The 56,526-nt window shown below is 71.5% G+C and carries 54 protein-coding genes (2 of these 54 only partly in view); 41 read left to right on the top strand and 13 right to left on the bottom strand.

The window, feature by feature from the left end; translation table 11 throughout:
* The 11 genes from mqnP to ACH4N1_RS15395 all read left to right on the top strand — a co-directional run.
* Positions 1-677, top strand: the 3' portion of a protein-coding gene (mqnP, locus tag ACH4N1_RS15445) for a menaquinone biosynthesis prenyltransferase MqnP (protein WP_398097423.1). 226 nt of this gene lie to the left of the window's left edge; only the last 677 of its 903 coding nucleotides appear in the window; the start codon falls outside the window, past its left edge; it ends in the stop codon at positions 675-677.
* 90 nt (positions 678-767) lie between these two features.
* Positions 768-1,424, top strand: coding sequence for a UbiX family flavin prenyltransferase (locus ACH4N1_RS15440; protein WP_398097549.1), 657 nt, complete (start codon positions 768-770; stop codon positions 1,422-1,424).
* A 103-nt stretch (positions 1,425-1,527) separates the two neighbouring features.
* Positions 1,528-1,983, top strand: coding sequence for an Lrp/AsnC family transcriptional regulator (locus ACH4N1_RS15435; RefSeq protein WP_363088921.1), 456 nt, complete (start codon positions 1,528-1,530; stop codon positions 1,981-1,983).
* Positions 1,984-2,107: 124 nt separating this feature from the next.
* On the top strand, positions 2,108-3,271 hold the full coding sequence (mqnE, locus tag ACH4N1_RS15430; RefSeq protein ID WP_398097422.1) for an aminofutalosine synthase MqnE: 1,164 nt from the start codon (positions 2,108-2,110) through the stop codon (positions 3,269-3,271).
* Between the two features lie 204 nt (positions 3,272-3,475).
* The gene (locus ACH4N1_RS15425) at positions 3,476-4,000 is read left to right on the top strand and encodes a GNAT family N-acetyltransferase (protein WP_398097421.1); all 525 of its coding nucleotides are present in this window, start codon (positions 3,476-3,478) and stop codon (positions 3,998-4,000) included.
* Between the two features lie 129 nt (positions 4,001-4,129).
* Complete coding sequence (locus tag ACH4N1_RS15420; protein WP_398097420.1) at positions 4,130-4,429, top strand: DUF4229 domain-containing protein; 300 nt, start codon at positions 4,130-4,132, stop codon at positions 4,427-4,429.
* A gap of 354 nt (positions 4,430-4,783) precedes the next feature.
* Positions 4,784-5,308 (top strand): toxin-antitoxin system HicB family antitoxin, encoded by a 525-nt coding sequence (locus ACH4N1_RS15415; protein ID WP_398097419.1) that lies wholly within the window; start codon positions 4,784-4,786, stop codon positions 5,306-5,308.
* A 149-nt stretch (positions 5,309-5,457) separates the two neighbouring features.
* Positions 5,458-6,348, top strand: coding sequence for a DUF4097 family beta strand repeat-containing protein (locus tag ACH4N1_RS15410; RefSeq protein WP_398097417.1), 891 nt, complete (start codon positions 5,458-5,460; stop codon positions 6,346-6,348).
* A 41-nt stretch (positions 6,349-6,389) separates the two neighbouring features.
* On the top strand, positions 6,390-7,442 hold the full coding sequence (locus tag ACH4N1_RS15405) for an ATP-binding cassette domain-containing protein (RefSeq protein ID WP_398097415.1): 1,053 nt from the start codon (positions 6,390-6,392) through the stop codon (positions 7,440-7,442).
* Entirely contained in the window at positions 7,442-8,233 is a 792-nt protein-coding gene (locus ACH4N1_RS15400; RefSeq protein ID WP_398097414.1) for an ABC transporter permease, read from the top strand. Before ACH4N1_RS15405 ends, ACH4N1_RS15400 begins: the two co-directional genes overlap by 1 nt.
* 33 nt (positions 8,234-8,266) lie before the next feature.
* Entirely contained in the window at positions 8,267-8,911 is a 645-nt protein-coding gene (locus tag ACH4N1_RS15395; RefSeq protein WP_398097413.1) for a TetR/AcrR family transcriptional regulator, read from the top strand.
* A 41-nt stretch (positions 8,912-8,952) separates the two neighbouring features.
* On the opposite strand, the gene ACH4N1_RS15390 is transcribed toward ACH4N1_RS15395, so the two are convergent.
* Entirely contained in the window at positions 8,953-9,867 is a 915-nt protein-coding gene (locus ACH4N1_RS15390) for a MaoC family dehydratase (protein ID WP_398097411.1), read from the bottom strand.
* Positions 9,868-10,193: 326 nt separating this feature from the next.
* Between ACH4N1_RS15390 and ACH4N1_RS15385 the strand changes: the two genes are divergently transcribed.
* A complete protein-coding gene (locus ACH4N1_RS15385) occupies positions 10,194-12,116 on the top strand; it encodes an AMP-dependent synthetase/ligase (RefSeq protein ID WP_398097409.1) in 1,923 nt (640 codons plus the stop codon).
* 33 nt (positions 12,117-12,149) lie between these two features.
* Positions 12,150-12,638, top strand: a complete 489-nt coding sequence (locus tag ACH4N1_RS15380) for a hypothetical protein (protein WP_398097408.1) — start codon at positions 12,150-12,152, stop codon at positions 12,636-12,638.
* Here the strand turns inward: ACH4N1_RS15380 and ACH4N1_RS15375 are convergent.
* Together ACH4N1_RS15375 and ACH4N1_RS15370 are read right to left on the bottom strand one after the other, a co-directional pair.
* On the bottom strand, positions 12,584-12,865 hold the full coding sequence (locus tag ACH4N1_RS15375; protein WP_398097406.1) for a DUF397 domain-containing protein: 282 nt from the start codon (positions 12,863-12,865) through the stop codon (positions 12,584-12,586). The two genes, ACH4N1_RS15380 and ACH4N1_RS15375, sit on opposite strands and share 55 nt — an antisense overlap.
* Entirely contained in the window at positions 12,862-13,725 is an 864-nt protein-coding gene (locus ACH4N1_RS15370; protein WP_398097405.1) for a helix-turn-helix domain-containing protein, read from the bottom strand. Before ACH4N1_RS15370 ends, ACH4N1_RS15375 begins: the two co-directional genes overlap by 4 nt.
* A 135-nt stretch (positions 13,726-13,860) precedes the next feature.
* On the opposite strand from ACH4N1_RS15370, the gene ACH4N1_RS15365 reads away from it, so the two are divergent.
* On the top strand, positions 13,861-14,310 hold the full coding sequence (locus ACH4N1_RS15365) for an ATP-binding protein (protein WP_398097403.1): 450 nt from the start codon (positions 13,861-13,863) through the stop codon (positions 14,308-14,310).
* Here ACH4N1_RS15365 and ACH4N1_RS15360 read toward each other — a convergent pair.
* The 3 genes from ACH4N1_RS15360 to ACH4N1_RS15350 form a co-directional block, all read right to left on the bottom strand.
* Positions 14,307-14,951 carry a class I SAM-dependent DNA methyltransferase gene (locus ACH4N1_RS15360; RefSeq protein ID WP_398097402.1) on the bottom strand — a complete coding sequence of 215 codons (645 nt, stop codon included), beginning with the start codon at positions 14,949-14,951 and terminating at the stop codon, positions 14,307-14,309. The genes ACH4N1_RS15365 and ACH4N1_RS15360 overlap by 4 nt on opposite strands.
* A 42-nt stretch (positions 14,952-14,993) precedes the next feature.
* Entirely contained in the window at positions 14,994-15,254 is a 261-nt protein-coding gene (locus ACH4N1_RS15355; RefSeq protein WP_398097400.1) for a hypothetical protein, read from the bottom strand.
* A gap of 87 nt (positions 15,255-15,341) precedes the next feature.
* Positions 15,342-17,660: an ATP-binding cassette domain-containing protein gene (locus tag ACH4N1_RS15350; RefSeq protein WP_398097399.1), complete on the bottom strand. Its 2,319-nt coding sequence runs from the start codon at positions 17,658-17,660 to the stop codon at positions 15,342-15,344.
* 62 nt (positions 17,661-17,722) lie between these two features.
* On the opposite strand from ACH4N1_RS15350, the gene ACH4N1_RS15345 reads away from it, so the two are divergent.
* Positions 17,723-18,739, top strand: coding sequence for a helix-turn-helix transcriptional regulator (locus tag ACH4N1_RS15345; RefSeq protein WP_398097398.1), 1,017 nt, complete (start codon positions 17,723-17,725; stop codon positions 18,737-18,739).
* Positions 18,740-19,133: 394 nt separating this feature from the next.
* On the opposite strand, the gene ACH4N1_RS15340 is transcribed toward ACH4N1_RS15345, so the two are convergent.
* Positions 19,134-19,337, bottom strand: coding sequence for a cold-shock protein (locus tag ACH4N1_RS15340; RefSeq protein WP_073499902.1), 204 nt, complete (start codon positions 19,335-19,337; stop codon positions 19,134-19,136).
* A gap of 299 nt (positions 19,338-19,636) precedes the next feature.
* Here ACH4N1_RS15340 and ACH4N1_RS15335 point away from each other — a divergent pair, with 299 nt between their 5' ends.
* The 4 genes from ACH4N1_RS15335 (at position 19,637) to ACH4N1_RS15320 (ending at position 23,093) form a co-directional block, all read left to right on the top strand.
* Positions 19,637-20,485: a menaquinone biosynthetic enzyme MqnA/MqnD family protein gene (locus ACH4N1_RS15335; RefSeq protein WP_398097396.1), complete on the top strand. Its 849-nt coding sequence runs from the start codon at positions 19,637-19,639 to the stop codon at positions 20,483-20,485.
* A gap of 95 nt (positions 20,486-20,580) precedes the next feature.
* A complete protein-coding gene (locus tag ACH4N1_RS15330; RefSeq protein WP_398097394.1) occupies positions 20,581-21,363 on the top strand; it encodes a prepilin peptidase in 783 nt (260 codons plus the stop codon).
* Positions 21,364-21,436: 73 nt separating this feature from the next.
* The gene (gene mqnC, locus ACH4N1_RS15325; RefSeq protein ID WP_398097393.1) at positions 21,437-22,636 is read left to right on the top strand and encodes a cyclic dehypoxanthinyl futalosine synthase; all 1,200 of its coding nucleotides are present in this window, start codon (positions 21,437-21,439) and stop codon (positions 22,634-22,636) included.
* A 7-nt stretch (positions 22,637-22,643) separates the two neighbouring features.
* A complete protein-coding gene (locus tag ACH4N1_RS15320) occupies positions 22,644-23,093 on the top strand; it encodes an imidazolonepropionase-like domain-containing protein (RefSeq protein WP_398097391.1) in 450 nt (149 codons plus the stop codon).
* Between the two features lie 53 nt (positions 23,094-23,146).
* On the opposite strand, the gene ACH4N1_RS15315 is transcribed toward ACH4N1_RS15320, so the two are convergent.
* On the bottom strand, positions 23,147-24,193 hold the full coding sequence (locus ACH4N1_RS15315) for a chitinase (protein WP_398097390.1): 1,047 nt from the start codon (positions 24,191-24,193) through the stop codon (positions 23,147-23,149).
* A 394-nt stretch (positions 24,194-24,587) separates the two neighbouring features.
* Between ACH4N1_RS15315 and ACH4N1_RS15310 the strand changes: the two genes are divergently transcribed.
* From ACH4N1_RS15310 to ACH4N1_RS15295, 4 genes are all read left to right on the top strand, one after another.
* Positions 24,588-24,884 (top strand): hypothetical protein, encoded by a 297-nt coding sequence (locus ACH4N1_RS15310; protein WP_398097388.1) that lies wholly within the window; start codon positions 24,588-24,590, stop codon positions 24,882-24,884.
* Between the two features lie 18 nt (positions 24,885-24,902).
* Positions 24,903-27,224, top strand: a complete 2,322-nt coding sequence (locus ACH4N1_RS15305) for a bifunctional polysaccharide deacetylase/glycosyltransferase family 2 protein (RefSeq protein WP_398097386.1) — start codon at positions 24,903-24,905, stop codon at positions 27,222-27,224.
* Positions 27,225-27,443: 219 nt separating this feature from the next.
* Positions 27,444-28,535 carry an acyltransferase gene (locus ACH4N1_RS15300; RefSeq protein ID WP_398097547.1) on the top strand — a complete coding sequence of 364 codons (1,092 nt, stop codon included), beginning with the start codon at positions 27,444-27,446 and terminating at the stop codon, positions 28,533-28,535.
* Between the two features lie 30 nt (positions 28,536-28,565).
* Positions 28,566-29,261, top strand: a complete 696-nt coding sequence (locus ACH4N1_RS15295) for a demethylmenaquinone methyltransferase (protein WP_398097384.1) — start codon at positions 28,566-28,568, stop codon at positions 29,259-29,261.
* Positions 29,262-29,300: 39 nt separating this feature from the next.
* Here ACH4N1_RS15295 and ACH4N1_RS15290 read toward each other — a convergent pair whose 3' ends face one another.
* Together ACH4N1_RS15290 and ACH4N1_RS15285 are read right to left on the bottom strand one after the other, a co-directional pair.
* Positions 29,301-29,615: a PASTA domain-containing protein gene (locus tag ACH4N1_RS15290; protein WP_398097382.1), complete on the bottom strand. Its 315-nt coding sequence runs from the start codon at positions 29,613-29,615 to the stop codon at positions 29,301-29,303.
* A 145-nt stretch (positions 29,616-29,760) separates the two neighbouring features.
* Positions 29,761-30,267 (bottom strand): GNAT family N-acetyltransferase, encoded by a 507-nt coding sequence (locus tag ACH4N1_RS15285; RefSeq protein ID WP_398097381.1) that lies wholly within the window; start codon positions 30,265-30,267, stop codon positions 29,761-29,763.
* A gap of 97 nt (positions 30,268-30,364) precedes the next feature.
* On the opposite strand from ACH4N1_RS15285, the gene ACH4N1_RS15280 reads away from it, so the two are divergent.
* Entirely contained in the window at positions 30,365-31,651 is a 1,287-nt protein-coding gene (locus ACH4N1_RS15280) for a geranylgeranyl reductase family protein (protein ID WP_366061794.1), read from the top strand.
* Positions 31,652-31,758: 107 nt separating this feature from the next.
* Here ACH4N1_RS15280 and ACH4N1_RS15275 read toward each other — a convergent pair whose 3' ends face one another.
* Positions 31,759-32,577, bottom strand: a complete 819-nt coding sequence (locus ACH4N1_RS15275; RefSeq protein ID WP_398097380.1) for a C40 family peptidase — start codon at positions 32,575-32,577, stop codon at positions 31,759-31,761.
* A 711-nt stretch (positions 32,578-33,288) separates the two neighbouring features.
* Here ACH4N1_RS15275 and ACH4N1_RS15270 point away from each other — a divergent pair.
* The 15 genes from ACH4N1_RS15270 to recQ all read left to right on the top strand — a co-directional run bounded on the left by ACH4N1_RS15270 (position 33,289) and on the right by recQ (position 51,781).
* Entirely contained in the window at positions 33,289-33,648 is a 360-nt protein-coding gene (locus ACH4N1_RS15270; RefSeq protein WP_007383963.1) for an NADH-quinone oxidoreductase subunit A, read from the top strand.
* A 14-nt stretch (positions 33,649-33,662) separates the two neighbouring features.
* On the top strand, positions 33,663-34,217 hold the full coding sequence (locus ACH4N1_RS15265; RefSeq protein ID WP_057602796.1) for an NADH-quinone oxidoreductase subunit B family protein: 555 nt from the start codon (positions 33,663-33,665) through the stop codon (positions 34,215-34,217).
* A complete protein-coding gene (locus ACH4N1_RS15260; protein ID WP_398097378.1) occupies positions 34,214-34,969 on the top strand; it encodes an NADH-quinone oxidoreductase subunit C in 756 nt (251 codons plus the stop codon). Before ACH4N1_RS15265 ends, ACH4N1_RS15260 begins: the two co-directional genes overlap by 4 nt.
* Positions 34,970-35,031: 62 nt before the next feature.
* Entirely contained in the window at positions 35,032-36,342 is a 1,311-nt protein-coding gene (locus ACH4N1_RS15255) for an NADH-quinone oxidoreductase subunit D (protein WP_398097546.1), read from the top strand.
* Positions 36,339-37,211, top strand: a complete 873-nt coding sequence (nuoE, locus tag ACH4N1_RS15250; RefSeq protein ID WP_398097377.1) for an NADH-quinone oxidoreductase subunit NuoE — start codon at positions 36,339-36,341, stop codon at positions 37,209-37,211. The genes ACH4N1_RS15255 and nuoE overlap by 4 nt, the downstream gene beginning before the upstream one ends.
* Positions 37,211-38,557 (top strand): NADH-quinone oxidoreductase subunit NuoF, encoded by a 1,347-nt coding sequence (gene nuoF / locus ACH4N1_RS15245; protein WP_398097376.1) that lies wholly within the window; start codon positions 37,211-37,213, stop codon positions 38,555-38,557. Before nuoE ends, nuoF begins: the two co-directional genes overlap by 1 nt.
* Positions 38,554-41,061, top strand: coding sequence for an NADH-quinone oxidoreductase subunit G (locus ACH4N1_RS15240; RefSeq protein WP_398097375.1), 2,508 nt, complete (start codon positions 38,554-38,556; stop codon positions 41,059-41,061). Before nuoF ends, ACH4N1_RS15240 begins: the two co-directional genes overlap by 4 nt.
* Positions 41,058-42,419, top strand: a complete 1,362-nt coding sequence (gene nuoH, locus ACH4N1_RS15235) for an NADH-quinone oxidoreductase subunit NuoH (protein ID WP_398097373.1) — start codon at positions 41,058-41,060, stop codon at positions 42,417-42,419. Before ACH4N1_RS15240 ends, nuoH begins: the two co-directional genes overlap by 4 nt.
* Positions 42,412-43,062, top strand: coding sequence for an NADH-quinone oxidoreductase subunit NuoI (nuoI, locus tag ACH4N1_RS15230; RefSeq protein ID WP_398097372.1), 651 nt, complete (start codon positions 42,412-42,414; stop codon positions 43,060-43,062). The genes nuoH and nuoI overlap by 8 nt, the downstream gene beginning before the upstream one ends.
* Complete coding sequence (locus ACH4N1_RS15225; protein WP_398097371.1) at positions 43,059-43,901, top strand: NADH-quinone oxidoreductase subunit J; 843 nt, start codon at positions 43,059-43,061, stop codon at positions 43,899-43,901. Before nuoI ends, ACH4N1_RS15225 begins: the two co-directional genes overlap by 4 nt.
* Entirely contained in the window at positions 43,898-44,197 is a 300-nt protein-coding gene (nuoK, locus tag ACH4N1_RS15220) for an NADH-quinone oxidoreductase subunit NuoK (RefSeq protein WP_003974374.1), read from the top strand. Before ACH4N1_RS15225 ends, nuoK begins: the two co-directional genes overlap by 4 nt.
* Before the next feature lie 15 nt (positions 44,198-44,212).
* A complete protein-coding gene (gene nuoL, locus ACH4N1_RS15215; RefSeq protein WP_398097369.1) occupies positions 44,213-46,201 on the top strand; it encodes an NADH-quinone oxidoreductase subunit L in 1,989 nt (662 codons plus the stop codon).
* Positions 46,202-46,206: 5 nt separating this feature from the next.
* Positions 46,207-47,778, top strand: coding sequence for an NADH-quinone oxidoreductase subunit M (locus ACH4N1_RS15210; protein WP_398097368.1), 1,572 nt, complete (start codon positions 46,207-46,209; stop codon positions 47,776-47,778).
* Positions 47,775-49,424, top strand: coding sequence for an NADH-quinone oxidoreductase subunit NuoN (gene nuoN / locus ACH4N1_RS15205; protein WP_398097366.1), 1,650 nt, complete (start codon positions 47,775-47,777; stop codon positions 49,422-49,424). Before ACH4N1_RS15210 ends, nuoN begins: the two co-directional genes overlap by 4 nt.
* A gap of 284 nt (positions 49,425-49,708) precedes the next feature.
* The gene (recQ, locus tag ACH4N1_RS15200; RefSeq protein ID WP_398097364.1) at positions 49,709-51,781 is read left to right on the top strand and encodes a DNA helicase RecQ; all 2,073 of its coding nucleotides are present in this window, start codon (positions 49,709-49,711) and stop codon (positions 51,779-51,781) included.
* 62 nt (positions 51,782-51,843) lie between these two features.
* Here recQ and ACH4N1_RS15195 read toward each other — a convergent pair whose 3' ends face one another.
* Entirely contained in the window at positions 51,844-52,782 is a 939-nt protein-coding gene (locus ACH4N1_RS15195; RefSeq protein WP_398097544.1) for a M56 family metallopeptidase, read from the bottom strand.
* A gap of 135 nt (positions 52,783-52,917) precedes the next feature.
* Positions 52,918-54,207, bottom strand: a complete 1,290-nt coding sequence (gene fahA / locus ACH4N1_RS15190) for a fumarylacetoacetase (RefSeq protein WP_398097542.1) — start codon at positions 54,205-54,207, stop codon at positions 52,918-52,920.
* Between the two features lie 358 nt (positions 54,208-54,565).
* Here fahA and ACH4N1_RS15185 point away from each other — a divergent pair, with 358 nt between their 5' ends.
* Both ACH4N1_RS15185 and ACH4N1_RS15180 read left to right on the top strand, forming a co-directional pair.
* The gene (locus tag ACH4N1_RS15185; protein ID WP_398097362.1) at positions 54,566-55,948 is read left to right on the top strand and encodes a DegT/DnrJ/EryC1/StrS family aminotransferase; all 1,383 of its coding nucleotides are present in this window, start codon (positions 54,566-54,568) and stop codon (positions 55,946-55,948) included.
* A gap of 193 nt (positions 55,949-56,141) precedes the next feature.
* Positions 56,142-56,526 carry the 5' portion of a lipopolysaccharide biosynthesis protein gene (locus ACH4N1_RS15180; protein WP_398097540.1) on the top strand. It continues 2,189 nt past the right edge of the window, so 385 of the gene's 2,574 nt are visible here — the first part of the coding sequence; its start codon is at positions 56,142-56,144; its stop codon lies beyond the right edge, outside the window.

Below are 56,526 nucleotides of genomic sequence, written 5' to 3'. Positions count from 1 at the left end.
GCGAGATCGACGCGCGGAACCCGCGCACCGCCCAGCGGGAGCTCGTCACCGGTGCGATGTCGGTGCGGCACGCCTGGACCGGCGCGCTGATCGCCCTGGTGGTCTTCCTGGGCTCGGCGGCCCTGCTGAACCCGCTCTGCCTGGCGCTGGCCCCGGTCGCCGTGATCCCGATGGTCGTCTACCCCTACGGGAAGCGCTTCACGAACTTCCCGCAGGCCATCCTCGGTCTCGCGCAGGCGATGGGCCCGATCGGCGGCTGGCTGGCGATCACGGGCGAGTGGTCCTGGGACGCGGTGATCCTGGGGGTGGCCGTCGGCGTCTGGATCGGCGGCTTCGACCTGATCTACGCCTGCCAGGACGTCGAGACCGACCGCGAGATCGGCGTCCGGTCGGTCCCGGCCCGCTTCGGCATCCCCGCCGCGATCCGGGGCGCCCGCGCCTGCCACGCCGTCACGACGGCCCTGTTCGTCTGGTACGGCCTCGCCACCGGCGCCGGCGCCTTCTTCTGGCTGGGCCTGCTGATCGTCGCCGGGGCGTTCGTCTACGAGCACACCATCGTGCGCCCGCACGACCTGTCCCGCCTGAACAGGGCGTTCTTCTCCACGAACGGCTTCATCGGCATCAGTCTCTTCGTGTGCGCGCTGATCGACCTGCTGGTGCGCGGCCTCACCGTCTAGTCCGGTCCGGACCACACGGTCCGGTCCGGTCCGGACCACCGTCCCGTTCGCCGGTACGCTCAAGGTGTGAACGCAGGAGAAACGCAGCGCGTGCCTTGGATCGTGGGGGTGTCCGGGGCGTCCGGGACGCCGTATGCCGCCGCCGTGCTGCGCGCGCTGCTCGCCGGGGGCGAGAGCGTCGACCTGGTCGTCAGCCGGGCCTCGCGGCTCACGCTGCTCGACGAGACGGGGATCTCCTTCCGGGACGCGCACTGGCGGGACGACCTGCGGGACTGGCTCGCGCGGGGCGCCGACGGCAAGCCGGACGCCTTCGACGTCGACGTCGAAGGGGACGCCGTGCGGTACTGGGCCGCCGGTGACCTGGCGGCGGGGCCGTCGTCGGGGTCGTACCCGGCGAAGGGGATGCTGATCGTGCCCGCCTCGACGGCCTGCGTGGCGGGCGTCGCGCTGGGACTGTCCAAGGACCTCCTCCAGCGGGTGGCCAGTGTGACGCTCAAGGAGCGCCGCACGCTCGTCGTCGCCGTCCGGGAGACCCCGCTGAACGGGCAGACGCTGCGGCACCTCGTCGCCCTGGACGACGCGGGCGCGAGCGTCGTGCCCGCCTCCCCGGCCTTCTACGCGGGCGCCACCCACATCCAGGACCTGGTCGACTTCGTCGCCGGCCGGGTCCTCGACGCGGCGGGCGTGGGGCACGGCCTCTACCGCCGCTGGAAGGGCGAACTCGGCGGCGGCGCCCGTCCCGCCTGAGGCCGCGCCGGAGAACAGCGCCACCGGCACCACCTCGCACGACTCCAGTAACTCTTCAGACCTCTCAGACCTCTCAGACCTCTTCATCGGAAGGCTCGATCGCATGGACGCGGTGGACAGGCAGCTCATCCAGGCCCTGAGGGAGAACGGCCGGGCCTCGTACGCGGAGCTGGGGCGTCTCGTCGGCCTGTCGGGACCCAGCGTCACCGACCGCATCAACCGGCTGGAGGCGGCCGGCGTCATCACGGGCTACCGGGCCACGGTGAACGCCGCCTCGCTCGGCCTCGGAGTCACCGCCCTCATCGGCATCTCCCTCTCCGACGCCGCCGACCACGAGGACGTGGCCGCGCGGATGAAGGACCTCGGCGAGATCGAGGACTGCTGGTTCATCGCCGGCGACGACTCGTTCATGCTCAAGGTGCGGGCGAACGACGTCGACGGGCTGGAGCGGATCATCCGCCGGCTGTCGGGGACGAAGGGCGTGTCCCGGACCCGTACCACCATCGTGCTCTCCACCAAGTGGGAGAACCGGGTGGGGGAGCTTCCGGAAGAGGTCTGACGACCGGGTCCGGCGGTCGGGTCCGGCAGCCGGGGCCGCGGGTCGGGGCCGCGGGCCGGGTCCGGCGGTGTCGGGGCGTACGGTTGACGAAGTCTGTCTCAGGGCGAACGGAAGAGGTAGGGGCATGGACGTCGGGCTCAAGCGCGAGCTGGAGCAGAAGGTCAGGGCCGGTGAGCGGCTGACCCGCGAGGACGGCATCGCGCTGTACGAGTCGGACGACCTGGCCTGGCTGGGCGGACTCGCGCACGAGGTGCGGACGCGCAAGAACGGCGACGTCGTCCACTTCAACGTCAACCGGCACCTCAACATGACGAACGTGTGCACGGCCTCCTGCGCGTACTGCTCCTTCCAGCGCAAGCCGGGGGAGAAGGACGCGTACACGATGCGCATCGAGGAGGCCGTCAAGCTCGCGAAGGCGATGGAGTCGGAGAACCTCACCGAGCTGCACATCGTCAACGGCCTGCACCCGAACCTGCCGTGGCGGTACTACCCGCGCTCCCTGCGCGAGCTGAAGGCCGCCCTGCCGAACGTGTCGCTGAAGGCCTTCACGGCCACGGAGATCCACCACTTCGAGACGATCAGCGGTCTGTCGGCGTCCGAGATCCTCGACGAACTGATCGACGCCGGCCTGGAGTCCCTCACCGGCGGCGGCGCGGAGATCTTCGACTGGGAGGTCCGGCAGCACATCGTGGACCACCGCACCCACTGGGAGGACTGGTCGCGGATCCACCGCCTGGCGCACGAGAAGGGTCTCAAGACCCCGAGCACCATGCTGTACGGCCACATCGAGGAGCCCCGCCACCGCGTGGACCACGTCCTGCGGCTGCGCGAACTCCAGGACGAGACCGGCGGCTTCCAGGTCTTCATCCCGCTCCGCTACCAGCACGACTTCGTGGACATGAAGGACGGCAAGATCCGCAACCGCCTTCAGGCCCGCACCCAGATGGCGACGGGCGCGGAGGCCCTCAAGACCTTCGCGGTCTCCCGCCTCCTCTTCGACAACGTCCCGCACGTGAAGGTCTTCTGGGTCATGCACGGCGTCCAGACCGCCCAACTGGCCCTCCAGCACGGCGCGGACGACATGGACGGCTCGGTCGTCGAGTACAAGATCACCCACGACGCCGACAACTACGGCACCCCCAGCAAGCTGACCCGCGAAGACCTCCTGGACCTGATCCGCGACGCGGGCTTCCGCCCGGTGGAGCGCAACACCCGCTACGAGATCATCCGCGAGTACGACGCCCCGGACCCCGCCCGCAGGGACTCCCCCCAGCCGATGCGCGTCTGACGCAGCGGCACCGGCCCGCGAACCCGCGGGCCGGTCCTGCCCGTGAACGGGGGTGAGCGGTCCCACCCGGGGGCGCGGGGAACCGCGCGGCCGGCCCCCACCGGGCCCGCACCCGCCACGTCCCGCTCCCCCGGGCCAGCGCACGCGAATCCGCACGCGAACCCGCACGTGCTCCCTCCTGAGGGTAAGGATTACCATCCATCCGTGTCCCTTACCTTCACCCTCGATCCCGCCCTCACCCCCGACCTGCGCGACGGCCTCCTGGACCTCTGGACGGACGTCTCCAACGCGGGCGGGGCGGTGGGTTTCGTACCGCCCGTCACGCGGGAGACCGTCCGCCCGGAACTGGTCCGCCACCTCGTGCAGATGGCCGAGGGCCGCACCCGCCTCCTCGTCGGACGGGACGAGGAGGGCGACGTGGCGGCGACCGCGTTCCTCACCTTCAACACGCACCGCCTGATGACCCACTGGCTGTGGCTGTACACGGTGATGGTGCACCCGCGCCACCAGGGCAAGGGGTACGGCCGCGAGCTGCTCGCCGCCGCCGCCGACGCGGCCCGCACCTTCGAGGGCGTGGACGCGATACGGCTCACCTGCCGGGGCGGTCTCGGCCTGGAGCGCTTCTACGCGTCCTGCGGCTACAAGGAGGTCGGCCGCGTGCCGGGCGCGATCAGGGTGGCGCCGGGCGACGACCGCGACGACATCACGATGCTGCTCCCGCTGGGCTGACGGCCCCCGGCCCGCCCCCGCTGCGGGGCCGGAAGCCGGGCGTGCTTCACTGGACGGTGCCGGATGGGGACCTTCGGGACCTTTTCACCTCCCCCGGTGGGGGGCCCAGAGACGGAAGAGTGGGTTGAGATGCTCCGCTACACGCTGATGCGCCTCGGTGTCTTCGTCGGCTGCTTCGCGGCCGTCTGGGGACTCGTCTACCTCGGCGTCTTCCCGCGTGGCCTGGGCGACTCCAACGGCATGTGGATCGTGCTGCTCGCGCTGGTGCTGTCCGCGCCGATCAGCTTCGTCCTGCTGCGCAAGGAGCGCGACCGCGCCTCGGAGACGGTGGTGCGCAGGGTGGACCGGATGAAGGCGGGCCTGGAGTCCAGCCGCTCCCAGGAGGACGAGGCGGTCGACTCCCCCCACGCCCAGGGCCAGCCTTCGTAGGCGTCCCTTTCCGACGGGCAGGACCGTGCGGGCTGCGGTGAACGGCTGAGGCCGGGACCGCGGCCCGTTCGCATGTGCCCGTGCGTGTCACGCGCCTCTGCGGCCGTCCCGTGCCCGTCCCCCGTCCCCCGTGCCCCGTGCGGCGATGCCAGGTGTGCGGCCCGGGTGGTGTCGGATACGTGGCTCGGGTGGTGCCACTGTGGCGCCATGGCGGACTGTCATCGGTCTCCCGGTGTGCGACGGCGGCGTCCGAGGGTGCCAATTTTCGAGAGAAATGACAGCTCAGGGCCGCTCGCGCCAAAGAGGTGCCAATGCATCTCGCCCATGGCGCCATTTGTGTGCCATGATGGCGTCATGGACCTCACCCCCTACGTCGACAACCTCCGGCACGAGCTGGCCGTCGCCGCGAACGCCGGCGGCGACGACGCCCGCGCCCTCGCCGAGCGGCTCACCGCCCCCCTGGAGTCCGCCGCCCGCCTGACCCTCCTCAACGCGCTGTCCGCCGCCATGGGCGAGGTCACGCGGGAGCTGGCGCCGGGCTCGGTCGACGTACGACTGCGCGGACTCGACCCGGAGTTCGTGGTGACGGCACCGCCCGCCGCCGAGCCGTTCCGCGAGGTCCGGGAGCCGCTCGCGGCCCCGGCCGCGCCCGCCCCGCCGCCCGCGGACGCCGACGACGGCGCCATGGCGCGGATCAACTTCCGTCTCCCCGCCCACCTCAAGGCCCGCGCCGAGGACGCCGCGGCGGCGGAGGGCCTGTCGGTCAACGCCTGGCTGGTGCGGGCCGTGTCCACCGCGCTGGACGGCGGCGAGCGCGCCACCCCGCCGGGCCACGGCAAGGAGCCGGGTGGCCGGGGCTTCACCGGCTGGGTCCGCTAGACCCGCACCGGCCGGCACCGGCCACGCCGCGCCATCCCGCCGGCCACCGGGCGCCACCCCTTTCACGGCGGATCGCCGATCCGCCGACGTCACTCATCACCCGCCCCACCAGCGGGAACATCCAACCGAGCCAAGAGGACGGGACAGCCATGCCTGCTTTCGAGACCCCCGAACCGATCTCCGTCACCCTCGAGCTGGAGGTCGGCACCGCCCGCATCACCGCGGGCAAGCGCACCGACACGGTCGTGGAGGTGCTGCCGCGCAACGGCTCCGACGACAACGACGTACGCGCCGTGCAGCAGACCGAGGTCACCTGCTCGGGCGGCCGCCTGACGGTCAGGACCCCGAAGAAGCGGTCCCTGTTCGGCAAGCCGGGCGCCGTCGAGGTGAGCATCGAACTGCCCGCCGGGTCGGACGTCCGGGGCACCACGGCCATGGGCGGCTTCTTCTGCGAAGGCCGCCTCGGGGACGTCACGCTCAGGACCTCGCTCGGCGACCTCCAGGCCGACGACGTGGCCGGCGCCGCCCTGCGGACCGACCTCGGCGACATCCGCCTGACCCGCGCGAGCGGGGACGTCGAGGTCGTCGGCGCGGGCCGGATCGAGGTCGGCACGGTCGCCGGCGCGGCGACCGTCAAGAACGGCAACGGCGCGACCGGGATCGGCGAGGTGACCGGCGCCCTGAAGGCCGGCGCGGCCAACGGCGACATCTCCGTCGCCGTCGCGCACGGCACCGTCGACGCCAAGTGCGCCAACGGCCGGATCGAGATCGGCGTCGCCCACGCCGGCGTCGAGGCGGTCTCCTCCAACGGCCGCATCCGCGTCGGCGACGTGACCCGCGGCCGTGTCGACCTGCGCACCTCCGTCGGTGACGTCGAGGTCGGCATCCACGAGGGCACCGCCGCCTGGCTCGACGTGACCACCAAGTTCGGCACCGTGCGCAACGCGCTCGGCTCCGCCGACGGCCCCGGGGACTCCGACGAGACCGTCGAGGTGCACGCCCGCACCGGCGCCGGCGACATCCTCGTCCGCCGCGCCTGACCCCGCGCACCCCAACTCCCCACCCCGGAAAGGGAAGCGGCATGACCTCCACGCAGACGTCCGCGCCGGCCGCCGTGAACGGGACGGCACCGGCGATCACCGCCACCGGACTGCGCAAGTCCTACGGCGAGAAGCTCGTGCTCGACGGCATCGACCTGAGCATCGCCGAAGGCACCGTCTTCGCGCTGCTCGGGCCCAACGGCGCCGGCAAGACCACCACGGTGGAGATCCTCTCCACGCTCATCGACGCCGACGCGGGCGAGGCCCGCGTCGCGGGCCGCCACCTGACCCGGGACGCCGACGCGGTGCGCACCGTGATCGGCGTCACCGGCCAGTTCTCGGCGGTCGACAACCTGCTGACCGCGGAGGAGAACCTGCTCCTCATGGCGGACCTGCACCACCTGGACCGGCGCGAGGGCAGGCGGCGGACCGCCGACCTGCTGCGCCGCTTCGACCTGTCCGAGGTGGCGGGCAAGACGGCCGTCACCTTCTCCGGCGGCATGCGGCGCAAGCTGGACCTGGCGATGACCCTGGTCGGCGAGCCGCGGATCATCTTCCTCGACGAGCCCACCACCGGACTCGACCCGCGCAGCCGGCGCACCATGTGGGAGATCATCCGCGGCCTCGTCGCCGACGACGGCGTGACCATCTTCCTGACCACGCAGTACCTGGAGGAGGCCGACCAGCTCGCCGACCGGATCGCCGTGCTGGACCACGGCCGGCTGATCGCCGAGGGCACCCCCGACGAGCTGAAGCGGCGCATCCCCGGCGGGCACGTCCGGGTGCGCTTCGCCGACGTCCGGGGCCTGGACGCCGCCGCGGCCGCCTTCGGCGTCGGCACCCGAGACGAGGACTCCCTCACCCTCCAGATCCCCAGCGACGGCTCCGTCCCCGACCTGCGGGCCGTCCTCGACACCCTGGAGTCCACCGCGGTCCGGGCCGAGTCGCTCACCGTGCACACCCCCGACCTCGACGACGTCTTCCTGACCCTCACCGGCAGTCCCCGCCCCGCCGACCCTGCCGCCGGCACCGCCCGCCCCGCCGGCACCGCCCGCTCCGCCGGCACCGCCGTATCACCGAGGGAGAACGTCTGATGGCCACCGTGTCCTACGCCGCCCGGGACTCCAGGACGATGCTGCGGCGCAACCTCAAGAAGGCCCTGCGCTACCCGTCCCTGACGCTCACCGTCGTCATCATGCCGCTCATGATGCTGCTGCTGTTCACCTACGTCTTCGGCAACGCCCTGGGCGCCGGCATCAGCGGTCTGCCCACCGGCGGCGGCGACTACATCGACTACGTCGCGCCCGGCATCATCCTCATGGCCGCCACCTCCGGCGCCCTGACCACCGCGATCAGCGTGTGCGTCGACAAGACCGAGGGCATCGTCAACCGCTTCCGCACGATGCCGGTCTCCCGGGCCTCGTTCCTGACCGGCCATGTCGTCGCGGGCGTGATCCAGACGATGACCAGCGTCGCGCTCGTCATCGTGGCCGCCCTGCTGATGGGCTTCCGCCCCGACGCCACGCCCGTGGAGTGGGCCGCCGCCCTCGGCCTGCTCACCCTGCTCACGGTCGGGCTCACCTGGCTCTCCGCGGGCATCGGCCTGGTCGCCAGGAACCCGGAGACCGCCAGCAACATCCCGATGCCGCTGACCTTCCTGCCGTTCGTGGGCAGCGCCATCGTGCCGACCGGGTCCATGCCGGCCGGTCTGCGCTGGTTCGCCGAGTACCAGCCGTTCACGCCGGTCATCGAGACCCTGCGCGGCCTGTGGCTCGGCACCGCGATCGGCTCCAGCGCGGCCGTGGGGCTCGCCTGGTGCGCGGCGCTCGCCCTGGTCGGCTACGTGTGGGCGCGCCGTACCTTCCAGGCCGGCGCCAAGCGCTGACCGCCGCTCTCCGCCCCCACTACTCTTCCTCCCATGGGTGCCGTGAAGACCAAGCGGATGCCGCGCGCGGTCCGTGAGCAGCAGATGCTGGACGCCGCCGTGGAGACCTTCGGGCGACGCGGGTACATGGTCGCCTCGATGGACGAGATCGCCGAACTGGCGGGTGTGTCCAAGCCGTTGGTCTATCTGTACCTGAACTCCAAGGAAGACCTGTTCACCGCGTGCATCCGGCGCGAGGCCACGGCGCTCGTCGAGGCGGTGCGCGCGGGGGTGGACACGGAGCTGACGGCCGACCGCCAGCTCTGGGACGGCCTGCTGGCGTTCTTCGCGCACACCGGCCGCCATCCGCACGCCTGGTCGGTCCTGCACATCCAGGCCCGCACCCACGGCGAGACGTTCGCCGCCGAGGTCACGGCGATGCGCGCGGAGATCGTGGCGTTCGTGACCCAGCTGATCGCGGTCGCCGCCCGCGAGGCGCACCGCGACCCGGACCTGCCCGAACGGGAGGTGGCGGGCCTGGCCGAGGCCCTGGTGGGCGCCGCCGAGTCCCTGGCCACCTGGGCCAACACCACCGAGTCGGTCACCCCCCGCCAGGCGGCGGCCACCCTGATGAACTTCGCCTGGGCGGGCCTGGGCAACCTGATGACCGGCCGCCCCTGGTCCCCGCCGGAGTCCTGAACACCGGAGCTCTGAACGGCGGAGTCCTGAACGCCGGACGCTCAGCCGGCCGGTGCCACCGGCTCCACCCGTCCCCGCACGTGCACGCGCCCCTCCTCGCCCGCCCCGCGCAGCTCGAACCGCCGTCCGTCCGCCGCGAAGGCCACCGTGCCCGGCAGCAGGACGGGGGCGCGGAAGTCGGCGCGGACGCGTGCGGCGTCCGGGGTGCCGTGGGCGGCGAGGCAGCGGGCCGCGGTCCACATGCCGTGGGCGATGGCGCGGGGGAAGCCGAGGAGGCGGGCGGTGAGCGGGGAGAGGTGGATGGGGTTGCGGTCCCCGGAGACGGCTCCGTAGCGCCGTCCGACATCGGTGCCGAGCCGCCACTCGTCCACCACCGGCAGGGGGCCCTCCGCGCCCTCCCCGCCCTCCCCGCCCTCCGAGCCCTCCGAGCCCTCCCTGCCCTCCGAGCTCGGCGGGGCCTGCCCGGCCTCCTGCCCCGGCGTCCGGTGCCGGGCGAGGTAGGCGCTCTCCGACTCCCACACCCGCTCCCCGTCCTGCCGCAGCTCGGTGACGACGACCGCCTCCGTGCCGCGCCGGTGCGGGGCCAACCGGTCGACGTGGACGAGGAGTTCGTACGTCCCCGTGGCCGGGAGGGGCCGGTGGCGGGTGAGGGAGACCGACGTGTGGACGAGGCCGAGCAGCGGGAGGGGGAAGGCGCGGCCGCTCATGATCCGCATGGCCAGGGGGAAACCCAGGACGTGCGGGTAGGTGATGGGCAGGGCGTCGTCGCCGGTCGGGAAGCCGCACACCCGCTCGTAGGCGGCCAGCCGGGCCAGGTCGACGCGCAGCCGGGGCAGGGTGAGCCGGCCGCCGGAGAAGGCGACGCCGGGGCGGGGCCGCTTGAAGGGCGACAGCAGCGCGCCGCGGGCGAGGAGCGGGCCGAGGGCCGGGGGAGCGGAGGGCGCCGCAGTCGTCACGGTGTCCGCCTCCCGCCCGCGGGACCCGCTCCGGCCGGCCGGTTCCGTTTCTTCCCTCTGCACCGCTGCCCCTCTCCCAGATCCTTACCCTGAAGTAAGGTTACCGCCGGTAAAGCCGCCGGGGGCCCGCTCCGGAGGTTGCACAGCCCCGGCCCACGAACACCCCCGAACCCGCACGAGCCCCACACGTCAGCCCCGTACGATCCCGTTCCTGATCCGGGAGCAGCCCCTTTCCACTGGTCCGTCCCGGTTGAACGCCTCGCCGCACGAGGCACGTACCTCAATGCAGCAAGCAGTCCGGTCGCTGCACGCCCAGGGAGCCGCCCGTGTCCACCCCGTACTCGTCCTCCACCCCGGCCTTCGCCGGCTACGACGCTCCCCCCGCCCTGGTGGAACCCGAGACCCGCAGGCTGGACGGCGTCGTGCGGGAGGCGGCGATGCCGGTGTTCGCGCGCCCCACGACGCACGGCTCGCTCGCCGAGCTGCCGTTCGACAACGCGGCGGCGGCCCCCGACACGGTGGTCCTCAGCCGCCGGGACGCCGAGGGCCGGTGGTCGGACGTGACGGCACGGCAGTTCGCCGCCGAAGTCCTCGCCGTGGCCAAGGGGTTGATCGGGGAAGGGCTGATGCCGGGCGACCGGATCGCCATCATGGCCCGGACGAGATACGAGTGGACGCTGCTCGACTTCGCCGCCTGGGCGGCCGGACTGGTCACCGTCCCCGTCTACCCGACCTCCTCCGTCTTCCAGACCCGGTGGATCCTCCAGGACTCCGGCGCGGTCGCCCTCGTCACCGAGACGGTCGGACAGGCGGCGGCCGTCGGCCCCGAACGCGACCGGCTGCCCGACCTGCACCACATCTGGATCATCGAGAAGGGCCACGTGGACCGCCTCGCCGAACTGGGCGAGCAGCACGTCCCGGAGGCCGAGGTCGACGTCCGCCGGGGCATGCTGGTCCCCGACACCCTGGCCACCCTCATCTACACCTCGGGCACCACCGGCCGCCCCAAGGGCTGCGCGCTCACCCACGGCAACTTCTTCGCCGAGGTCGACAACGCGATCGAGCTGCTCTACCCGGTCTTCAAGTCCTCCACCGACGACCTGTCCGTCCTCCTCTTCCTCCCCATGTCGCACGTCTTCGGCCGGATGGTCGCCATCGCCTGCGTCCGCGCCCGCGTCCGCCTCGGCCACGCCCCGAGCCTCAAGGCCGACGAACTCCTCCCGGACCTGGCCGCGTTCAGGCCCACCTGCCTGCTCGCCATCCCGTACATGCTGGAGAAGATCTTCAACACGGCCCGTGCGAAGGCGGAGGCGGGCGGCCGGGTCTCCACCTTCGACCGCGCCGTGAACACCGCCGTCCGCTACGGCGAGGCCGTCGAGGCCCACAACGCGGGCGGAAGCGGCCCCGGCGCCGCCCTGCGCGCGGCCCGCGCCCTCTACGACCCGCTGGTCTACCGCCGCATCCGCAACGCGATGGGCGGCCGGGTCCGGCACGCCATCTGCGGCGGTTCCCCGCTGGGCCGCCGCCTCGCCGCCTTCTACACCGGCGCGGGCATCGAGATCTACGAGGGCTACGGCCTCACCGAGACGACCGGCGCCTCCACGGTCACCCCGCCGATGAAGCCCCGCCTCGGCACCGTCGGCTGGCCGCTGCCCGGCACGAAGATCCGGATAGCGGCCGACGGCGAGATACTCATCGCCGGCGGCCACGTCCTGCGCGGCTACTGGGACCCGGCGGCCGGCGGAGTCGTCCCCGCCGCCCCCGACGGCTGGCTGGCCACCGGCGACATCGGCGAACTCGACGACGAGGGCTACCTCACCATCACCGGCCGCAAGAAGGAGCTGATCATCACCTCCGGCGGCAAGAGCGTCGCCCCCGCCCCGCTGGAGAACTGGCTGCGCTCGCACCCCCTGATCTCCCAGGCCCTGGTCCTCGGCGACGGCCGCCCCTACGTCTCCGCCCTGCTCACCCTGGACCCCGCCGGCCTGACCCACTGGCGCCAGATGAACGGCAAGCACCCGGTCCCGGCGGAACTCCTCATGGACGACGAGGAACTGCTCGGCATCCTCCAGCGCGCCGTCGACGAGGCCAACAAGCTGGTCTCCCGCCCCGAGTCGATCCGCCGCTTCGCCGTCCTGCCCCGCGACTTCACCGAGGCGGGGGGCCACCTCACCCCCTCGATGAAGCTGCGCCGCGAGGCGGTCCTGCGGGACTTCGCCGACGAGGTGGAGGGCCTGTACCCGCGGTAAAGGGTTCGCGGCGGGGCTTCACGGCCGGGGAGGATGCCGGTCGTGAACGCCATCGAGTTCTTCCACCACCCGTCGGCCGACAGCCCCGCCCACCCGGACCACCGGGTGTGGGGCATCCGCGTCGACGGGACGGACCTGCGCACCCTCGTCGGGAAGGCCACCCACCCGCTGTGGCGGGCCGAGCTGGCGGGGGAGTTCGACGACGAGGCCGAGGACGAGAAGGAGACCGCCGAGCAGGTCCGTACCCAGCACGAAGGGCTGGGCGTAACGGAGTTCGAGGACCACTTCCGCACGGCGGGGGACACCGTGCCGCTCCTCGGCTGCTCCTGCGGCATCTGGGACTGCTGGCCCCTCATGGCGAAGGTCACCGTCACCCCCACGACGGTGACCTGGTCGTCCTTCCGCCAGTCGTACCGCGAGCAGTGGGGGGAACTGGCCATGGGCCCGTACGAGTTCCCCCGCGACGCCTACGAGGCCGCGCTGGCCGCTCCGCCGGTGCTGGACGAGGACCCGCTGCCGTAGGGGAGGAAACGGGCCCAGGCGGCGGGGGAGAGGTCCAGGACGGGGCCACCGGGGTTCTTGGAGTCACGGACGTGGACGGCGGCGGGGCAGACGGCGGCTTCGAGGCATTCGCCGCCGCCTCCGTCGCTGTAGGTCGACTTGCGCCAGGTGTAGGCGGCTTCGACACAATCCCCGCCTTCGCCGTCGCTGTAGCTGGACTTGAACCAGGTGAGGTTCTCGCTGTTCATAGCTCCTCCAGCTTTTTCTCGATCAACGTGCGGGTTTCTCTGGGCGAGAGAGCCATTGCCCGCATGATTCCATAGCGTTCGGCGATCTTCCGGACCTCTTCCGGGTCCGTGATCAGCCGGGGATAGCCCTGCGCTTCCGTGTACGCCACCTGTGTGTGCTTCTTCGGGGTCAGAAGGTTGAACGCACTGCCCAGGTTGGGGTGTTCCTCCACCCTGGTCGGCGTTACCTGGATCTCTACGCTCCGCATGACGCTTACTGTCAGTAGCCGCTGCAATTGCGCCTGGTGGACCTTCCGTCCGCCGATCGGCCGGTCCAACACCACCTCCTCGATCACGTAGCTGACGACTGGCGCGGGCCAGCGCTCGAACAGCCTTTGCCGTGTGAGCCGGTCGGCAACCCGCTGTCCGATCGTCTCCTCGCTCAACAAGGGCCGACGCTTGGCGAACACGGCATGCGCGTGCTCCGGTGTCTGAAGAAGTCCATGCACGGCGTGATTGGCGTAGAAGTGCAGCTCCAGCGCTTCCGCCTCCAGCGCCGCGTACCCCCGGTACCACTCCGGATGCCGCGTCCGAACCTTGCTCATCGCCTCCCGCACCTCGGGGATCGCGTCGGCGAGCATGCCCCCGGCGTCCAGCAGGGCGTCCGCCTTCTCCAGCACCTCAGGCCGGATCAGCCGTACCCCTCGCTCCATCGACGAGATGGCGTCCGGGCCGTACCCGACCAGCACGCCGAAGTCCTTCTGCGTCAGCCCCTTCCGCTCACGCAGCCGCTTCAGCATCTTGCCGAGCGCCGTGAACAGTCCCGTCGTCCCGTCGGACTCCGCCGGTGTCTCCGGCCTCCGCTCGCGTTCTTCCTGCATGTCACCCCACCGCCTTCGCACGTGCCCGTGAGCGCTCCGACGCCCCGTACGCGCACCTCCTCGCAGTCGTACGGCTACGGAGAGTCGCCAAGTCGCCCCTGGCCAGGGTAGGGACAACGGGCCACGCTCGGTGATGTGAACTCCGAAATCTCCACCCAGACCTCCACCCCCCTCGGGGAACTGACCCTCCGTTTCAGCTCCACGCCGCGGGGTGCCCGGCTGGCCCGGCGGCTGACGGCGCAGCAGCTCGACGCCTGGGGGCACCCGTACGGCGGGGACGCCAACGACACCGCGCAGCACGTCGTCGCGGAGCTGGCGGCGAACGCCGTGACGCACGGCCGCGTGCCGGGGCGTGACTTCGAGCTGCGGCTGCTGCTCCTCCCCGAGGACACCCTCCGCGTCGAGGTGAGCGACGCGCGGGGCGACCGGCGGCTGCGGATCGTGACGGACCCGGACGCGGAGGGCGGCCGGGGCCTGGTGCTGGTCGCCGTGCTCGCGAGGACGTGGGGCGTCGACGAGCGGGAGGTGGGCAAGACGGTGTGGGCGGAGCTCCCGCTCGCCGCCCGGGGGAGGACCGCCGGCTAGGCGCGGGCGATCAGGTAGGCCTGGGGCACCTTCTCGTCGAGGTCTGGCTCCGGGGCGCGGACCGTGCGGGACCGTACGGAGAAACCGGCCGCGGCGAGCAGCTCGGCCATGGCCTCCGGCCGGCGGCGGTGGAAGTCCAGGGACACCGGGTGGCCCCACGGCCGGTCGTGGTGCTTGGGCTCGTCGCCGACCTGGAAGGCGAGGAGGGCGTGGCCGCCGGACCGCAGGACGCGCCGGAACTCGGCGAAGAGGCCCGGGAGTTCCTCCACAGGCGTGTGGATCGACGAGTACCAGGAGACGAGCCCGTCCAGCGAGCCGTCCTCGTGGGGCAGCTCCAGCATCGAGCCCCGCTCGAACCGGATCCCCGGATTCTCCCGCCGCGCGACCGCCAGCATCGACTCCGACAGGTCCAGGCCGGACATGGACAGCCCCAGCGAGGCGAGGTGCCCGGTCACCCGCCCTGGTCCGCAGCCGAGATCGGCCACCTTCCCGCCGGGGCCGACGAGTTCGGCGTACACCGCGAACACGGCCCGGTCCCAGGGGAGCTTCGCGTGCAGGTCGCGGAAGCGGTCGGCGTAGTCCTCGGCGACGGCGTCGTAGAAGGTGCGGGTGGCGGTGAGGAAATCGGGGGCTTCGGTCATGCGCGGGACCGTAGCCGGTCCCTCCGACACCGGTCCGGCCCGTCACTCCGGGGAATCGCCGGACTCCCGGGTCTCCCCGGTCTCCCCGCGCCCGCGCGCGACGCCCGTACCGGCCCCGGCGCCGATGGCCATGCCCAGGCCCATGCCGAGGGAGAGGCCGAGGCCGAGGTTGTGGAAGACGGTCAGCCCGAGCGTGACGCCGAGGGCCGTGCCGATCCCGAGCCCGGCCGCGAGGCCGACCGGTACGGCGGCCGCGGCCCCGGAGTCGTCGGAAGCGCCGCTCGTCTCCTCGCCGTCGCCCATGTGATCCTCCGTGTTCCGTGCGGTCGCGTCCCGTCCCGCGAAACGCGGGCTCCCATTGTCGCGGACGGCCCTGCCGGGCGGCGCCCGTCAGGCCGTGGGAGCCCTGCCCGTCACGTCGTCCGAGGCCAGGGCTCGGCAGGTCGGTGTCGAGCGGCCCGTGTAGTCGGTGACCCGGCCTTCGTAGAGGACCGTTCCGCCGTGATGGCCGGGGCCGGGGCCGAGGTCGATCAGCCAGTCGGCCCGGCGTACGACGTCCAGGTTGTGCTCGATCACGACGACCGTGTGGCCCCGCTCGACGAGCCGGTCCAGGACGTGCAGGAGTGTGTCGATGTCGTCCATGTGCAGCCCGGTCGTGGGCTCGTCCAGGACGTAGACGGTCGGACGGTCCGCACGGCGCAGCTCCTTGGCCATCTTGACCCGCTGGCATTCCCCGCCCGACAGCGTGTTCAGGCTCTGGCCCAGGCGCAGGTATCCCAGTCCGACGTCGGCGAGGGGGCGCAGGGTGTCGGTGACGGCCGGGTCGGGGAGCCGGGCGACGGCCTGGTCCACGGTGAGGTCGTCGATGTCGGCGATCGACAGGCCGTCCACCGTGTGGGCCAGGGCCTCCGCGGTGAAGCGGCGGCCGTGACAGGTGTCGCAGACGACCTCCTGGCCGTCCAGGAAGGCGAGGTCCGTGTACAGGACCCCGAGCCCCTTGCAGTCCGGGCAGGCCCCCTCGGAGTTGGCGCTGAACAGGGCGGCCGGGACCTGGTTACGCCGGGCGAACAGGGCACGGACCGCCGGGGCGGCACCCGTGTACGTGATCGGCGTGGAGCGCCGGCTGGTGCTCACCGGCCGCTGGTCGATCATCGTCGCGGGATGCTGCTCCACCAACTCCCCTGCCAGACTGGACTTGCCGGAGCCGGCGACCCCGGTGAGGACCGTCAGCACCCCGGTGGGGACCCGCACGGTGACGTCGCGCAGGTTGTTGCGGCGCGCGTCCGCCACGGTGAAGTGGCCCGTCGGGCAACGGGGTTCGGGCCTCGGCGGCCGACGCCGGGCCAGGGCGCGACCGGTCGGGGTGCCGGCCCCCCACAGCCCCGCGAACGGCCCCTGGAACACCAGTCGCCCACCCGCCGCACCGGCGCCCGGCCCGATCTCCACGATCTGGTCGGCGTGCGCCATGACGGCGGGATCGTGCTCCACCACCAGCACACTGTTGCCGCTGTCGCGCAGCTGCTCCAGCAGCCTGATCACCGACTCCACGTCGGTGGGATGCAGCCCCACGGTCGGCTCGTCCACGACGTACGTCATTCCGGTGAGGCTGGAACCGAGGTGCTTGACCGTCTTGATCCGCTGCGACTCCCCGCCCGAGAGCGTCGGGGTCGCCCGGGCGAGGGTGAGGTGACCGAGTCCGATCGTGTCCATCGCCTCCAGACGGGCCGTGAGCGCCTCGACGACGGGCGCGACCCGGGCCGAGGTGATCCCGCGGACCAGGCCCACCAGTTCCGTGATCTCCATGCGGGCCGCCTCGCCGATCGTGCGGCCCCGTACGGTCACCGCCCGCGCCGCCTCGTTCAGCCGGTCACCGCCGCACTCCGGGCAGGTCCGCGCCCTGGTGAAACGGCGGATCGTCTCCCGCTTGCGGTCCGACAGATGGTCGGAGGTGTGCAGATGAATCCGCTCGAACCGCTCGACGACGCCCTCGTACCCGGCCGGTGGCCGGCGGCCCAGCCGCGCCGCCGCCTCACCGCCGTACAACAGCGCCTCCCGTTCCGCGGGGCTCCACCGCCGCAGCGGGGTGTCCGGGTCGAAGGCGCCGATGTCGGCGTACTGGGAGTACCAGTAGCCGCCGTTGCCGAAGCCGGGCAGCAGGATCGCGCCCTCGGCGAGCGAGCGGTCCAGGTCCAGGAAGCGCTCGACCGCGCTGACCACCACCTCGCCCAGCCCCGAGCAGGTCGGGCACATGCCGGCGGGGTCGTTGAAGGAGAAGCGGTTCGACTCGCCCACCTGCGGCCGGCCGATCCGCGAGTACAGCAGCCGCAGATACGTCCACGCGTCCGTGATCGTGCCGACGGTCGAGCGGGCGTTGCCGCCGATCCGCCGCTGGTCGACGACGACCACCGGCGTCAGCCCGCCGATGTGCTCGACGTCCGGGCGGGGCCACTTCGGCAGCCGGTTGCGGGTGAACGGCGGGAAGGTCTCGTTGAGCTGGTGTCCCGCCTCGGCGGCGATCGTGTCGAACACCAGTGACGACTTGCCCGAACCGGACACCCCGACGAAGACGACCAGACGGTCGCGCGGGATGTCGAGGTCCAGGCCGTCGAGGTTGTGGGTGCGGGCGCGGCGCAGGCTGATGTGCCGCGCGGCGTCACCGTGCTGGGTGACGTGCAGCTCCGGGGCAGTTCCGTCAGCGGTGTGTGCCATGTCTGACACGCTAGGAATGGATGTGGCCACATCCTGACCGCAACCGTGGGGAGGATCCGGTCATGGCGGACGTCACCGAACGCATGCTGGCCCTGCTGTCGACCCTCCAGACCGGTCGGCCCTTCAGCGGGGCGGAACTCGCCCGGCGGCTGGACGTCAGCCCGCGCACCCTGCGCCGGGACGTCGACCGGCTGCGCGGCTACGGCTACCCGGTCGAGACCCGGCCGGGCCCCGGCGGCCACTACCGGCTCGCCGCCGGGCGGACCATGCCGCCGCTCGTCCTCGACGACGACGAGGTGGTGGCCGCTTTGCTGGCGCTCGCCTCCCTGGCCGCCGTCGGACCGGCCACGGAGGGCGGAATCGACGACGCCGCGACCCGCGCCTACGGCAAGGTCGACCAGTTCCTGCCCGCCCGGCTGCGCCCCCGCGCCGCATCGATCCGGGCCGGTCTGGAGACCAGTCCCCAGCACGCCCCGCACGTCACCGCCGAGCTGCTCGGCACCGTCGCCGAGGCCATTGCCCACCGGGAGATCCTGACCTTCGCCTACACCGACGCCCGCGGCCGGTGCACGGACCGGCGGGTGGAGCCGTACCGGCAGGTGCACCACCTCCTGCGCTGGTACCTGCTGGGCTGGGACGTCGAACGGGCCGACTGGCGTGTGTTCCGCCTCGACCGCCTCACCGGCCCGCTGCGCACCGGCGAGCACTTCGCCCCGCGCCCGCTGCCGGCCGAGTCGGCGACGGAATACCTCCGCCAGGGCCTCGGCAGGGGCAGGGAACGGGTCGAGATCCTGGTTGAGGCACCCGCCGCCGACGTCACCGACGCCCTGCGCTTCCAGGACGCCGAGATCCACGCCACCGGCGCCGACCGGACCCGCGTCACCCTCTCCCTGGACTCCTGGCAGTGGCTGCTCCTCCACCTGGCCTTCCTCGACGCGGACTTCCACATCGCGGCAGGACCGCGCTTCGAGCAGGCCTGCCACACCTTCGCCGGACGCCTGCTGAGGGCGACGGGGGCGTGCGGGAGTGCGTCGGCGGCGGGCAGGGGGACGGGGGAGGAGTCGACGGGGCAGGGTTAGCGCATGCCGTTTGGACCTTGCCGGTCCTGCGGTGGAAAAGGGAAAATCTCTTCGTTTGAGGCCGTGGCAGAGTCTTCCCATGTCGAACGACGTCGCTTACCCCGTCTTCCGGACACCCGACCTTGATCTGGCCCTGCGTGTGGCTCGCCAGATGGTGGCCTTCGGTGTCCAGCCCTACTCCGAGGTGTCGGTGGAGGCCGGGGTGCCTACCGTGGCCGAGGCGAACGTTCCGGCCGACCAGAAGGGCCACCGGCTTCGTCGAGGAGACCGCGGCAGCGCGGAGGCCGCGGCGCGTGCGGCACCCGCCGCCGCGGAAAGGCAGGAGCCCCGTCGCCTTGCGGCGCGGGGCTCCTTGGGTACTGCTCTCAGAGACTTGCGTCAGGGAGTGGTGCGATCAGACGGGGGTGACGTTCTCCGCCTGCGGGCCCTTCGGGCCCTGGGTCACGTCGAAGGAGACCGCTTGGTTCTCCTCGAGCGAACGAAAACCCTGCGCGTTGATCGCGGAGTAGTGGACGAAGACGTCGGGGCCGCCGCCCTCCTGGGCGATGAAGCCAAAGCCCTTTTCGGCGTTGAACCACTTCACGGTTCCGGTAGCCATAAGCCCTCCTTGGGCCCAAAGGGTTGCCCTGCTCCAGAACCCTGCAAGCGTGAAAGCTAGTGCCGCACAACTGCATACGTCTGAAAACGACGAGAGCCCGCGGTTACATGCTCCGCAGGCTCTGTACTGCAAGGGAAACCAAACTGCAACTTGCGGGCGAGCCTAGCACGCGGGCAGCCGAAAGCAACAGAGGTCAAGATCACGTCACCCGGACGTTTGAAGGTCCGGGAAAGGGGTTGACGTCTGCCGTCGCAGGGGGTGGACTCCGCAGGCTACCGGACGGGGTCTATCGTCGCGATGTGGACAATTCTCGCACCCGGCCGCGCGTCGGCCACATCCAGTTCCTGAACTGCCTGCCCCTGTACTGGGGGCTCGCGAGAACCGGCACCCTCCTCGACTTCGAGCTGACCAAGGACACCCCGGAGAAGCTCAGCGAGCAGCTGGTGCGGGGGGACCTCGACATCGGGCCCGTCACCCTCGTCGAGTTCCTCAAGAACGCCGACGACCTGGTCGCCTTCCCCGACATCGCCGTCGGCTGCGACGGTCCCGTCATGTCCTGCGTCATCGTCTCGCAGGTGCCCCTGGAGGAACTGGACGGCGCCCGCGTCGCCCTCGGCTCCACGTCGCGCACCTCCGTGCGCCTGGCCCAGCTCCTGCTCTCCGACCGCTACGGCGTCCGGCCCGACTACTACACCTGCCCGCCCGACCTCAGCCTGATGATGCAGGAGGCCGAGGCGGCCGTCCTCATCGGCGACGCGGCCCTGCGGGCGAACCTGCTGGACGGCCCGAAGTACGGCCTCCAGGTGCACGACCTCGGCACGCTCTGGAAGGAGTGGACCGGCCTGCCGTTCGTCTTCGCGGTGTGGGCCGCCCGCCGGGACTACCTGGAGCGCGAGCCGGTCATCACCCGCAAGGTCCACGAGGCCTTCCTCGCCTCCCGCAACCTCTCCCTGGAGGAGGTCGCCAAGGTCGCCGAGCAGGCGGCCCGCTGGGAGGCCTTCGACGAGCAGGTCCTGGAGCGGTACTTCACCACGCTGGACTTCCGCTTCGGCCCCGCGCAGCTGGCGGCCGTCACCGAGTTCGCCCGCCGCGTCGGCCCGACCACGGGCTTCCCGGCCGACGTGAAGGTGGAGTTGCTCCAGCCGTAGGGGCAGGCCCCGGCCGTGCCGACCGGACCGGCCTGCGACGCCGTCCGGCGCGGGGCGGGCGGCGGACGGCTCGAAGAGACAGGGGGTGGAGTTCCTTGACCGGCGTACCGATCGACGCCCTGCTGATCGCCCTCGCCGTGGTGTGGGGCGCGGCGACGGGCGCGGTGCTGCCACGGGCGGCGTACCGGTTCTCGGTGGAACTGGAGGAAGGCGACGAGGGGGAGGAGCTCGGCTTCGTCGACCCCGGCCCGCGGCGCACCTGCCCCGACGGGCACCCCCTGCGCGGCTGGCTCGGCGCCGCCCGCTGCCCGGCGTGCCCCGGCACGAACCCGCCGTACGGCCCCGGCGCCCTCCGCCTCCCCCTCGTCACCGCGCTGCTCTGCGCCGGCCTGGCGCTCGCCACCGGCGTCCGGCCCGAGCTGGCCGTGTGGCTGGCGCTGACGCCCGTCGGGGTGCTGCTCGCGGCCGTCGACCTGCGGGTGAGGCGGCTGCCCGACCCCCTCACCCTGCCCCTCGCGGCCGCCGCCCTCGCCCTGCTCGGCGTGGCCGCGCTGCTGCCCGAGCACGCCGGTGACTGGACGACGGCCCTGCTGGGGTCCCTCGCGCTCGGCGCCGGCTACCTCGTGCTGCATCTCGTCAACCCCGGCGGCATGGGCTTCGGCGACGTCAAACTCGCCCTCGGCGCGGGCGCCGTCCTCGGCTGGTACGGCTGGGCGACCCTCATGCTGGGCACCTTGGCCGGGTTCCTGTCCGGCGCGCTGTACGGCGGAGTGCTCCTGCTCGCGGGCAGGGCCGGGCGCGGGACGGCGATCCCGTTCGGGCCGTTCCTGATCGCCGGGGCCTGGGCCGGAGTGCTGATGGGGGCGTACGCGGCCTGAGGTGAGCCGGTCGCAGGCGCTGGCGTAGGCTGGCCGGGTCCGTCCACAACCCTTGACGAAAGGGACGCTCCCGGTGACCGAGAAGACCGACCTCCAGTCCGTCCTCGACCGTGCCGCCGAGGGTGGGCGGATCACCCCCGAGGAGGCGCTCGCCCTCTACCGCGACGCGCCCCTGCACGCGCTGGGCGCCGCCGCCGACGCCGTGCGCCGCCGCCAGTACGCCGGCATCGAGCACATCGCGACGTACATCATCGAGCGGAACATCAACTACACGAACGTGTGCGTCACGGCGTGCAAGTTCTGCGCCTTCTACGCGGCGCCGAAGGACACGGCCAAGGGCTGGACGCGCGACCTGGACGACATCCTGCGCCGGTGCGCGGAGACCGTCGAACTCGGCGGCACCCAGATCATGTTCCAGGGCGGACACCACCCGGACTACGGCGTGGAGTACTACGAGAAGCACTTCGCCGCCATCAAGAAGGACTTCCCGCAGCTCGTCATCCACAGCCTGGGGGCGAGCGAGGTCGAGCACATGGCGCGGATCTCGAAGGTGTCCGTCGAGGAGGCGATCCGGCGCATCCACGCCGCCGGGCTCGACTCCTTCGCCGGTGCCGGCGCCGAACTGCTCCCCGCCCGCCCGCGCAAGGCGATCGCTCCGCTGAAGGAGTCCGGCGAGCGCTGGCTGGAGATCATGGAGATCGCGCACAACCTCGGCGTGGAGTCCACGTCGACCATGCTGATGGGCACCGGCGAGACCAACGCCGAGCGCATCGAGCACCTGCGGATGATCCGTGACGTACAGGACCGGACGGGCGGCTTCCGGGCCTTCATCCCGTACACCTACCAGCCCGAGAACAACCACCTCAAGGGCCGTACCCAGGCGACCCTCTTCGAGTACCTGCGGATGATCGCGATCGCCCGCCTCTTCCTCGACAACGTCCGCCACATCCAGGGCTCCTGGCTGACCACGGGCAAGGAGGTCGGCCAGCTGTCGCTGCACTACGGCGCGGACGACCTCGGCTCCATCATGCTGGAGGAGAACGTCGTCTCCTCCGCCGGCGCCAGGCACCGCTCCAACCGCCTGGAGATCATCGACCTGATCCGCAAGGCGGGCCGGGTCCCGGCGCAGCGCGCGACGACGTACGAGCACCTCGTGGTGCACGACGACCCGGCGAACGACCCCGTCGACGAGCGGGTCGTCTCCCACATCTCGTCCACCGCGATCGAGGGCGGCACCGCGCACCCCGAGCTCAAGCTGCTGGCCTCCAACTGACCGGCCCGTGCTGACGATCCACGCGGCCGACGAGGTCCGTCACGTCTGGGACGACCCGGAGCCGATCGAGGGTGGCGCCGTCGCCGTCCAGGGCATCCGGGTCGCGGGCGTGGGGCCCCTCGCGGAGCTGGAGCGGCGGTTCCCCGGCGCGCGCGTCCGGCGCTGGCCCGGCGTGCTCGGCCCCGCGCACCTCCACGAGGGCCCCCTGCCGGACGCCCCGAGCCCCCGCGAGCGCATCCACGCGGTGCTGAAACTCGGCGCGGTGGCCGTCCTCGCGGAACACGTCGGCTCACCCGGACTCCGGGCCGCCGCCGAGCGGGGCGACGTCGTCGTGCTGTCGCGGGCCCGGCCGACCGCGATCATCGAGACCGGCCGCGCCGACCTCGCCGTCTTCGACGCGGACGGCGCGTGCCTCGCCACCGTGTGCGCGGGACGGCTCGTGCACCGGCGACGCTAGGTTCTGCCGTACGGCGGGAGTCCGACGGCGGGTCCGGCCGTACGGGTGTCACGTCACCCGGAGAAGGCCTCCGCGAACGCCCCCGAACTCTGCTCCACCCCGCTGCAGTTGGTCAGCGCGTCGTCCGCGGCGGTGCCCTCCTCGCACTGCTGGTCCCGGAACGTCGACCACATCGACACCCAGGAGATGCCCTTCTCCTCGGCGAACGCCCGCACCTGCGCGGCGTCCGCGAGCGTGAACGTCTCGCCCGCGACGTCGTTGACGCCGATCATCGAGGTGAGCGCCATGCCCTTCCAGGCGTCGGCGTCCCCCGTGCCGAAGACCTCCTCGAGCTGGGCGTGCGCGGCGGTGGCCGAGGTGATGGCGTACCCGCCCATGTCCCCGGCGTACGACTCCCCGTAGTTCATCGTCATCAGGTTGACGGCGGACACCTGGACGTCGTACTTGTTCGCCGAGGTCAGCAGCGCGAGGCCGTCGGAGTCCAGGCCCGACGGCATCACCGGGAGGGTGAACGAGACCTCCAGGTCCGGGCGTTCCTCCTGGAGCGCGGCTATCGCCCGGGAGCGCAGGGCGACCGAGTCGGCGTCGGTCAGCTCCTCGCCCTCGATGTCGAAGTCGGCCTGGGTGGAACCGGCCGCGTCGAGCGCCGCGCCGTAGGCCTCGGTCAGCTCCGCCACGCTGTCGCAGGTGGCCGCCAGTTCTTTGCCGGACGCGCCGCCGAAGGAGACCCGCACCGAGGCGCCCGTCGCGGTGAGCGCGGAGACGCGTGCGGCCACGGTCGCGTCGTCGACCGCGTGGGCGCCGTTCCACTCCGGGGTGCAGTCACTGCCGTCGGAGATGACGAAGGCCAGGTTGTACGTCGCGGGGGATCCCGCGGCGTCGTCGGCGGAGGCCTCCGCGGCATTGACGTAGGGGGCGTACGACGTGCCGGACGCGGCCCCGGAACCGGTACCGGTACCGGCGCTGGGACCGGCGCCGGCGCTCTGTCGCGGTGTCGCGGGTGCCGCGTCCGACGTGCCGTCGGACCCCGCGGAGCATCCCGCCATGGCCAAGGCGAACAGGCAGGTGAGCCCGGCCGCCGGCCTCAGGAAACTCCTCATTGCGCATGCACCCGCTCTCGTGATTTCTGTCTCAGGGCGGAAACAAAGACCGTTCCCGAACTCGAAATGTCTCACATTCGGGCGGCCCGCACCGGGACAGTGAACACACAGCCGCTTCATGGACAAACGCGGTCGAAACGTGATGTTTTTACGCCCAAAAAGGGCGATCGGCCCGGCCCCCTCGTGGGTCGGCCGCGCGGGCATTCGCTCTTTCTCTCAGGGAAGAGACAGGTTCGGCCGTTCCTCATGGCTGTCTCACAAGAAGACCGGAGTTCGGGGCACATAAAGGCTCCCTAATATCCGGGGAATGCATTCCGAGCCTGCCGTCGAAAGCCGTGCCACCGCTCGCGGTCGCCGTCGCAAACGCGACGACGACTCCGCAGCCGAGGGCCCCGTGTTCGTTGACAACTCCGGACGCCGGTCCAGGCTGCTGCGCCGGATCGGCCTCCTCATGGGCGTCGGCTGCCTCGTCTACGCGGCCGTCCTCGGCGCCGCCTTCATGGGCTGGGGCACCTCGCTCAACCCGTCCTCGCTGCTGCCGTTCGGCGGCAACGCCCAGGAGGGCCAGGGCCCCGGCGGGATGCGCCCGGACGGCGGCCTCGGCAACCAGATCGGCCTGCCGGGCGGCACCCCGCCCACCGGCGCCGCCTCCCCCTCCCCGTCCGCCCCCGCCTCCGCGGCCGCCAACTGACCGGAACGCAGCCACCCCATGACGACGACTCCCTCCCGCGGCCGGCGCCGCGCCCCCTCCCGCATCGAACGGGCGGCGGGCAAGGCCGCGGCCCTCCAGAAACCCCGCGTCATCCTGGCGGGGCTGCTGCTGCTCGCGCTCACCAGCGTGATGCTGCTCGACGGCTATCTGCGCGCCGAGGTCGGCGGCGACCAGCGGGTCCGCACCGGGGCCGGCGCGAGCAAGGTGCCCGACGACATCCTCGACGGCGGTCCGATCCTCACCTTCCGCGGCGGCCAGGCCACCACCGTCTCGGTGCCGGACAAGACGATCGCGCTCACCTTCGACGACGGCCCCAACCCCACCTGGACCCCCCAGGTCCTGGAGATCCTCGAGAAGTACGACGTGCCCGGCACCTTCTTCCTGGTCGGGTCGATGGTCTCGCGCTACCCGGGCATCGTGAAGGACATGGTCGACCAGGGCAACGAGGTGGGCATCCACACCTTCACCCACGTCGACCTCTCCTACCAGAGCGACGCCCGCGTCGACCGCGAGATGGAGCAGACCCAGCTGGCGCTCGCGGGCGCGGCGGGCATCACCACCACGCTGTTCCGCGCGCCGTACTCCTCGGAGACGGACGCCATCGACAACTACAGCTGGCCCGTCTACCAGCGGCTCGGCGAGGACGGCTACACCAGCGTCTTCGTCGACACCGACAGCGACGACTGGAAGAGGCCGGGCGTCTCCAACATCATCAAGTGGGCCACGCCGGAGGACGGCAAGGGGGCCTCGGTCCTCTTCCACGACGCGGGCGGCGAGCGCTCCCAGACCATCGCCGCGCTGCCGGTGTACATCGAGAAGATGAAGGCGGCCGGCTACACCTTCACCACCATCAGCGGCGCGATGCAGGAGGAGCGCGCGGCGGCCCGCGAGTCCTCCGGGCAGCAGCAGACGGCCGGTGCCGGTGCCGGTACGGGTGCCGGTGCCGGTGCCACGGACGAGGCCGCGGTCGGAGCGGGTGCGGCGGGTGCGGCCGGCGGGGCCGTGGGCGGGCTCCAGGCCGCCCACCGTGAGGCCACCGGCGTGCCCCTGTACGAGGGCAAGGCGCTCGTCGCGGCGGTCGCCGTCGCCGAGTGGACGGTGCCGACGCTCTCCGTCGGACTGGCCGTCGTGGGCGTGGCCGTCATGGGCCGCTTCGGGATGATGCTGATCCTCGCCCGCCGCCACCACCGCAAGCGCAACAGACGCCGCTTCAGCTGGGGACCCACCGTCACCCGGCCGGTCAGCGTGATCGTCCCGGCGTACAACGAGAAGGAGTGCATCGCCAACACCCTGGAATCGCTGGCGCGCAGCACCCATCCGATCGAGATCATCGTCGTGGACGACGGATCGACGGACGGCACGTCGGAGATCTCCCGCGAGGCGGCCGAGGCCCTGGGCATGACGAACGTCCGCGTCATCCGCCAGGAGAACGCGGGTAAGCCGGCCGCCCTCAACAACGGTGTCCGCAACGCCAGTTGCGACATCGTCGTGATGATGGACGGCGACACCGTCTTCGAGCCCGACACCGTGCGCCAGCTGGTCCAGCCGTTCGCCGACCCGAAGGTCGGCGCGGTCGCCGGCAACGCCAAGGTCGGCAACCGCGACACGGTCATCGGCGCCTGGCAGCACATCGAGTACGTCATGGGCTTCAACCTCGACCGCCGCATGTACGACCTGCTGCGCTGCATGCCGACCATCCCCGGCGCGATCGGCGCCTTCCGCAGGGACGCCGTCCTGGAGGTCGGCGGGATGAGCGAGGACACCCTCGCCGAGGACACCGACATCACCATCGCCATGCACCGCGCCGGCTGGAACGTCGTCTACCAGGAGCACGCCCGCGCCTGGACCGAGGCCCCCGGCTCCCTCAAGCAACTGTGGTCCCAGCGCTACCGCTGGTCCTACGGCACCATGCAGGCCCTCTGGAAGCACCGCAAGTCCCTCACGGACAAGGGCCCCTCGGGGCGCTTCGGACGCGTCGGCATGCCGCTGGTCGTCCTCTTCCAGATCGTCACGCCGGTCTTCGCGCCGCTGATCGACGTGTTCACCGCCTACTCGATGATCTTCATCGACTTCCGGGCGGCCCTGCTGGCCTGGCTCGCGGTCCTCGGCGTGCAGCTCGTCTGCGCCGCGTACGCCTTCCGCCTCGACCGCGAGAAGTACCGCTACCTGCTGATGATGCCGCTCCAGCAGCTCGCCTACCGCCAGATGATGTACCTCGTCCTCATCCACTCCTGCATCACCGCCCTCACCGGCGGCCGGCTGCGCTGGCAGAAGCTCAAGAGGACCGGCGAGGTCGGGACCCCGGCCGGGGTGAGCTGAGTGGGCGCGCACAGCAGGGGCCCGGTCCGCGGCCCGGCCCGACGGACCGCCGCCACGAGCACTCCGCCCGGCTCTGGCTCCGGAATCGGATTCGGTCCCGGTTCTGGCTCCGGTACCGGTCCCGGTTCCGGCTTCGATTCCGGCCTCGGGTCCGGGCCCGGTCCTGGTACCGGTCCCGTCACGGACACGGCTCCCCTGCCCGCGGTGGGGTCGCCGCCGGTGGGGCCGCCGGATGCGGGGCGGTCGGATGCGGGGCCGCCGCCGGCGGCGCCGCGGGCGCCCGGCCGGGACCGCTACTTCGACAGCCTCCGGGCCCTCGCCCTCGTCCGGGTCGTGGCGTACCACACCTTCGGCTGGGCCTGGGCGGGCCTGGTCTTCCCCTCCATGGGCGTCATGTTCGGCCTGGCCGGCACCCTGATGGCGAAGTCCCTGGAACGCCCGGCGCCCCAGGTGGTGCGCGGCCGCCTGCGCAGACTCCTGCCGCCCTTCTGGTTCTGGGGCGCCTTCGTGGTCGTGGCGATGCTCGTCCACGGCTGGATGCCGGGCTGGCAGATCGTCTACTGGATCGTGCCGCTGGGCGATCCGCCGGGCAACGCGTGGGGTGAGCAGGCCTGGGAGATCCTCTGGTACCTGCGCACCTACCTGTGGTTCGTGCTGCTCTCCCCGCTCCTGCTCCGCCTGTTCCGCCTCGCCCCGGTCCCCGTCCTGGTCGCGTCCCTCGCCCCGGTCCTGGTCCTGAACTTCGCCTGGGCCGGCCCGGACAACCGCGTCGGCACCGCCCTGTGGGACCTGTCGACGTACCTCTTCTGCTGGATGCTCGGCTTCGCCCACCGCGACGGCGTGCTCCAGCGCGTGAAGCCGGCCCCGGTGGTCGTCCTCTCCCTCGCCGCCATGGCGTACGGCGGCTGGTACGCCTTCGCGCACCGGGCCGAGTACGGCACCTACGACCTGGACGAGAACCCCCTCGCGCAGGCCTTCTGGTCGGCCGGCTTCGTGATGCTGCTGATGTGGGCGAAGGCGTACTTCCGGATCGACTTCGCCGGGCTCACCCGGCTGAGGCGCCTGAACCGGCTGGTCTCCGTCTTCAACGCGCGCGCGGTGACGATCTACCTCTGGCACGAGATCGCCCTGGTGCTGGCGGTCCCGCTGATCGACCGGTTCTGGGACGTGCCCGCCTTCGAGGCGCACCTGCCGCTGGAGAGCCAGTGGTTCCTGTTCGCCGTCGGCTGGCTGCTGATCGTGGTGTTCGTGCTGCTGTGCGGCTGGGTCGAGGACGTGGCCGCCCGGAAGAAGCCGAGGCTGCTGCCATGAGGGCCGGACCCCTGCTGCCACAATGGGCGGGTGACCCGTGCTTCCCTGAACAAGCAGCCCCACGAAGTCGCCTCGATGTTCGACCGCGTGGCGGAACGGTACGACCTCACCAACGACGTCCTCTCGCTCGGTCAGGACCGCAGATGGCGCAAGGAGGTCGCGCGCGCCGTCGACGCCCGCCCCGCGCAGAAGATCCTCGACCTGGCGGCGGGCACGGCCACCTCCTCACTGCCCTTCGCCAGGACCGGCGCCTACGTCGTCCCCTGCGACTTCTCCCTCGGCATGCTCCAGGTGGGCAAGCAGAAGCACCCCTGGCTGCCGCTCACCGCGGGCGACGCGACGAAGCTGCCGTTCAAGGACGACACCTTCGACGCCGTCACCATCTCCTTCGGGCTGCGCAACGTGCAGGACTTCGACGCGGCCCTGCGGGAGATGCACCGGGTGACGCGGCCCGGCGGACGGGTCGTGATCTGCGAGTTCTCGCACCCGACCTGGGCACCCTTCCGCCAGGTCTACACCGAGTACCTGATGCGCGCCCTGCCCCCGGTCGCCCGCGCGGTGTCCTCGAACCCCGACGCGTACGTCTACCTCGCCGAGTCCATCCGCGCCTGGCCCGACCAGCCCGCCCTCGCCGAGCACCTGCGCGAGGCCGGCTGGTCGAAGGTCGCCTGGCGCAACCTCACCGGCGGGGTGGTCACCCTGCACCGGGGCTTCAAGGAGGACTGACCGGCGGACCTGCCGGCCCGGCGGCCGCCGGACAGGCCCTCAGCCCGTGACCGGTGCGAAGGAATCCCGCGGCGGGGCCAGTTCGCGCCGCGTCCCGCCCCCGCCCGGCGCCGGCAGCCGCGGTTCGCGGACGCCCGCGCCGCCGCCGCCCTCCCCCTCCGCGAAGTCCAACCACACGGTGACGACCGCCCCGCGCGGCACCTCGGCACCGGGCGGCGGGTACTGCCGCACGACGTGGTCGACGACGGCCCGGTGGAAGTCGGGCCGGTCGGGCGCGGCCAGCAGCACTCCTCGTGCGGCGGCCGCTTCGCGCGCGTCCACGGCCATCAGTCCGACGAGCCTCGGGACGCGCACCTCGGGTGTTTTGGGCGGTACGAGCACAGATGTCACCCCCTGCGGTACGGGAAGAGTAGCCGCGCGAGGGGCCTTCCGGAAGCTTTCGGTGCCTTTCCGTGACGATTCGCTACTCACGGTCACATAAGGGGAGTTGAGTGCTCCGCTACAGGTCCAGCCGGTAGCAGTGCGCCTCCCGCTCCGTCCCGGGGACGGTGAACACGTCGGCGAGCCGCATGCCGAGCCGCCGGATCACGGCGACGGACCGGGCGTTGTCGGCGAGGACCATGGCGACCACCTCCGGCACCCCCGCGTCCCGCACCCGTTCCAGCGTCGTCCGCGCCGCCGCCGTGGCGTACCCCCGGCCCCAGTGCTCGCGGCCGAGCCGCCAGCCGATCTCGATCGCGCCGGTCGGGCCCCACTCCCGCTCCCAGGGCTGGGCGCCGGTGAAGCCGATGACCCGCCCCGACCCGTCGAGCATCGTCCACAGGCAGAACCCGCGCTCGGCGTCGTGCCGGCGCTGGCGGGCGGTGAGCTCCTCGTAGACCGAGAGCCCCGCGGAACGGCCGCCGTGGAACTCCATGACCTCCGGGTGGTCGAAGACCCGGTGCCACGCCACCGCGTCCTCGTCCGTGGGGACGCGCAGCCGTACTACGGGCGGAACTCGGTTCACGGGGCAGCCCTTCAGCAGGTTGATCGATTCTCCTGAATAGACTGCCCATGTCCAGTGCCGGTCGGCACGCGATTCCGAACCTTGGGGAGAACCCGCCGTGACCGAGCCCCTCTCCGAAAACACCGCCGATGTGATCGTGGTCGGCGCGGGGCCGGCCGGCTCCACGACCGCGTACCACCTCGCCAAGGCCGGCCTCGACGTGCTCCTGCTGGAGAAGACCGAGTTCCCGCGCGAGAAGGTCTGCGGCGACGGCCTCACCCCGCGCGCCGTCAAGCAGCTCGTCGCCATGGGGATCGACGTCTCCGAGGAGGCCGGCTGGCTGCGCAACAAGGGACTGCGCATCATCGGCGGCGGCGTCCGCCTCCAGCTGGACTGGCCGGATCTCGCCTCCTTCCCGGACTACGGCCTCGTCCGCAAGCGCGACGACTTCGACGAGCAGCTCGCCCGCCAGGCCCAGAAGGCGGGCGCCCGGCTCTACGAGCGCTGCAACGTCGGCGCCCCCGTCGTCGACGAGCGCACCGGCCGGATCACCGGCGTGCACGCCAAGCTCGGCGAGGAGAAGCGCGAGGTCACCTTCCGCGCCCCGCTCGTCGTCGCCGCCGACGGCAACTCCACCCGCCTCTCCCTGGCGATGGGCCTGCACCGCCGCGAGGACCGCCCCATGGGCGTCGCGGTGCGCACCTACTTCACCAGCCCCCGCCACGAGGACGACTACCTCGAGTCCTGGCTCGAACTCTGGGACCGGCGCGGACCGGGCGAGGACCGCCTGCTGCCGGGCTACGGCTGGATCTTCGGCATGGGCGACGGCACCTCCAACGTGGGCCTGGGCGTCCTCAACACCTCCGACTCCTTCAAGGAACTGGACTGGCGCGAGGTCCTGAAGGCCTGGTGCGCCTCCATGCCGGAGGACTGGGGCTACACGCCGGAGAACATGACCGGCCCCATCCGCGGGGCCGCGCTGCCGATGGCCTTCAACCGCCAGCCGCACTACACGCGCGGACTGCTGCTCGTCGGTGACGCCGGCGGCCTGGTGAACCCCTTCAACGGCGAGGGCATCGCCTACGCCATGGAGTCCGGCCAGCTCGCCGCCGACGTCATCGTCCAGGCCCACGCCCGCTCCACCCCCGCGGGACGCGAACTCGCCCTCCAGCGCTACCCCCGCGTCCTCAAGGACACCTACGGCGGCTACTACACGCTGGGCCGCGCCTTCGTGAAGCTCATCGGCAACCCGAAGGTCATGAAGATCGCGACCCAGCGCGGCCTGACGCACCCGCTGCTGATGAAGTTCACGCTCAAGATGCTCGCCAACCTCACCGACCCCACCGGCGGCGACGCGATGGACCGCATCATCAACGGCCTGAGCAAGGTGGCCCCCAAGGCCTGACCGGACGCACGGGGGCGCGTCCTCGCGCCCCCGGAAAGCCCGAAGGGCCGCAGCCCCCGAGCGGCTGCGGCCCTGCCGGTGGATCCGTGTGCCCGGACCCGTGCGTCTCAGAGCACCCGCACCGCGCCCGACGCCGGGTAACCGGAGAGGTCCTGGATCACCACACCCTTGGAGGGGTTGGCCGCGTCGAGGTACTGGCCGTCCCCGATGTAGACGCCCACGTGGTACGCGGAACCCTTCCCGCCCCAGTACAGGATGTCGCCGACCTGCAGATCGGACAGCGACACGTCCGTGCCGGCCATCGACTGGTCCTGCGAGACCCGCGGGAGGTCCACGCCGACCTGACGGAACGCGGCCTGCACCAGGCTCGAACAGTCCCAGGCGTTGGGGCCGGTGGCGCCCATGACGTACGCGTCGCCCACCTGGGCCCTGAGGAAGGAGATGACCGTCGCCACGCTGCCGCTGGCCGGAGCGGAGACGGTCGTCGAGGTGGCGAGGGTGGTCCGCTCCGAGGAACGGGACACGGCGGCCTCGGCGGCCGCCTTGCGCGCCTCCTCGGCCTTCTTCTTCGCCTCGGCCTTCTTGGCGGCGGCGAGGTCCTTCGCGGCCTCCTTCGCGGCCGCCGCGGCTGCCGCGTCGCGCTCCGCCTCGAGCTGGTAGTTCGCGGCGGCCTGCTGCGTGGCGTTCGCGGACTGCGCGATCTGTGCGGCCACGTCGCCCGTCAGCACGGGCAGTTCGAGCGTCTGTGTCACCGGCTCGGCGGCGTTGGCCGATCCGGCCGCGGTGGCCACGGCCAGCGAGCCGAGTACACCACTGGCGACTCCGGCCCGCATCGCGATCGTCGACGCGCTGCGGCGGGGTTTCCGGTGGCTGCGTATGTGAGCGGTGTGGGACATGGGTACAAGCGGTATCAGGGGCTCCTCCATACCTTCAAGAAACGTGTGCTGCGCCACATTTGTTCAACGGGGACCCCGAACACCTGCCGCAGCACCCTTTATTGACGCCGTAACGGACATTGCGGACGCAGGTGCTCAAGCCTGTGATCATGGCCTTTCGTCGTTACGTCCGGATTGCCCCGCGCCTACCACTGGTGGAGATCGTTGGCCAAGCCCGGTTCCTGATCACGCCTCACGAGTGTGGCGGAGGTCACGGAACGATTAACGGAAGGCCCGCGTCCGACGCGAGCGGTGCGACCGGTTCCGCTCGTGAACGCGTGCACGCGTCCACATCGGCCCCCTCGGCTCCCTCTGATGTGTGAACGGGTCCACTACCAAGGCGACCCGTCCAACGCCAATTTGCATGCAGCGGAACCCTCTTGATATAGAGACGACCCTCGTGACCTGCGGCGACGAGAGTAAATGTCACTTCTTGTGATCACTCTGACGCTTCGCGTACGAAGATCACCGCTGATATGACTTCATGATCCTTCGTCAGGTGGTGGAGATCACAAAGCTTGTGCAATACCCCGTGTCGCAGATCACAGATCCGCAGGCATAGGATGCGAGGCAGTTGGGCTTGTGACCTGCTTCACATGTTCGCGATCTTCGTCGGTGACGGTGGGGTTCGTGGGGCCGGTGAGGCGGATGCGAGCCCCGACATCGCCAGCAGTCAGTGCCGACTGAGAGGAGCGAGGAGCGGTGAACGCGTATGCGCCCATCCTCGTACTGGGAGCCCTCGGGGCAGGCTTTGCGATCTTCTCCGTGGTCATGGCCACGCTGATCGGGCCGAAGCGGTACAACCGCGCCAAGCTCGAGGCCTACGAGTGCGGTATCGAGCCGACCCCCACGCCGGCCGGCGGCGGGCGCTTCCCCATCAAGTACTACCTGACGGCGATGCTCTTCATCGTCTTCGACATCGAGATCGTCTTCCTCTACCCCTGGGCCGTCACCTTCGACGCCCTGGGGGTTTTCGGGCTCGTGGAGATGCTGCTCTTCGTGCTCACCGTCTTCGTCGCCTACGCCTACGTGTGGCGGCGCGGCGGCCTGGAATGGGACTGAGGGGCCTTTAAGCCATGGGACTCGAAGAAAAGCTGCCGAGCGGTTTCCTGCTGACCACCGTCGAACAGGCCGCGGGCTGGGTGCGCAAGGCGTCCGTCTTCCCCGCCACGTTCGGCCTCGCCTGCTGCGCCATCGAGATGATGACCACCGGCGCGGGCCGCTACGACCTGGCGCGCTTCGGCATGGAGGTCTTCCGCGGGTCGCCCCGCCAGGCGGACCTGATGATCGTGGCCGGCCGGGTCAGCCAGAAGATGGCGCCGGTGCTGCGGCAGGTCTACGACCAGATGCCGAACCCGAAGTGGGTGATCTCCATGGGGGTGTGCGCCTCCTCGGGCGGCATGTTCAACAACTACGCCATCGTCCAGGGCGTCGACCACATCGTTCCCGTCGACATCTACCTCCCCGGCTGCCCGCCGCGCCCCGAGATGCTGATGGACGCGATCCTCAAGCTCCACCACAAGATCCAGAACTCCAAGCTGGGCGTGAACGCCGAGGAAGCGGCCCGCGAGGCGGAGGAAGCGGCGCTCAAGGCCCTGCCCATGATCGAGATGAAGGGGCTGCTGCGGTGAGCGACGCCAACAGCACCGGCGCAGGGGGCGGGGAACCCAACCCCGAGAAGGACCTCTCCGCCTCCAACCTCCCCGGCCAGCGCGGCCAGGGCGGCGAGGAGATCCGCGTCCAGCACGGCATGTTCGGCGCCGACGACGGCGGCGACACCTCCGGTTACGGCGGCCTGGTCCGCTCGGTGCGCCTGCCCGGTGCGACCGCCCGCCCCTACGGCGGCTGGTTCGACGAGGTCGCCGACGAACTCGAGGGCGCGCTGGAGGAGCAGGGCCTCCTCCCCGAGAACGCCATCGACAAGACGGTCGTCGACCGCGCCGAACTCACCTTCCACATCGAACGCGAACACCTCGTCCGGGTCGCCCGCACCCTGCGCGACGACCCGGCCCTGCGCTTCGAACTCTGCACGGGGGTCAGCGGCGTCCACTACCCGAACGACAAGGGCCGTGAGCTGCACGCCGTCTACCACCTGCGCTCGATCACCCACAACAGGCTGATCCGCCTCGAGGTGAGCGTCCCGGACTCCGACCGGCACATCCCGTCCCTGGTCTCCGTCTATCCGACCAACGACTGGCACGAGCGCGAGACCTACGACTTCTTCGGGATCGTCTTCGACGGTCACCCGGCCCTGACGCGGATCATGATGCCGGACGACTGGCAGGGCCACCCCCAGCGCAAGGACTACCCCCTCGGCGGCATCCCCGTCGAGTACAAGGGCGCCCAGATCCCGGCTCCGGACCAGCGGAGGTCCTACTCGTGAGCACTCCCAACCCGTCGCCCGGCCACCACCCCTCGACGAGTCCCTCCGGGACCACCTCCTCGATGGCTTCGGCACGCGAGACCACCGAGGGCACCGTCTACACGGTCACCGGTGGCGACTGGGACGAGGTCGTCCGGTCCGCGGCCCGCGCCGACGACGAACGCATCGTCGTCAACATGGGGCCCCAGCACCCCTCCACCCACGGGGTGCTCCGCCTGATCCTGGAGATCGACGGCGAGACGGTCACCGAGGCCCGCTGCGGCATCGGCTACCTGCACACCGGCATCGAGAAGAACCTCGAGTTCCGTACGTGGACCCAGGGCACCACCTTCGTGACGCGCATGGACTACCTGACGTCCTTCTTCAACGAGACCGCCTACTGCCTCGCCGTCGAGAAGCTCCTCGGCATCGAGGACCAGATCACCGACCGGGCCACGATCATCCGGGTGCTCCTGATGGAGCTGAACCGGATGTCCTCCCACCTGGTGTGCATCGCCACCGGCGGCATGGAGCTCGGCGCCACCACGATCATGATCTACGGATTCCGCGATCGTGAACTCATTCTCGACATCTACGAACTCATCACCGGCCTGCGGATGAACCACGCGTACATCCGCCCCGGCGGACTCGCCCAGGACCTGCCGCCCGGCGCGGTGGACCAGATCCGCGAGTTCGTGAAGAAGATGAAGAAGAACCTCCCGGAGTACGACAAGCTCGCCACCGGGAACCCCATCTTCAAGGCCCGCATGCAGGACATCGGCTACCTCGACCTGGCCGGCTGCACGGCCCTCGGCGCCACCGGCCCGATCCTGCGCGCCACCGGCCTGCCGCACGACCTGCGCAAGAGCCAGCCCTACTGCGACTACGAGACGTACGACTTCGACGTCCCGACCGCCGACTCCTGCGACGCCTACGGCCGCTTCCTGATCCGCCTGGAGGAGATGCGCCAGTCGCTCAGGATCGTCGAGCAGTGCCTGGACCGGCTCCAGCCCGGCCCGGTCATGGTCCCCGACAAGAAGATCGCCTGGCCCGCCCAGCTCGCCCTGGGCCCGGACGGCCTCGGCAACTCCCTCGACCACATCAAGAAGATCATGGGCACCTCCATGGAGGCCCTGATCCACCACTTCAAGCTGGTCACCGAGGGCTTCCGGGTCCCGCCGGGACAGGCGTACGCGGCCGTCGAGTCCCCCAAGGGCGAACTCGGTGTGCACGCCGTGTCCGACGGCGGCACCCGCCCCTACCGGGTCCACTTCCGCGACCCGTCCTTCACCAATCTCCAGGCCATGGCGGCGATGTGCGAGGGCGGCCAGGTCGCCGACGTGATCGTCGCCGTGGCGTCCATCGACCCCGTGATGGGAGGCGTCGACCGGTGACCACCTCTTCTTCGGAGCGGGGCGTCAGCCTGGGCATGCCCGAGTTGCCCGCGCCCGCCTACCCGGACGACGTCCGGGCCCGGCTGGAGGCCGACGCGCGCGAGATCATCGCCCGCTACCCCGACTCCCGCTCCGCGCTCCTGCCGTTGCTGCACCTCGTGCAGTCGGAGGAGGGCCACGTCACGCGCACCGGGATGCGGTTCTGCGCGGACGTCCTGGGCCTGACCACCGCCGAGGTCACCGCGGTCGCGACCTTCTACACCATGTACCGGCGCCGGCCGAGCGGCGACTACCAGGTGGGCGTGTGCACCAACACCCTCTGCGCGGTGATGGGCGGGGACGCCATCTTCGAGGCGCTCCAGGACCACCTCGGCGTCGGCAACGGCGAGACCACCGACGACGGCAAGGTCACCCTGGAGCACATCGAGTGCAACGCGGCCTGCGACTACGCGCCGGTCGTGATGGTCAACTGGGAGTTCTTCGACAACCAGACCGTGCAGAGCGCGAAGCGACTGGTGGACGACCTGCGGGACGGCCGTACCGTCTCGCCCACGCGCGGGGCGCCGCTGTGCACCTTCAAGGAGACCGCCCGGATCCTGGCGGGATTCCCCGACGAGCGCGAGGGCGCCGTCGACGCGAGCGGCAGCGCGGGACCGGCGTCGCTGGTGGGCCTTCGCCTGGCGAAGGGCGAGGCCGCACCGGCGCGCGTGGTCCATCCGCGCGACGGCGGACCGCACGACGCGCCGCAGGACCGGGCCGTGCACGACCCGTCACCGACGCGACACCTCAGTTCGCACGACGCGCCGCAGGACACGTCGGCCTCCGACCCCGCCCACCCGGCAGGGCCCACCGCCGAGGAGGGGGAGTGATGACCTTGGCACCCGAACTCAAAGACACCGGCCCCGAGAAGCTGCTGGCACCCGTGCTGTCGGCCTTCTGGGACGAGGACAGGTCCTGGACGCTGGACGTGTACCGAAGGCACGAGGGGTACGAGGGGCTCCGCAAGGCGCTCGCCATGTCGCCGGACGACCTGATCGCGTACGTCAAGGAATCCGGTCTGCGCGGCCGCGGCGGCGCGGGATTCCCCACGGGAATGAAATGGCAGTTCATTCCCCAGGGGGACGGGAAACCGCACTACCTGGTGGTCAACGCCGACGAATCGGAGCCGGGAACCTGCAAGGACATCCCGCTCCTCTTCGCGAACCCGCACAGCCTCATCGAGGGCATCGTGATCGCGTGCTACGCCATCAGGTCGTCGCACGCCTTCATCTATCTGCGCGGTGAGGTCGTCCCCGTCCTGCGGCGGTTGCACGAGGCCGTGCGCGAGGCCTACGCGGCGGGCTACCTCGGCGAGAACATCCTGGGCAGCGGACTCGACCTCGAACTCACCGTGCACGCCGGCGCCGGCGCGTACATCTGCGGTGAGGAGACCGCGCTGCTGGACTCGCTCGAAGGCCGCCGCGGCCAACCCAGGCTGCGTCCCCCCTTCCCTGCCGTCGCGGGCCTCTACGCGTGCCCGACCGTGGTGAACAACGTCGAGTCGATCGCGTCGGTTCCCGCCATCCTGCAGAACGGCAAGGAATGGTTCCGGTCGATGGGCAGCGAGAAGTCCCCGGGCTTCACGCTCTACTCGCTCAGCGGCCACGTCGCCAGCCCCGGCCAGTACGAGGCACCCCTCGGCATCACCCTGCGTCAGCTCCTCGAGATGAGCGGCGGCATGCGACCGGGCCACCGCCTCAAGTTCTGGACGCCGGGCGGCTCCTCCACCCCGATGTTCACCGACGAGCACCTCGACGTCCCCCTCGACTACGAAGGAGTGGGCGCCGCGGGTTCCATGCTCGGCACGAAGGCGCTCCAGTGCTTCGACGAGACGACCTGCGTGGTGCGGGCCGTGACCCGCTGGACCGAGTTCTACGCCCACGAGTCCTGCGGCAAGTGCACACCCTGCCGGGAGGGCACCTACTGGCTGGTCCAGCTGATGCGGGACATCGAGGCCGGCAAGGGCGCCATGTCCGACCTCGACAAGCTCAACGACATCGCCGACAACATCAACGGCAAGTCCTTCTGTGCCCTCGGCGACGGTGCCGCCTCGCCGATCTTCTCCTCGCTGAAGTACTTCCGCGAGGAGTACGAGCAGCACATCACGGGCCGCGGCTGCCCCTTCGACCCGGCCAGGTCGACGGCCTGGGCCGACCGCACGGAGGTGAACGCATGACGGTGACCACCAGCGCTCCCTCCGGGGGCGGAGAGGCGGCTCCCCCGCCGGAGGACCTCGTGACGCTGACCATCGACGGCGTGGAGATCAGCGTGCCCAAGGGCACCCTGGTCATCCGGGCCGCCGAACAGCTCGGCATCGAGATCCCGCGCTTCTGCGACCACCCGCTCCTCGACCCGGCCGGCGCCTGCCGCCAGTGCATCGTCGAGGTCGAGGGCCAGCGCAAGCCGATGGCGTCCTGCACGATCACGTGCACGGACGGCATGGTGGTGAAGACCCAGCTCACCTCCCCGGTGGCCGAGAAGGCGCAGCACGGGGTGATGGAGCTGCTCCTCATCAACCACCCGCTGGACTGCCCGGTCTGCGACAAGGGCGGCGAGTGCCCGCTGCAGAACCAGGCCATGTCGCACGGCAACGCCGAGTCCCGCTTCGAGGGCCGCAAGCGGACCTACGAGAAGCCCGTCCCGATCTCCCCGCAGGTGCTGCTCGACCGCGAGCGCTGCGTGCTGTGCGCCCGCTGCACCCGGTTCTCCAACCAGGTCGCGGGCGACCCGATGATCGAACTGATCGAGCGGGGCGCGCTCCAGCAGGTCGGTACCGGCGAGGGCGACCCCTTCGAGTCGTACTTCTCCGGCAACACCATCCAGATCTGCCCGGTGGGCGCGCTCACCTCGGCGGCCTACCGGTTCCGGTCGCGGCCCTTCGACCTGATCTCCACGCCGTCCGTCTGCGAGCACTGCTCGGGCGGCTGCGCGACGCGCACGGACCACCGGCGCGGCAAGGTCATGCGACGGCTCGCCGCCGACGACCCCGAGGTCAACGAGGAGTGGATCTGCGACAAGGGGCGCTTCGGGTTCCGGTACGCCCAGCAGCGCGACCGGCTCGACACCCCGCTCGTGCGCAACGCCGAGGGCGACCTCGTACCGGCGTCCTGGCCGGAGGCGCTGCAGATCGCGGCCCAGGGGCTGCTCGCCTCGCGCGGCCGGACCGGCGTCCTGACCGGCGGCCGCCTGACCGTCGAGGACGCCTACGCGTACAGCAAGTTCGCGCGCGTGGCGCTCGACACCAACGACATCGACTTCCGCGCGCGTGTGCACAGCGGCGAGGAGGCCGACTTCCTGGCGTCCAGGGTGGCGGGCCGCGGTCGTGACCTCGACGGCAGCGGCATCACGTACACGACGCTGGAGAAGGCGCCCACCGTCCTGCTCGTCGGCTTCGAGTCCGAGGAGGAGGCACCCGGCGTCTTCCTGCGGCTGCGCAAGGCCTGGCGCAAGCACGGGCAGAAGGTGTTCTCGCTGGCCACGCACGCCACCCGCGGCCTGGAGAAGGCCGGCGGCACACTGCTGCCGGCCGCTCCGGGCACCGAGACCGAGTGGCTGGACGCGCTGACCAGCGGCGTCGGCCTGGAGGACGAGCCGGGGAGCCGGGCCGCCGAGGCGCTGCGCGCCGGCGGCGCGGTGATCGTCGTCGGCGAGCGGCTCGCCGCCGTCGCGGGCGGCCTCACCGCCGTCGTACGGGCGGCCACCGCGACCGGGGCGGACCTGGTGTGGATCCCGCGCCGGGCGGGGGAGCGGGGCGCCGTCGAGGCGGGCGCGCTCCCGTCGCTGCTGCCGGGCGGGCGCCCGGCCACCGACCCGCGCGCGCGCGAGGAGGTCGCCGCCGCCTGGGGCGTCGCCGAACTCCCGCCGCGCTACGGCCGGGACACCGGGCAGATCATCGAGGCCGCCGCGCGCGGCGAGCTGCAGGCGCTGCTCGTCGCCGGGGTGGAGGTGGCCGACCTGCCCGACCCGCCGCGCGCGCGTGAGGCGCTCGCCGAGGCCGGCTTCGTGGTGTCGCTGGAGCTGCGCCCCGGCGAGGTCACCGACCGTGCCGACGTCGTCCTGCCCGTCGCCGCGGTCGCCGAGAAGGCGGGGGCCTTCCTCAACTGGGAGGGCCGGGTGCGCTCCTTCGAGGCCGCGCTCAAGCCCGAACAGATGACGCGCCGTCCGGCACCGAGCGACGCGCGCGCACTGCAGATGCTCGCCGACGCCATGGACGTCCACCTGGGCCTGCCGGACCTGCGCACCACGCGCGCGGAGCTGAACCGGCTCGGCGCCTGGGACGGGCCGCGGGCCGCCGCGCCGCTGGACACCGCCGGCGTCCTGCCGCGGCCCGCCGCCGGTGAGGCCGTGCTCGCCGGGCACCGCCTGCTGCTCGACCAGGGCCTGCTCCAGCAGGGCGACGAGGCGCTCGCCGGCACCCGGCACGCCGCCCACGCGCGCGTGTCCGCCGCCACGGCCGCCGAAGCCGGCGTCAAGGACGGCGACACGCTCGCCGTGACCGGCACCGCGGGGACGGTGGAACTGCCCCTGCGGATCACCGAGATGCCCGACCGGGTGGTGTGGCTCCCGCTGAACTCCACGGGCGGGGGCGTCGCCTCCGACACCGGGGCCCGGCCCGGCTCCCTCGTCCGCATCGGCCCGGCGACGCTCGCCGCCGAGGCCCCCAAGGAGGTGGAGGCATGAGCCCGTACCTCGCCGCTGAAGACCTCTCGATGTTCGGCCGCGACCCCTGGTGGCTGGTCGTGATCAAGGCGGTGTTCTGCTTCGCCTTCCTGATGCTGACCGTGCTGTTCTCCATCGTCTGGGAACGCAAGGTCGTCGCCTGGATGCAGCTGCGCATCGGCCCCAACCGGCACGGCCCCTGGGGCATGCTCCAGTCGCTCGCCGACGGCATCAAGCTGATGCTCAAGGAAGACCTGATCGTCAAGCGCGCCGACAAGGTGGTGTACGTCCTCGCGCCGGTCGTCGCGGCCATCCCGGCCTTCATGGCGATCGCGGTGATCCCCTTCGGCCCGGCCGGCAACGAGATCTCGATCTTCGGACAGCGCACCACGATGCAGCTCACCGACCTGCCGATCGCGATGCTCTACATCCTCGCGGTCGCCTCGGTCGGCATCTACGGCATCGTCCTCGCGGGGTGGAGCTCCGGATCCACCTACCCGCTCCTGGGCGGCCTGCGCTCCTGCGCGCAGATGATCTCGTACGAGATCGCGATGGGCGCCGCGTTCGCCTCGGTGTTCCTCTACTCCGGGTCGATGTCGACGTCGACCATCGTCGAGCAGCAGCAGGACCGCTGGTACATCCTCCTGCTGCCGGTCTCCTTCGTCCTCTACATCGTCACGATGGTCGGCGAGACGAACCGCGCCCCGTTCGACATGCCGGAGTCCGAGGGCGACCTGGTCGGCGGCTTCAACACCGAGTACTCGTCGATCAAGTTCGCGATGTTCATGCTCGCCGAGTACGTGAACATGGTGACGGTCTCGGCCGTGGCGACCACGCTCTTCCTCGGCGGCTGGCGGGCCCCCTGGCCGGTCAGCACCTTCTGGGAGGGCGCGAACCACGGCTGGTGGCCGATGCTCTGGTTCGTCGTCAAGGTGCAGCTGCTGCTGTTCTTCTTCATCTGGCTGCGCGGCACGCTGCCCCGGGTCCGCTACGACCAGCTCATGAAGCTCGGCTGGAAGGTCCTCATCCCGGTCTCGGTGGTCTGGCTGATGCTCGTCGCGACCGTGCGGACCCTGCGCAACGAGAACTACGACTTCGCCGACATCGCCCTCTACGTCGGCGGCGGCGTCCTGGTCCTGCTGCTGCTCTCCTTCGTCGCGGACATGTTCCGCGGCGGCGGCAAGGAGGAGCCGGCCCCGGCCGAGCCCGCCGCCTTCGACCCGATGGCGGGCGGGTTCCCCGTACCGCCGCTGCCGGGACAGGAGCTGCCGCCGGTGCCCAGGCGCCGCCCGCGCCGGGAGCGGGAGCTGATTGTCAGTGGTGGGTCCGATACTCAGAGTGACGGATCTCTGGAGGGAAAGGAGGCGTCCGATGGCTGAGGAGCCCCAGGAGGCCGGGCGGTCGAAGCCCGGTTTCCAGAACCCGGTAGCCGGTTTCGGCGTGACCTTCAAGGCCATGTTCAAGAAGCGGCTCACCGAGCAGTACCCCGAGCAGGAGAAGACCACCGCTCCCCGGTTCCACGGACGGCACCAGCTCAACCGCCATCCGGACGGTCTGGAGAAGTGCGTCGGCTGCGAACTGTGCGCCTGGGCCTGCCCCGCCGACGCCATCTACGTCGAGGGCGCCGACAACACCGAGGAGGAGCGCTACTCCCCGGGTGAGCGGTACGGGCGCGTCTACCAGATCAACTACGCCCGCTGCATCCTGTGCGGCCTGTGCATCGAGGCGTGCCCCACCCGCGCGCTGACGATGACCAACGAGTTCGAACTGGCCGACAGCAGCCGCGCCAACCTGATCTACACCAAGGAGCAGCTGCTGGCCGGCCTGGACGAGGGCATGGTCGACAGCCCGCACGCCATCTACCCCGGCATGGACGAACAGGACTACTACCGGGGCCTGGTGACGGAGGCCGCGCCCGGCACCGAGCGGCAGGTCGCGCTCTCCAAGGGCGAGGTCCCGCAGGAGGCCGCCGCCACGTCCGGCGAGAACGAGCCCGCCTCCGGGGAGGTGATCGGCCGATGAGCGCTCAGCTCGCCGCCTACTCCACCTCCACCGGCGAGGCGGTCCAGTTCTGGGTGCTGGGCACCGTCGCGGTGATCGGCGCCCTGTGCACCGTCTTCATGAGGAGGGCCGTGCACAGCGCGCTCTGCCTCGCCGGAACCATGATCGTCCTGGCGGTGTTCTACCTCGCCAACGGCGCCTACTTCCTGGGCGTCGTGCAGATCGTCGTCTACACCGGCGCGATCATGATGCTGTTCCTGTTCGTGGTGATGCTCGTCGGCGTCACCGCCGCGGACTCCCTGAAGGAGACCATCAAGGGCCAGCGCTGGCTGGCCCTGGTCTGCGGCCTCGGCTTCGGCGTCCTGCTGGTCGCCGGCATCGGCAACGCCTCCCTGACGGAGTTCGGCGGCCTCACGGAGGCCAACGCGGGCGGCAACGTGGAGGGCCTCGCGGCCCTCATCTTCACCAAGTACGTCTTCGCCTTCGAGATCACCGGCGCCCTGCTCATCACGGCCGCCGTCGGCGCCATGGTGCTCACCCACCGCGAGCGCACCGAGCGGGCGAAGACCCAGCGCGAGCTGTCCGAACAGCGCGTCCGCGAGGGCGTCCACCTGCCGCCGCTGCCCGCGCCCGGTGTGTACGCGCGGCACAACGCCGTGGACATCGCCGGCCTGCTGCCCGACGGCACCCCCTCCGACCTCACCGTCAGCAAGACGCTGCGGGAGCGCGGCCAGGTCCGGGACGTGTCCGCCGAGGCGCTCAACGACCTCAAGGCGATCGAGCGGCGCGCCGCGGAGCGCCTGGAACGCACCCCGATCGAGCCGCCGACCTTCAAGCGGGCCGAGGAGGCGTCGAAGTGAACCCCGTCAACTACCTCTATCTCGCCGCCCTGTTGTTCACGATCGGCGCGACGGGCGTCCTGATCAGGCGCAACGCGATCGTCGTGTTCATGTGCATCGAGCTGATGCTCAACGCCTGCAACCTCGCGTTCGTCGCCTTCTCCCGCATGCACGGCAACCTCGACGGCCAGATCATCGCGTTCTTCACGATGGTCGTCGCCGCGGCGGAGGTCGTGGTGGGACTCGCGATCATCGTGTCGCTGTTCCGTTCCCGCCACTCGGCCTCGGTCGACGACGCCAGCCTGATGAAGCTGTAAGGGGTCGGAAGAATCGTGGAGAACCTGATTGCGCTGCTGATCGCGGCGCCCCTGCTCGGAGCGGCCGTCCTCCTGGTCGGCGGCCGGCGGCTCGACGCCGTCGGCCACTGGCTCGGCACACTGCTGGCGGCCGTCTCCTTCCTGATCGGCCTCGTCCTCTTCGCCGACCTGCTCGGCAGGGACGCCGAGGACCGGACGCTCACGCAACACCTGTTCAGCTGGATCCCGGTCGAGGGCTTCCAGGCGGACGCCGCCTTCCGCGTCGACCAGCTGTCGATGACGTTCGTCCTGCTGATCACGGGCGTCGGCTCGCTGATCCACCTGTACTCGATCGGGTACATGGAGCACGACGAGCGCCGCCGCCGCTTCTTCGGCTACCTGAACCTGTTCCTGGCGGCGATGCTCCTGCTGGTCCTCGCCGACAACTACCTGCTGCTGTACGTCGGCTGGGAGGGCGTCGGCCTCGCCTCCTACCTGCTGATCGGCTTCTGGCAGCACAAGCCCAGCGCCGCCACCGCGGCGAAGAAGGCCTTCCTGGTCAACCGCGTCGGTGACGTGGGCCTGTCGATCGCCATCATGCTGATGTTCACCACCTTCGGCACCTTCGCCTTCGGCCCCCTGCTCGGCACGCCCGAGGAGCCCGGACTCGCCGGCGGGGCGAGCGAGGGCACGCTCACCGCGATCGCCCTGATGCTGCTGCTCGCGGCCTGCGGCAAGTCCGCCCAGGTGCCGTTGCAGTCCTGGCTCGGGGACGCCATGGAGGGCCCGACGCCCGTCTCGGCCCTCATCCACGCGGCCACGATGGTGACCGCCGGCGTCTACCTGATCGTCCGCTCCGCGGCGATCTTCAACCTGGCGCCCGACGCCCAGCTCGTCGTGACCGTCGTCGGCGCCGTCACGCTCCTGTTCGGTGCGATCGTCGGTTGCGCGAAGGACGACATCAAGAAGGCCCTGGCCGGCTCGACCATGTCGCAGATCGGCTACATGGTGCTGGCGGCCGGCCTCGGCCCCATCGGATACGTCTTCGCGATCATGCACCTCGTGACGCACGGCTTCTTCAAGGCTGGCCTGTTCCTCGGCGCCGGTTCGGTCATGCACGGCATGAACGACGAGGTCGACATGCGCAAGTACGGCGGCCTGCGCAGGTACATGCCGGTCACCTTCATCACGTTCGGCCTCGGCTACCTCGCCATCATCGGCTTCCCGGGTCTGTCCGGCTTCTTCTCCAAGGACAAGATCATCGAGGCCGCCTTCGCCAAGGGCGGCACCGAGGGCTGGATCCTCGGCGGCTGCGCGCTGCTGGGCGCGGCCATCACGGCGTACTACATGACGCGCGTGATGCTGCTGACGTTCTTCGGCGAGGAGCGCTGGAAGAACCGGCCCACCCGCTCACCCGAGGCGCCCAGTGCCGAGCCCGCCGCCGCACACGGCGGCGGGGCCGCGTCCGGTCACGCCGCCGCGACGGAGGAGCCGCACCCGCACGAGTCCCCGAAGTCCATGACGATCCCCATGATCGTGCTGGCCTTCGGCTCGGTCTTCGCCGGCGCCTTCTTCAGCATCGGCGACCGCTTCCTGCACTGGCTGGAGCCCGTCACGGGCCACAGCCACGGCGACTCCCCGGTCAGCGCCCTGACGGTCACCCTCGCCACCATGGTGGTGCTCGTGATCGGCGTGGCGATCGCCTACGCCCAGTACGGCCGCCGCCCCGTCCCGGTCCTCGCCCCGCGCGGGTCGCTGCTCACCCGGGCCGCCCGCCGCGACCTCTACCAGGACGACTTCAACCACGTCGTCCTGGTCCGCGGCGGCGAGCACCTCACCCGGTCCCTGGTCTACGTCGACCACACCCTGGTCGACGGCGTCGTCAACGGCACGGCGGCCTCGGTCGGCGGCCTCTCCGGGCGCATGCGCAAGCTCCAGAACGGCTTCGCGCGGTCGTACGCGGTCTCGATGTTCGGCGGTGCGGCGGTCCTCGTCGCCGCGACCCTGCTGATGAGGGCGGTCTGATACCGATGTCCTTTCCTCTGCTGACAGCGACGGCGGCGCTCCCCGCGATCGGGGCGGTCGCCACGGCCGCCGTCCCGGCCGCGCGGCGCAACGCCGCCAAGACGCTGGCCCTGCTGTTCTCCCTCGCCACGCTCGTCCTCGCGATCGTCGTCCTGGTCCGCTTCGACCCGGACGGCGACCGCTACCAGCTCACCGAGTCCCACGCCTGGATCGCCGAGTTCGGCGTCCGGTACGAACTCGGCGTGGACGGCATCGCGGTGGCGCTCATCGCGCTGACGGCGCTGCTGATCCCGTTCATCGTCCTCGCGGGCTGGCACGACGCCGACCCGCTGGAGACGGGCAGCAAGCGGTGGCGGCCGACGCAGGGCTTCTTCGCCCTGATCCTCGCCGTCGAGGCGATGGTGATCATCTCCTTCGAGGCCACCGACGTCTTCCTGTTCTACATCTTCTTCGAAGCCATGCTGATCCCGATGTACTTCCTCATCGGCGGCTTCGGGGACCGGGCCCACGAGCACGGCGAGGAGACGGCGTCCACCCAACGGTCGTACGCGGCCGTGAAGTTCCTGCTCTACAACCTGGCCGGCGGACTGATCATGCTGGCCGCGGTGATCGGGCTGTACGTGGTCGCCGGGAACTTCTCGCTGACGGAGATCGCCGAGGCCCGGGCGAGCGGCTCGCTCGACATGGCGACGAACACCGAACGCTGGCTGTTCCTCGGCTTCTTCTTCGCCTTCGCCGTGAAGGCACCCCTGTGGCCGCTCCACACCTGGCTGCCCAACGCCATGGGGGAGGCCACCACCCCGGTCGCCGTCCTCATCACGGCGGTCGTCGACAAGGTCGGCACCTTCGCGATGCTGCGCTTCTGCCTCCAGCTCTTCCCGGAGGCCAGCAAGTGGGCCACGCCCGTGATCCTCGTCCTCGCCGTGATCAGCATCATCTACGGCGCGCTGCTCGCCGTCGGGCAGCGGGACATCAAGCGGCTGGTGGCGTACGCGTCGATCTCGCACTTCGGCTTCATCGTCCTGGGCATCTTCGCCATGACCAGCCAGGGCCAGTCCGGCGCGACGCTCTACATGGTCAACCACGGCATCTCGACGGCCGCCCTGATGCTGGTCGCCGGCTTCCTCATCTCGCGGCGCGGCTCGCGGCTCATCGCCGACTACGGCGGTGTGCAGAAGGTCGCCCCCGTGCTCGCCGGCACCTTCCTGATCGGCGGCCTCGCGACCCTGTCGCTGCCGGGACTGGCTCCGTTCGTGAGCGAGTTCCTGGTCCTGGTGGGGACGTTCTCGCGCTATCCGGCGATCGGCATCGTCGCCACGTTCGGCATCGTCCTCGCCGCGCTCTACACCCTCGTCCTCTACCAGAGGACGATGACCGGTCCCGTCAGACCGGAGGTCGCCGCGATGCCGGACCTCCGCGCGCGTGAGCTGATGGTCGTCGCCCCGCTGATCGTCCTGCTGATCTTCCTGGGCGTCTACCCGAAGCCCGTCACCGACATCGTCGACCCGGCGGTCAAGCAGACGCTGTCCGACGTACACAAGAAGGACCCCCGGCCCGAGGTGGAGGCGGCCAAGTGAGCACAGCAGTCGTCCACAGTCTGTGGACAACCGCGGCCGACCCGATCTCGAAGATCGACGCGCCGAAGATCGAATACGCACAGCTGTCGCCCACCCTGATCGTCGTGGGCGCGGCCGTCGTCGGGATCCTGGTCGAGGCGTTCGTGCCGCGCAGATCCCGCTACCACGCCCAACTGTTCGTGTCCGTCGTCGCGTTGATTGCCGCGTTCGCCGCGGTGGTGGCGCTGGCGGCGGACGGGTACGGCACCACCAAGGCCCACATCGCGGCGATGGGCGCGATCGCGGTCGACGGACCGGCCCTGTTCCTCCAGGGCACGATCCTGCTGTCCGCCCTGGTGGGACTGTTCACCTTCGCCGAACGGCGGCTCGACCCCGAGGCGCACGGCAACCGCGTCGACTCCTTCGCCGCCCAGGCCGCCTCGGTCCCGGGCAGCGACAGCGAGAAGGCGGCGGTCAGGGCGGGCTTCACCACCACCGAGGTCTTCCCGCTGCTCCTGTTCGCCGTCGCGGGCATGCTGGTCTTCCCGGCGGCCAACGACCTGCTGACCCTCTTCATCGCCCTGGAAGTCTTCTCGCTGCCGCTGTACCTGCTGTGCGCGCTGGCCCGCCGCAAGCGGCTGCTGTCCCAGGAGGCGGCGGTCAAGTACTTCCTGCTCGGCTCCTTCGCCTCCGCGTTCACCCTGTTCGGCATCGCCCTGCTGTACGGGTACGCCGGCTCGGTGTCGTACGCGACGATCGCGCAGGTCGTCGACGGCACGGTCACCGACGTCAGCCCGGCCCTCGCCGCCACCATGGGCAACGACGTGCTGCTGCTCATCGGCGCCGCGATGATCGTCATGGGGCTGCTGTTCAAGGTGGGCGCCGTGCCGTTCCACATGTGGACGCCGGACGTCTACCAGGGCGCGCCGACCCCGGTCACCGGCTTCATGGCCGCCGCCACCAAGGTGGCCGCCTTCGGCGCGCTGCTGCGGATCCTCTACGTCGTGCTGCCTGGCCTGCGCTGGGACTGGCGGCCGGTCATGTGGGGCGTCGCGGTCGTCACCATGCTGGGCGGCGCGATCGTCGCCATCACCCAGACCGACATCAAGCGGCTGCTGGCGTACTCGTCGATCGCGCACGCCGGGTTCATCCTCGCGGGTGTCATCGCGACCACGCCGGACGGCGTCTCGTCCGTCCTGTTCTACCTGGGCGCGTACTCGTTCGTGACGATCGGCGCGTTCGCCGTGGTGACGCTGGTGCGGGACGCCGGCGGCGAGGCGACGCACCTGTCCAAGTGGGCCGGGCTGGGCCGCCGGTCGCCGCTGGTGGCGGCCGTGTTCGCGGTGTTCCTGCTGGCCTTCGCCGGCATCCCGCTGACCTCCGGGTTCGCGGGTAAGTTCGCCGTGTTCAAGGCGGCGGCGGAGGGCGGTGCGGCGCCGCTCGTCGTGGTCGGTGTGATCTCGTCGGCGATCGCCGCGTTCTTCTACATCCGCGTCATCGTCCTGATGTTCTTCAGCGAGCCGCGGCCCGAGGGCCCCACCGTCGCCGTGCCGTCACCCCTGACGATGACGACGATCGGGGTGGGCGTGGCGGTCACCCTGGTGCTCGGCGTGGCACCGCAGTACTTCCTGGACCTGGCGAGCCAGGCAGGAGTGTTCGTGCGCTGACCCGCGGAGCTCGTGCGACGGGCCCCGGTCCCCCGCGGAGGGGGCCGGGGCCCGTCGTGTGGGCCGGAGCGGGCGGGCGCGGCGGGCGGGCGCGTCCGGCGGGCCGGTCCGGCGGGCGGCCGGCCTCCGGTCCGCGGCTTCCGGCGCGCGGCCGGCCGGACCGTGCGGAAGCGGCACCGGGCGGGCGGCGGATCACGGCGGACCTGTGGACAACTCCGGCGGTGTCGGTCCGGACCCCTATCGTGGACGCAGCGGTCGAGGGACGACGTACGGGGGACGGGACGATGCGAGGGACGGGCGGGATCAGGGAGATGCCAGGAACCACCGAGATGACGGGGACGGAGAGCGAGGCGCTGGCCACGCTCCACCGGGTCTTCGGGTACGAGGCCTTCCGGGGCGAGCAGGGCGAGGTCATCGAGCACGTGGTGGCCGGCGGGGACGCGGTCGTCCTCATGCCGACCGGCGGCGGCAAGTCGCTGTGCTACCAGATCCCCTCCCTGGTCCGGCCGGGCACGGGCGTCGTCGTCTCCCCGCTGATCGCGCTGATGCAGGACCAGGTGGACGCGCTGCGGGCCCTGGGCGTGCGGGCCGGATTCATGAACTCCACGCAGGACTTCGACGAGCGGCGCACGGTCGAGGCCGAGTTCCTGGCCGGCGAGCTGGACCTGCTCTACCTGGCCCCGGAGCGGCTGCGCCTGGACGCCACGCTGAACCTGCTGTCGCGCGGCAAGATCGCCGTCTTCGCCATCGACGAGGCCCACTGCGTGTCCCAGTGGGGGCACGACTTCCGCCCCGACTACCTCGCCCTCTCCCTGCTGGGCGAGCGCTGGCCCGACGTCCCGCGGATCGCGCTCACCGCCACGGCCACCCACGCGACGCACCAGGAGATCACGCAGCGGCTGCGCATGCCGACGGCCCGGCACTTCGTGGCGAGCTTCGACCGGCCCAACATCCAGTACCGGATCGTGCCGAAGGCCGACCCCAGGAAGCAGCTGCTGAGCTTCCTGCGCGAGGAACACGCGGGTGACGCGGGCATCGTCTACTGCCTGTCGCGCAACTCCGTCGAGAAGACCGCCGAGTTCCTCTCCCGCAACGGCATCGAGGCCGTGCCGTACCACGCCGGTCTGGACTCGGGCACGCGCGCGGCGCACCAGTCGCGGTTCCTGCGGGAGGAGGGCCTGGTCGTGTGCGCGACCATCGCCTTCGGTATGGGCATCGACAAGCCGGACGTGCGGTTCGTCGCCCATCTCGACCTGCCCAAGTCGATCGAGGGCTACTACCAGGAGACGGGCCGCGCGGGCCGTGACGGACTGCCCTCGACGGCCTGGATGGCCTACGGCCTCAACGACGTCATCCAGCAGCGCAAGATGATCCAGTCGAGCGAGGGCGACGAGGCGTTCCGGCGCCGGGCCGCAGCCCACCTCGACTCGATGCTGGCGCTGTGCGAGACCGCCCGGTGCCGCCGCGGGCAGCTCCTTGCCTACTTCGGCCAGGAACCGGACCCGAAGGGCTGCGGCAACTGCGACACCTGCCTCACACCCCCACAGACCTGGGACGGCACGGTCGCGGCGCAGAAGGTGCTGTCGACGGTGGTGCGGTTGCAGCGGGAGCGCGGCCAGAAGTTCGGCGCGGTGCAGATCGTCGACATCCTGATGGGCAAGCGCACGGCCAAGGTGATCCAGTTCGACCACGACCAGCTGTCGGTGTTCGGCATCGGCGAGGAGCTGTCCGAGGGCGAATGGCGCGGTGTCGTGCGGCAGCTGCTGGCGCAGGGGCTGCTCGCCGTCGAGGGGGACTACGGCACGCTGGTGCTCACGGACGCCAGCGGGGAGGTGCTGCGCCGCGAGCGCGAGGTGCCGCTGCGCAAGGAACCGGAGAAGCCGGTCACGGCGAAGACGTCGGGTTCCTCCACCGGCAGGGGCAGAGCGAAGGCCGCCGCGGTCGAACTGCCCGAGGCACTCCTCCCCGCCTTCGAGGCCCTGCGCGCCTGGCGCGCCGAACAGGCCCGCGAGCAGGGCGTACCGGCGTACGTCATCTTCCACGACGCCACGTTGCGGGAGATCGCCACGGCCTGGCCGACGTCCGTGCGGGAGCTGGGTGGGATCAGCGGGGTCGGGGAGAAGAAGCTGGCGACGTACGGGGAGGGAGTGATCGGCGTGCTGGCGTCCCTGGGCGAGGCCCCGGACCCGGCAGCCGCCGCCCCGGCATCCGGCGCCGCCCCGGGCTCCGGGAGGGCCTCGGGCTCGGGCAAGGCCTCCGACGCCGTATCCGTCGCGGGTGGGGCGACCTTCGCCGACGGGGCCGACGACCACTGGCCCGAGATGGACGAGGAACCGGAACCCGAGGACTGGGGATAGGCGACCGGACACCGGGGAGCGGGGACCTGGGGCGCCTGGCTCCCCCGTCCCCCGGTCGGGCGTCAGCTCAGGGCGGTCAGTCCCGGGGCGAAGGTGATCAGCAGCGGGAGCAGGGGGACCAGCGCCGCCACGGTCGTCGTCAGGGCCCGGTGCCTGCGCAGCAGCCGTGGCGGCGGCTGGAGGAGACGGTCCACGCGTTCGCCCAGCAGGCGGCGGGAGGACGCGCAGGACAGGACGCCCCGGTGCTGGTTCAGCTCGATCAGCGCGAGGGCCGTCGTGAGGTGACCGCAGCGGCGGGACGCCATGTCGTCGGCGGAGAGTTCGACCAGGCGGTGGGTCTGGTCGCAGAAGTGGGCGAACAGCGGGACGCGCGGGAACCCGGTGGCCAGGGCCGTCGACAGGTGCAGCAGCCAGTCGTGGTGGGCGCGGGCGTGCCCTCGCTCATGGGCGAGGACCGCGTCGATCTGGTGGGAGGTGAGGCGGTGCAGGGCACCGGTGGTCACGATCAGCTGGGACGGACTGCCGGGCATCCACCAGGCGTCCGGGTAGTCGTCCTCGAGCACCAGCAGGGGGCCCCGGGCGGAGGGCAGTCCCGCGGGCAGGTCGGGCGCGCGCTCCCGCAGGTGGGCGCGGGCCAGGCCACGGCGTCGGCGAGCCTCGACCAGCTCGCGGGCGAGCATCGCGGTGGTCCAGGCGGCACCGCAGGCCAGCAGCAGCGTGAGCGCCGTCGCCCACACCGGGGCGGTCGAGAGGTCGTAGGCCGCTGTCACGGCCGGCGGCGCCGGGGCGAAGACCTGGGTGCGGACGGTGTGGAAGACGGCGGCCGCCCCCAGCACGAGCGCCGTCAGACAGCACAGCAGCACCGTGGCGACCAGGCACTGCCACACCCACAGCGCCACCACCGGCTCCCGCTCGGGCCACTCGGCCCGGGTCAGCGCGCGCGGGACCGGCACGGCGGCGGTCAGGGCGACGACGCTCAACAGGATCAGGCAGAGGGTCATTGCCATGGGCTCCGGATCCTGGTCGGGGAGAACGGGTCGGTGGCGACGGGCGGTTCCGTGCTCCGGGACGGTAGGTGCGGCGGGCCCGGCGCGGGACCGTTCCCGCCGCCAGTATGACGGCGGGAACGGCTGGAGTCAGCCCGTGCGGACCCGTCCGCTCACCTCGCCCAGACCGACCCGCAGCCCGTCCGGACCGGGGGCCCAGGCCGACAGGGTCACCACGTCCCCGTCCTCCAGGTACGTCCGCTTGCCGTCGGGGAGTTCCAGGGGGTCGCGGCCGTTCCAGGTCAGCTCCAGCAGGGAGCCGCGCTGGTTCTCGGCCGGACCGCTCACCGTGCCGGAGCCGTAGAGGTCGCCGGTGCGCAGGGAGGCGCCGTTGACCGTCAGGTGGGCGAGTTGCTGGGCGGCCGTCCAGTACATGGTGGAGAAGGGGGGCTCGGAGACGACGTGGCCGTTGACGGCGACCGAGATGCGCAGGTCGTAGCCGGCGGGCTCGGTGGCGGAGTCGTCGAGGTAGGGAAGCAGGGGGTGGGTGCGTTCGGGGGGCGACAGCCGCGCCTCCTCCAGTGCCTCCAGCGGGGTGATCCACGCCGACACCGAGGTGGCGAAGGACTTCCCGAGGAAGGGGCCGAGGGGGACGTACTCCCAGGCCTGGATGTCGCGTGCGGACCAGTCGTTGAGGAGGCACAGGCCGAAGACGTGCTCACGGAAGTCGGTCAGCGGGACCGGGTGGCCCTGCCGCGACGGCGTGCCGACCACGAAGCCGACCTCCGCCTCGATGTCGAGCCGTCGGGTGGGACCGAAGACGGGGGCCGGATCGGTGGGCGCCTTGCGCTGGCCCGACGGGCGGACGACGTCCGTGCCGGAGACCACGACCGTGCCGGCGCGGCCGTGGTAGCCGATCGGAAGGTGCTTCCAGTTCGGCAGGAGGGTGTCCGCGGCGTCCGGGCGGAAGATGGCGCCCGCGTTCCGGGCGTGGTGCTCGGAGGCGTAGAAGTCGACGTAGTCGGCCACCTCGAACGGCAGGTGCAGGGTCACCGAGGAAAGGGGGTGCAGGAAGGGGAGCAGCGTCTGCCGGTGGGAGGGTTCCGTGACCCACTCGGTCAGGGTTCGGCGCACCTGGGACCAGACCGTACGGCCCGCCGCCAGCAGCGGGTTGAGGGTCGGCCGGCCGAGCAGGGCGGCGTGCGGGGAGCCGAGGGCCCGGGCCGCCGCACCGGCGTCGAGCACGTGGTCGCCGAGCCGGACGCCGACGGTCCGCTGCCCGGAGCCGGAGCCGGAGCCGGAGCCGGAGCCGGAGTCGGAGCCGGAGTCGGAGTCGGCGTGGGAGCCGGAGTCGGGATGGGGGCCGGAGAGGGAGAAGACGCCGTACGGGAGGTTGTGCGGGCCGAAGGGGTCGCCCTCGGGGAGGTCGAAGGGGGCCAAGGGGGGCATCGGGTGCTGCCTCACTTTCGTGCTCACCATCTGTTCGCCGGGTCCGCGCCTGCGCTCGCCACGGCCGGGTGCCGGCCGTGCGCAGGTGCTCCGCGGTGCTCTGCGGGTGCGCCGAGCCGCGGCACACGTTACGGCCGACCTCGCGGGAGGGACACCGCGGCGGCACGGGAGTGACCCGGGAGGCCGGAGACCGGGCGGTCCCGCCGGAGCGCTCCGCGTCCGTCCGGACACGGGAAGTCGTCCACGGCCCGGTCCGCAATCTTGACGGAGCGGTGCGAAAGGGGAGACTCTGGACGGGTGCCGGAAGGCCTCGGGGAGGGGGCGTTCCCACGGCACCTTTGGGGGGCGGATGGCCACAGGGGAGGCCGGTCTCGCGTCGGCGCGGCATGTTCCACGGCCGAAACGGCTGGAAGAGACCATGCGCGGCAGACTCGGCCGGGAATGCGTGTACGTGCCGTCGTGCCGGTTCGGGCTGTTCGTGGCCTTGCGCCACTGGTGCCCGCCGGGCGGACGGGTGCTGATGTCGCCGGTGAACGACGACGTGATCTTCTTCGTCGTGCTCGCGGCCGGACTCAGGCCCGTGCAGGCGCCGTTGAACCCGCTGGACGCGTCGATCGACGTCGACGCGCTACCGGACGACCTGTGGGGTTCGCTGTCCGCGGTGCTGACGACCAACCTGTACGGCAATCCGGACGACGCGCCGCGGCTGCGTGCGAAGTGCGACGCGTCGGGGATCCCGCTGTTCGAGGACGGGGCGCACGCCATCGGCAGCGAGGTGGGCGGCCGACCGGTCGGGGCCTGGGGCGACGCCTCCGTCTTCAGCCTGTCCAAGCACGTCGGCGCCAAGGCGGGCGGTTTCCTGGCCTGCGCCGACCCGGGCCTGCGCGAGACCCTGGAGAAGACCTGCGAGGACCTGCTGCTGCCCGGCCGGCTCACGGCCGAACTGGCCTACGCCGTCCGGCCGTACGCGGAGGCGGCGGTGCGGGGGCTGCGGCTGCGGCGGGCGGCGTGGGCCACGATGCGGCTGCTCGGGCTGACGGAGCGCGAGGGGATCCGGATGCCGTTGCGGCCCGAGGCACTGGCCGGGGCGGTCGGTGCGGCACCGGACCTCACCGCGAGCGACTCCTGGGTCCGGGTCGACATGCACGACTACCGGTTGCGCTCCGGAAACCTGCGCCTGGGCCGGATCGGCCGCGGACTCGACCGTCTCGACGAGGTCCTGGCCGCCTGCCGGGCGGGCACGGAGCAACTGCTGTCCACGCCGTGGGCACGGCCGGTCCCGCGCGGTGGCGCCGAGGAGGAGGCGGGCCCGCGGGCCGAGGCGTCCGGCGGCTCACCCGGCGCCGGACGGGGACCCGGACCGTCGGCCGTCCCCCGGCCCGTCCCCCGGCCCGTCGCCCGAGCCGTCCCCCGGCCCGTCGCCCCCGTCGTCGTTCAGCCTGATCCCCAACCCCTGTTCCGGGTGCCTCTGTTCGTCGCCGACCGGGACGCCGCGATCGCGGCTCTCGCGCGGCGGGACATCGTCGTCGGATACCTCTACGACCCGCCGCTCGACGACTACGCGGGTGTCGGCTTCACCGACCTCTCGCCGGATCCGACGGGGGCCCGGTGGTTCGCCCGGCACGCGCTGCCGGTCGATCCGCTGCGGGCACGCCGGGTCGTCGACGTGCTGGAGGAGTCCGGCGCGCGGCCGGCCGAGGCGCCGGGAGGGCTGGAACCGACCCGTGGCTGACACCCAGGCCGGAACACACGCCGCGACCTCGGCCGAGGCACGGGCCGGCACCGAAGCCGTGGCGTCCGCCGAAGCCGTGGCGTCCGCCGGAGCCGGAGCCGGAGCCGGCACCGGAGCCGGGACCGGGACCGGAACCGAGACCGGGACCGGAACCGAGACCGGAACCGGAACCAGGACCGGAGCGTCCGCCGGGATCGGAACCAGGGAGCGCACCGGGACCGGTCCCGGTGCGCAGGTCCCTGCCCCCGCCCCGGCGCAGGCGGGTGGCTCCGGCGGCGGGCGGGACTCCGACTCGCTGTTCCGGAACGCCTATTTCCTGATGCTCAGCACCGGTGTCTCCGCCGTGCTCGGCCTCGGCTTCTGGCTCGTGGCCGCCCGTTACTACACCGAGGAGGCCGTCGGCCAGGGCTCCGCCGCGATCGCCGCGATGCGTCTGCTGGCCAGCATCACGGCGACGACGATGATCGGCGCGGTCGTCCGCTTCGTCCCGCGCGCGGGACGGGCGACCGGTTCCCTGGTGTGGCGGGCGTACGCGGCGAGTTCGGTGGTGGTCGCCGTCGCCGCCGTCTGCTTCCTGC

It is taken from the genome of Streptomyces sp. NPDC017202 (assembly GCF_044331705.1).
GTDB lineage: Bacteria > Actinomycetota > Actinomycetes > Streptomycetales > Streptomycetaceae > Streptomyces.
Note: the sequence above shows the minus strand (reverse complement) of the source record. Positions and strands in the feature narration are given on the sequence as shown.

What these genes read in the sequence shown, in the direction of transcription:
- ACH4N1_RS15435 (WP_363088921.1), top strand. Translation starts at nt 1,528, where the DNA reads ATGGACGCGGTGGACAGGCAGCTCATCCAGGCCCTGAGGGAGAACGGC.
- mqnE (WP_398097422.1), top strand. Translation starts at nt 2,108, where the DNA reads ATGGACGTCGGGCTCAAGCGCGAGCTGGAGCAGAAGGTCAGGGCCGGT.
- ACH4N1_RS15420 (WP_398097420.1), top strand. Translation starts at nt 4,130, where the DNA reads ATGCTCCGCTACACGCTGATGCGCCTCGGTGTCTTCGTCGGCTGCTTC.
- ACH4N1_RS15415 (WP_398097419.1), top strand. Translation starts at nt 4,784, where the DNA reads ATGGACCTCACCCCCTACGTCGACAACCTCCGGCACGAGCTGGCCGTC.
- ACH4N1_RS15410 (WP_398097417.1), top strand. Translation starts at nt 5,458, where the DNA reads ATGCCTGCTTTCGAGACCCCCGAACCGATCTCCGTCACCCTCGAGCTG.
- ACH4N1_RS15405 (WP_398097415.1), top strand. Translation starts at nt 6,390, where the DNA reads ATGACCTCCACGCAGACGTCCGCGCCGGCCGCCGTGAACGGGACGGCA.
- ACH4N1_RS15400 (WP_398097414.1), top strand. Translation starts at nt 7,442, where the DNA reads ATGGCCACCGTGTCCTACGCCGCCCGGGACTCCAGGACGATGCTGCGG.
- ACH4N1_RS15395 (WP_398097413.1), top strand. Translation starts at nt 8,267, where the DNA reads ATGGGTGCCGTGAAGACCAAGCGGATGCCGCGCGCGGTCCGTGAGCAG.
- ACH4N1_RS15380 (WP_398097408.1), top strand. Translation starts at nt 12,150, where the DNA reads ATGCCGGTCGTGAACGCCATCGAGTTCTTCCACCACCCGTCGGCCGAC.
- ACH4N1_RS15375 (WP_398097406.1), bottom strand. Translation starts at nt 12,865, where the DNA reads ATGAACAGCGAGAACCTCACCTGGTTCAAGTCCAGCTACAGCGACGGC.
- ACH4N1_RS15370 (WP_398097405.1), bottom strand. Translation starts at nt 13,725, where the DNA reads ATGCAGGAAGAACGCGAGCGGAGGCCGGAGACACCGGCGGAGTCCGAC.
- ACH4N1_RS15360 (WP_398097402.1), bottom strand. Translation starts at nt 14,951, where the DNA reads ATGACCGAAGCCCCCGATTTCCTCACCGCCACCCGCACCTTCTACGAC.
- ACH4N1_RS15355 (WP_398097400.1), bottom strand. Translation starts at nt 15,254, where the DNA reads ATGGGCGACGGCGAGGAGACGAGCGGCGCTTCCGACGACTCCGGGGCC.
- ACH4N1_RS15350 (WP_398097399.1), bottom strand. Translation starts at nt 17,660, where the DNA reads ATGGCACACACCGCTGACGGAACTGCCCCGGAGCTGCACGTCACCCAG.
- ACH4N1_RS15345 (WP_398097398.1), top strand. Translation starts at nt 17,723, where the DNA reads ATGGCGGACGTCACCGAACGCATGCTGGCCCTGCTGTCGACCCTCCAG.
- ACH4N1_RS15340 (WP_073499902.1), bottom strand. Translation starts at nt 19,337, where the DNA reads ATGGCTACCGGAACCGTGAAGTGGTTCAACGCCGAAAAGGGCTTTGGC.
- ACH4N1_RS15315 (WP_398097390.1), bottom strand. Translation starts at nt 24,193, where the DNA reads ATGAGGAGTTTCCTGAGGCCGGCGGCCGGGCTCACCTGCCTGTTCGCC.
- ACH4N1_RS15305 (WP_398097386.1), top strand. Translation starts at nt 24,903, where the DNA reads ATGACGACGACTCCCTCCCGCGGCCGGCGCCGCGCCCCCTCCCGCATC.
- ACH4N1_RS15275 (WP_398097380.1), bottom strand. Translation starts at nt 32,577, where the DNA reads ATGGAGGAGCCCCTGATACCGCTTGTACCCATGTCCCACACCGCTCAC.
- ACH4N1_RS15265 (WP_057602796.1), top strand. Translation starts at nt 33,663, where the DNA reads ATGGGACTCGAAGAAAAGCTGCCGAGCGGTTTCCTGCTGACCACCGTC.
- ACH4N1_RS15255 (WP_398097546.1), top strand. Translation starts at nt 35,032, where the DNA reads ATGGCTTCGGCACGCGAGACCACCGAGGGCACCGTCTACACGGTCACC.
- nuoF (WP_398097376.1), top strand. Translation starts at nt 37,211, where the DNA reads ATGACCTTGGCACCCGAACTCAAAGACACCGGCCCCGAGAAGCTGCTG.
- ACH4N1_RS15240 (WP_398097375.1), top strand. Translation starts at nt 38,554, where the DNA reads ATGACGGTGACCACCAGCGCTCCCTCCGGGGGCGGAGAGGCGGCTCCC.
- nuoH (WP_398097373.1), top strand. Translation starts at nt 41,058, where the DNA reads ATGAGCCCGTACCTCGCCGCTGAAGACCTCTCGATGTTCGGCCGCGAC.
- nuoI (WP_398097372.1), top strand. Translation starts at nt 42,412, where the DNA reads ATGGCTGAGGAGCCCCAGGAGGCCGGGCGGTCGAAGCCCGGTTTCCAG.
- ACH4N1_RS15225 (WP_398097371.1), top strand. Translation starts at nt 43,059, where the DNA reads ATGAGCGCTCAGCTCGCCGCCTACTCCACCTCCACCGGCGAGGCGGTC.
- ACH4N1_RS15210 (WP_398097368.1), top strand. Translation starts at nt 46,207, where the DNA reads ATGTCCTTTCCTCTGCTGACAGCGACGGCGGCGCTCCCCGCGATCGGG.
- recQ (WP_398097364.1), top strand. Translation starts at nt 49,709, where the DNA reads ATGCGAGGGACGGGCGGGATCAGGGAGATGCCAGGAACCACCGAGATG.
- ACH4N1_RS15195 (WP_398097544.1), bottom strand. Translation starts at nt 52,782, where the DNA reads ATGACCCTCTGCCTGATCCTGTTGAGCGTCGTCGCCCTGACCGCCGCC.
- ACH4N1_RS15185 (WP_398097362.1), top strand. Translation starts at nt 54,566, where the DNA reads ATGGCCACAGGGGAGGCCGGTCTCGCGTCGGCGCGGCATGTTCCACGG.